This window comes from Algoriphagus sp. Y33 (genome assembly GCF_014838715.1).
In the GTDB taxonomy this organism is placed as follows: domain Bacteria; phylum Bacteroidota; class Bacteroidia; order Cytophagales; family Cyclobacteriaceae; genus Algoriphagus.
This window is the reverse complement of record NZ_CP061947.1, coordinates 1-57,671: the sequence shown is the minus strand read 5'-3', so window position 1 is coordinate 57,671 and position 57,671 is coordinate 1. Positions and strand designations below refer to the sequence as shown.

Sequence of the window (57,671 nt, the reverse complement as noted above, 5' to 3'; positions counted from 1 at the left end):
GGATATATATTCAGGATTTCGGAAAATTTATTCAGAATCCAAAAACTTGTTGATCATTGTGACATCAGCTACGACTATTCGAAAGTAGTGGATGAAATAGCAGAAAAGGAGCAGAATATCATGGCAATAGTAAGGGATTTTGAGAAGACAAATCTCACTGAAAAGGAAGGGCAGTACTTGACTGATTTTAGAAGCATCATCGAAAATGACCTACAGATAAAAAACTACGGCCTACTATACTCTGATTCATCCGGTGTCAACATGAATCAGGTAAAACTATATGATCAAAAAATCAGCAAAGCCCAGTTAGATCTTGATAATTTAAGTAAAATCCAACTCGAAGAAGGAGAAAAATTGATCAACAAAGCCAACATCATTATCAATCGATCCCAAATTTGGTCTCAATTTGAAGTAGCTTTGTTGATCATTTTAGCACTTGCAATGTATTTCTTATTGTTTAGGAATAAATTCAAGTCTCATTAATCACACTTTCAGCTTGCTTAAATAAGCTGCATTGTTGGCCGCTGCCTCCAAAGGTGTAGTATCCACAAACCTTTCTTGCTCGACTACGAAGTACTCCATTCCATATTTCTTGGATTTCTTGATGATCTCAGCATAAGGAATCTCTCCTGTACCGAGTAAAACTCCTCGGTCGTGTGCATTTCCGCCGTCAGCTTCAGCATCCTTTACATGGCAAAGCTTGAATCTTCCCGGGAATTTGGCCACATATTCCAACGGGTCATAACCGGCTACGTATGCCCAATACATATCCAATTCAAAATCCACCAATTCTGGATCCGTATTTTCCATCAACACATCCTGCGGTAACTGTCCCTCAAGCATTTTGAAGGTATAATCGTGGTTATGGTAAGCAAACTTCACCCCATGAGACTTTAGGGTTTCACCGGCATCATTGAATCTATCTGCTATTTTTTTCCAATCTTCCACAGTTTTTTGTGCTCCGATATATGGGCAAATCAGGTACTCCATCCCCACTTCCGCAGCTTGCTCAGCCTGTACATCCAGATCCTTAAACACATTGGCATGGGAGGAGATAAAATCAACTCCGATGTCATTCATCAAACTTTTGCATTCGGATGGCTGCATTCCCCAAAGGATTCCCTTCCCTCCATCAAATCCTTCAAATTGCCTGTAACCATACGTAGCCAGTTGGCGCATGGTTCCCATAGCATCCTTCGCCATCTCTTCTTTCACTGAGTAAAGCTGAAGGCCAAATTTTGAAAGTTTCGCTTTTGCAGGATTCAAGAAACCATTCTTGGCTGAGGCAAATTCAAAAGGAAAAAGCACCGCTCCCGCACCAAGCATCGCCCCCATCTGGAGGAATTTTCTTCTAGGTTTATTCATAATAGGCTGGCCTATCCCTGTAAGGACAGGCTCTTTATATAAAATTAGATTGATTAAATAGCGTAAGCCTTATCTCCTTTATTGTAAGGAATACATGGATCGAATCTCCCCGGAGTCTCCACAAAGTTCAATGCCTGAGTCGCTCCTATTTCAGAAGTAAAATAGCCGAGCACAGTCAAGTCACGAAGCATATTTATCACCTGCGGACTTCTATCCTTTCCGCTCGATTTGAACTCATCGAACATCCCATTCAAATAAGCCAGTCTTTCTTCTGCGGGTGCTCCTAGAAAATCCTTTCCTTTAGCCGACTTGAAGTCTTTTCTCAGTTTATTCAGCCCATCAACAAACGTTTTTTGGCTATCTCCATCATACGTGTCTTTGACCATCATCACCATAAATGACCCAATACCCACTGCTTTAGCGCCGGGTGTGTCGGTTTCAGGGATAATAGTATCTCCCAACTCATCCAAGAAAGCGATATCATCCGGATCAAAGTCCAATCCTTCAATTTGGTTTTCCGGGGTACAGCCTGTCATGACCGCCGTAGCACCGATCATCGTCCCTCCCATCATTACCATGACGCTTTTCAAAGCGTCTCTTCTATTCATAGTCATAGTCTTGTCTTTTATGCTTAGAGATTTTGCTTTTTTAATTCATCCACCGCGAAAGCTGCCGCTCTTGCAGTCAAAGCCATGTAGGTGAGTGAAGGGTTTACCGCCGCTGCCGAGGTCATACAGGCACCATCAGTCACAAACACGTTTTTCGCATCCCACACCTGATTATTCCCGTTCAAAACAGAAGTTTTCGGATCACGTCCCATTCTTGCAGTCCCCATTTCGTGGATCCCCTGTCCGAAGGTATATCCGGCATCGTATTGATTGATATTTTTGAACCCTGCCACTTCCAGCATCTCTGCCGCATCAGCCATCATATCCTTACGCATTTTGAGTTCATTCTCTTTGATCTCAGCGTCCATCACCAATGCTTCCATTCCCCACTTATCCTTCACTGTATCGCTTAGCTTGATCGTGTTCTCATGGTAAGGAAGTATTTCACCAAAAGCTGTAATCCCCATAGACCACGGTCCAGGTTGTGTAAGTGCTTCCTTCATCGGCGCACCAAAATTCAATTCGGCTACGTCACGGGTCCATCCACTACGGCTGGCACCGCCCTGATATCCGAATCCGCGAAGGTAATCTCTCTTATCACCATTGACGTTTTGGAACCTTGGGATATAGAGTCCTGTGGGTCTTCGCCCAAAGTAATATTTGTCGTCGTATCCCTCCATAGTACCACTTGCTCCTAAGCGGAAGTGGTGATCCATGACGTTATGTCCAAGTTCTTCTGAGCTACTTCCCAGCCCTCCTGGCCAAACATCTGTAGCTGTACGCATAAGGATAGCTGTAGAATTGAAGGCAGAAGCACAAAGGAACACGATTTTAGCATCATACTCTATTGTTTCATTGGTCTGTCCATCCACTACTTCTACACCGGTAGCCTTCTTGGTATCCTTGTCGTAAATCAATCTTCTCACGATTGACCAAGGTCTCAATGTCAGATTACCCGTGGCTTGTGCCGCAGGCAAAGTGGAAGCTTGCGTGCTAAAGTATCCGCCAAAAGGACATCCCAGAGAACATTTACTCCTGTATTGACAGCCGGGTCTACCCGGTAATGGCTCGGTAATATTCGCAGGACGGCCAATAGTCCAGTGTCTAGCTCCCTTATAGTGTTCTTTTATCTTGGCAGCAGCGTCTTTCTCCACACAGTTCATCGGCATAGGCGGCATAAATTCCCCATCAGGAAGCACATCCAACCCGTCTTTGGATCCTGACACCCCTGCAAATTTCTCCACATAAGAATACCAAGGCGCAATATCCTTGTAGCGTATCGGCCAATCCACAGCCACTCCTTCTTTCACATTTCCTTCGAAATCCAAATCAGACCATCTGTAGGATTGTCTGCCCCAAAGAAGAGAACGTCCGCCTACTTGATAACCCCGAAACCAGGTAAATGGCTTTTCCTCTACATATGGAGACTCATCTTCATGGGCCCACCAGTCCAGATTTAGTTCATCGAGAACATAATCTCTTCTGAGGTTTGGATGTGCGGCTATCATCTCCTGCGTATCCCTGCCCCTATGTGGAACCTCCCAAGGCGGAAGTGTCGCAGTTTTATAATCTTTAACGTGCTCTACATTCGGACCTCTTTCTAGAAGCAATACTTTCAGTCCCTTTTCCGTCAATTCTTTTGCAGCCCAACCGCCGCTTATTCCTGACCCAACTACGATTGCGTCATAAGATTCATTTGCCATAAATATGGGTTTTAATTATTCGTTACTTTTTACACATCACAAATCTGAACTCCCTGTGCCAATGCCGCCATTTTGTCCTCAGATTTTGGTAGAAATTCGTGTGATACATAGCCTTTAAAGCCTGTAGCCACGATGGCTTTCATTACCGCAGGGTAATAAATTTCCTGCGTATCGTCCAGTTCGTTTCTGCCTGGATTGCCCGCTGTGTGGTAATGTCCAAAATACTGGTGATTGTCCTGAATGCTTCTGATAATATCTCCTTCATCTATCTGCATATGATAAATATCATAAAGCAATTTGAAGTTGTCGCTTCCCAACCTCTTACATAACTCAACGCCAAAAGCAGATTTGCTACATAAGTAATCATGATGATTTACCCGACTGTTAAGAAGCTCCATTTGCAGAATAACACCGTGCTTCTCAGCCAAAGGAATAAGTTTCTCCAAGCCTATCTGACAGTTTTTCAAGCCTGTCTCATCGTCCATTCCTCTCCTATTCCCTGAGAAACAAATTAGGTTTTGGTAACCTGCCTCAGCTACTTTCGGAATTACTTCAGTATAGTTTTTTATCAATTGCTCGTGGTATTTAACCTCACCAAAACCTTCGGTAAGGCTAATTTCGGCACCATTGCACATAGACGAATCGAGCCCATGCTTTTTCAAAATATGCCAGTTATTTGGGCCTATTAAGTCTATGCCTTTGATCCCGATTTTCTTGGCTTCTACACAGAAATCTTCCAGGCTATAATCACGAAAACACCAGTGACATACGCCATGGTTGATATTTCCTTTCAATTCGTAGGGTTTTTCTTCTTTCATTTCGAAAGACGAAAGAGTGCCAAAAGCAGCACCAGCAAGCAAAACTTTTTTAAAAGATTCTCTTCTCCCAGTGTCAATAGGTTTGGTCATGAGGGTTTTTATTGATGTGAATTTATTTGTTCTTTCTTGAATAGAGCTGTGAAAAGTAGCAAAACCAAAACAGAAATACCAGCAGGAATTAACCAAATTGATTTCCAAAGATGTGTTCCCGCTTCATTTGTGTAATATTCTGAGATTAATCCAGCCGCCCAAAAGCCTATCAGCATTCCTACACCATAGGTAGCCAAAGTAATTAATCCCTGTGCCGAAGACTTGTATTTGGCTCCGGCATGCGAATCGGTATAGATCTGTCCACTGACAAAGAAAAAATCATAACAAATCCCGTGTAACCCAATGCCTATCAATAACATCCAAACACCTTTATCCGCATCCCCAAAAGCAAAGAAAGCATAGCGGACTGCCCATGCTATCATCGCTACCATCAAGGTTTTTTTGATCCCAAATCTGTAAAAGAAAATAGGCAAAGCAAGCATAAACACCACCTCGGACACCTGTCCCATTGCCATTTTCCCTGTAGAGTTTTCCAAGCCTATCTCCGTGAGAAAAGGGCTGGTATTTTGGTAATAAAACGCAAGAGGAATGCAGATCAAAATCGAAGAAATAAAGAAAACCGCATAATTCTTATGCTTTAATAATCGTAATGCATCCAAACCAAGCACTTCGGAAAGTCTAAAATCCCCGGTATTTCTTGCTTGGGGAGGAGTACCAGGAAGCGTAAAGCTAAACAATCCCAAAGCCAAAGAGCTGGAAGCCGCCATCAGCCATGTATTTCTCAATAAGCCTTCTCTTAATCCTTCTTGACTATCCCATGACAAAAAACTGATCAAAAAACCGGCCGTGATCCACCCAATCGTCCCCCATACACGGATTCCGGAGAATTCTTTTGCAGGATCATCCATCTGATTAAACGAAATTGAATTTACCAATGCAAGAGTGGGCATGTACAATATCATATATATCAGGAGTAGCGGAAAGAATCCTGAAAAATCAGCGGAATTGTAAAGCATATACATCAACCCAGCTCCAAGGATGTGTATGACTCCCAGTATTCTCTGAGCATGAAAGTAGCGATCTGCAATCAAACCCACCACAAATGGAGCTATAATGGCACCGAATGACTGAGTGGAAAATGCAAAAGAAATATCCTGATCATTCGCGAGAAGATTTGATCTCAAAAAAGTCCCCATAGTCACAAACCAAGAGCTCCAGATAAAAAACTCCAAAAACATCATAATGGACAATCGAAGCTTGGTATTGATATTCATAGAATTAAAATCATAATTAAAGTAGTGCTTACTTTAAAGAATCGTCCAAAGTTTAAAGTTTAGTCAATTTGAAGTATTTTAGGCCGTTCAAACAACTTCCCGAAATAAGGGTTTCTCAGTAACTGACAAAGCCACTCATACCAAGATGGAGCTATCGATCAATTATTCTATCAATTCACTTGAATAGCGAAGGTTTTTCCATTAGGAATCAATTATTTCAAGCATTTAATCCTGAATATAACGTCTTTTTCCAAATGTCATCTTCACAAAAACTAAAAATAGGACTTATAGGCGGCGGTCCGGGTTCTTTCATTGGAGCTATTCATTTAAATGGAGCCTTGATGGACGGGATGTTCGAGCTAGTAGCCGGAGCATTCAGCTCAAACCCAAAAAAATCAAAGCAACGGGGTGAAGAACTCAGGCTCGATCCAGGGAGAGTTTATGACAATTATGATGAGATGTTTGCCAAAGAACTGGAGCTTCCAGAATCTGTACGAATAGATGTAGTCGTAATTGTAACCCCAAACAATGTACATTTTGACCCCACTGTGAAAGCACTCAAGCATGGCTTTCATGTGGTACTGGACAAACCACTAACACTCAATTATACAGAAGCAAAAGAACTGTATCATATAGTCAATGCTTCAGAGAAAAGATTTCTCCTAACTCATACCTACTCCGGCTATCCGATGATCAAGCAAGCCAAGCAAATGATAGCCGAAGGGCATATCGGAAAAGTGCGGAAAGTCTACGTAGAGTACCCTCAGGGCTGGCTCTGGAAACTACTGGAATCTGAAAACAACAAGCAAGCCGAATGGCGTACTGACCCCCAAAGAAACGGTTTGGCAGGATGTATGGGGGATATCGGTACGCATGCATTTCACTTGGCCGAATATGTTTCAGGTGAGAAAGTTTCCCATGTCTGTGCTGATCTTTATATAAAAGTAGAGGGTAGACCTATTGATGATGATGGCGTGGTGTTGATGAGATTTGAAAATGGAGCCTCAGGAGTTCTTACGGCATCTCAAACTGATACAGGAGCAGAAAACAACCTGCGGATTCGTGTATACGGAGAGAAAGGCGGGCTGGAGTGGGAGCAGGAATTGAACAATACGCTAATCGCACGCTGGCCGGATGCTCCGGACCAGATTTTGAGAGCCGGCACGGGATACTTGGGTTCGCTCGCAAATGAAAATACCCGAACTCCGGCAGGCCACCCGGAAGGATATGTGGAAGCATTTGCCAATTTGTACAGAAATTTCGCCAGATGCATATATGCTGAACGCGCCGGTGAAACGCCCAAACCGGAGTGGGAGGATTACCCCGGAATAGAAGACGGTATCAGAGGCATGGCTTTCATAGACCATGTATTGAAAAGTAATGAGTCTGACATTAAATGGACACCTTTTGAAGTAGAAAAATAATTCTTGAACCTAGTAATTTAACCTAAAGTAAAATGAAGACAATTAAAGGCCCGGCGATCTTTCTCGCCCAATTTATTGACGACAAAGAACCCTTCAACAACCTGAAGAACATTTGTGACTACATGGCCAACCTAGGCTACAAAGGCGTGCAAATTCCAAGTTGGGATGCCAGAATGATTGATCTGCCAAAAGCTGCCGAGAGCAAAACTTACGCAGATGAAATCGTCGGCACGGTAAAAGAGGCAGGCTTACAAATCACGGAACTTTCTACTCACCTGCAAGGACAATTAGTAGCTGTTCATCCGGCATACAATGAATTATTTGACGGTTTTGCGCCGGCTAGTCTGAAAGGAAACCTTCAGGGCAAAACAGATTGGGCCGTGCAGCAGTTGAAATCTGCTGCAAAAGCCTCCCAAAACATGGGACTCACCGCACACGCTACTTTCTCGGGAGCTCTAATGTGGCAGACAGTGTATCCTTGGCCTCAAAGACCAGCCGGATTAGTGGATACAGGCTTCACTGAACTTGCAAAAAGATGGACTCCTATCCTTGACGAATTTGACAAATACGGAGTGGATGTTTGTTATGAACTTCACCCGGGAGAAGATTTGCATGATGGGGTGACATTTGAAATGTTTTTAGATAAAGTCAATAACCACAAGCGTGCAAACATACTTTATGACCCAAGTCATTTCGTGCTGCAATGCCTAGACTATCTGCAATTCATTGATTTTTACCATGAAAGAATCAAAATGTTCCATGTAAAGGATGCCGAATTCAATCCTACAGGCAAGCAGGGAGTGTATGGTGGATACCAAGGATGGGTAGAGCGGGCTGGCCGATTCAGATCACTGGGCGATGGTCAGGTTGATTTTAGCGGAATTTTTAGCAAACTTTCGCAGTACGATTACGATGGATGGGCCGTTTTAGAATGGGAGTGTGCCATTAAGCATCCTGAGCAAGGGGCTGCAGAGGGTGCCCCTTTTATAGATTCGCACATTATAAATGTCACAGAAAAAGCATTTGACGATTTTGCAGGAATGGGCGCGGACGAAGCTTTCAACAAAAAAATACTAGGAATCTAATTACTCAATTTTAATATCCAATTTTAATGAAAATCACAAAACCTTTAAACCTTGCCATCATAGCTCTGGCAGGGTTTACCTTTGCCTGTGGAGGAGATAAAACCACCGAGACCACATCAGTTCCTGCGGCCGATGCTCCGGTATCCGCTCCTCAAAAAGAAATGAGTCTGGAAGAAAAATACCAAGACGATCCTGTTTACATCAAAGGACTTGCAAAACTAAAAACCTCTGACTGTACCTCTTGCCACATGGTAGAAAGGAAAATTGTAGGCCCTTCTTATGCTGATGTAGCAGCTAAATATGAGAGCACTGAAGAAAACGTCAATTTACTTGCCCAGAAGGTAATCGAAGGTGGAGTAGGCGTATGGGGAGAGATCCCAATGCCTCCGCATCCTACTTTGAGCTTAGAAGACGCAAAAGACATGGTAAGCTATGTACTCCTATTGAAAAAATAAGATGAAATCGAGACGATTAAAATCATCATTAAAACACACGTAAATGATTATTTGTAACCGTCAAAGATTCCTTCCCGATTTTCGGGACAGGTAGTGACCTCTGAAAAACAAAATATAAACACATGAAAAAACACTATATTATCGTTGCGTCACTTGCAAGCATGCTTGCTTCGTGTTCCGGCGAAAAAGCCGTCGAAACAGAAACTGAAGAAGTGGCTGTGGTTGAAGCTCCGACGGAAGAAGAGTGGGTAGATCTATTTGCCAACAATGATTTCTCTAACTGGCACAAGTACGGCGGAGGAGAAGTAGGGAATGCCTGGAAAGTCGAAAATGGTGAAGCATACCTTGATGCCAAAAACAAAGACGGCTGGCAGACAGGTGACGGTGGTGATATTGTCACAAATGAGGAATATGAAAATTTCCACTTAAAATATGATTGGAAAATCTCCCAAAATGGAAATAGCGGTGTGATTTTCTATTCCCATGAAGCTCCGGAATATCCCTATTCTTGGAATACAGGAATGGAAATGCAGGTTCTGGACAACGAAGGCCATCCTGACGCTAAAATCGTTAGCCATAGAGCTGGTGATCTGTATGATCTGATCGTAAGCAGTGAAGAGACAGTGAAACCTTATGGAGAATGGAACTCAGCTGAGATCATTGCCGACAACGGCAAGCTTGATTTAATCCTAAATGGAACCACCATAGTAAGTACTAGGCTTTGGACTCCTGAGTGGGAAGCATTGATTGCAGGCAGCAAATTCAAGGACATGCCTAATTTTGGCACCTACAAAAAAGGCAGAATCGCCTTACAAGATCATGGTGATCTAGTTTACTTTAAGAATGTGATGATTAAGAAGCTTTAATCTATTCGCCTCACAAATAAAAAAAGAGTCCCGCATCAGTGCAGGACTCTTTTTTTGGTTAAACCGAACCTAAAATTAAGAATCCTTCTGCGATATTGGGTTTTAGAACCTTAAATCCGCATTATGCATTAGCATTTCTACGCCACGGCGTACAAGTTATTGCGACCATTAATTGCTTCAAAATCAGTCACTGCGTTGCAATTTTCGACTTCACCATATGCGCCGCGGCGGACTCAGTCTCCATACAGCCTGATTTTAGTGCAATTAAGGGTCTCTTAACGAAACCTAAGGCAAAATCCGGGTTCAAAGCAAATGGAACTCTATTTTTTTGCCTCCTTATCTATATGCTGAAAAACTTTCGCCTAAGCACATTATATACTTCAGTCCTATCTTTTATCGGTCTTTTGAGTTATGATCCTGATCTGATCATCTAATTCGTTGGCTGAGGTCAATAAATAGTCCAGCAGTTCGCTTTGTGACAATTCTTCTACAGGTGTATTTTTGATCAGATCGATAAGTCCCATAATCCGAGCTAGTGGAGCTCGGATTATGTGAGACTGCAACCATGCGATTTCCCGAAATTGCTGGTTTTGTTCTTCGATAGCCATAATCCTACTGACTTTCTCCGTATTATCCAGACAAGCGCCAATCATTCCAAGTATTTCTCCGTTCGGATCAGATTTGCGCTTGGCCCAAGACCTTAAATAACGTACTTCACCATCTGGGCGGACAATTCTTTCTTCGAAATCGGTGTCCTCTCCGGTACTCAACACATTTTCAATTATCCCTTTTACCCTAATCCGATCGTCTGGGTGCAGCAATTCAAGATATCCTTCAAAGGTCGCTTTGAATTCATTTGGGTTCAATCCGTAGATTGTATATAAGGCAGGCGACCAGGTGACAATATTATGCTCGATATCCCAGTTCCAGTTACCAAAATGTGCGAGTTCCTGACTCTGTAGCATCAGCAAATTCTTCTCGATGATGATCTCTGTGTTTTGTCTGTTTTCTAAGATGACTTGTAGCAATGCTGTCGCACGTTCCATCACTCTTAGTTCGTCTTCAGTTGGTGATTTGGGTTGACGGTAATACATTGCCAGCGTAGCTATCACCTCTCCTTCAGTACCGATTACAGGATTTGACCAGCAGGCCATCAATCCATGCATAAGAGCAAGCTCGCGGTAACCTATCCACTTAGGATCAGTGGAAATATCAGTAACAATGATCTGTCGTTTTAAAGCTGCAGCAGTGCCACAGGACCCCACATTCTCACCGATCTGTACGTTCTCAAGGGAAGCCATATAGGCACCGGGCAAGGAGGGAGATATACCATCACGCAAGCGACCATTTTTGATTTTCAGAATTGAACATTGCATCATGGGAAACAATTCTTCGAGTCCTGCGAGATAGCATAAAAGCAATTCATGAAGGGAATTATTCATATTCAGCTGAAACACATTTTTTTCCAGCTGCTCCAGAGCGATTAGCCTTCTAAAGGCTGTGGTTTCAGTCATAATTCCACAAAGAAAAGGTTGGACATCCCCTTCAGTGATAAAAGAAACTGTGTCCTTAACCCATTTGATATTGTCATCCGCACTAATCATCCTATATTCGAAAGAATGGATTTTTCCGGGGCTGTCATTCAAATTTCGGTATTCAGACACCACTCCAATATCATCGGGATGAATGCGGCTCTCCCAAAAACCAGGCGTGTCTGTCCACGTTTCCTGTGGAAAACCTAAAATATGCTGACTAGGATCTCCGATGGAATTAAATAGCCGCATCATTGAATCGGCTTCCCATACAATCCCTCCCATAGATTTCAGAAAAGAAAGCAATTGTTCGGAGTTATTTTTCATGATGATTAGAATACGTGTCGTAAATAGCTAGGGAGTAAGATACTAAAATGAATTAATTTACACCCAGACCTTTAAATTGTCTTAATCTTTGTTGAAAGAGATTTTGATAACCAAGCCGGAAGCAAAGATTAGGACTCAGATTAAGCTTTATCTAGACTAGTGAAAGTGAGTTGGTTTATTAAAATCCTCTTGGAAAAATCTGACGGATTAATGAGTTATTTATGCCGTGTACAAAGCAGCTGAGATCATTGGTGAGATTGCGAAAAAAGGTTAACCACTGAGAGGCATATTAAAACTTCTATTTCCGGATTTCATCTTCTTGAATTACGCTTGGCTCATTGTAAATCCCCGAACGTTTCTTTAGTAAATCAGCTTCCGGTGAATTCCTGTTGAAGTAAGTTTCAACTGCCCAATGTTAGGCTCCTACATACCTTTCTAGATTTGAACGTGCGTCTACATAGAACCTATTCAGCTCATCAGAAAAGAGCATGTAAAGAGTTGCCATGCTAAGTACCAGTTGGCTAAAAATAAGAAAAGCAGCCCATTGTGGGCTGCTTTTTTGTGATCCCTCTGGGGCTCGAACCCAGAACCCTCCCGATTACAATCGGGATGCTCTACTGAGCTGATCGGATAAGCGATTCAATATATTTTTTGCTTTTCATCTTTTTAATCTGAAGTTCTCTACGTTTGGCAGTAAGCAGATCATCAAAATCCTCACGGTAAACCAGTTTCCAGGGAATTCCTGTGTAGGTGAATTTAGAGTGGCCAATGTTATGTTCATATAGTCTGCGCTGAAGATCTGTGCATGCGCCTACATAATACTTGGCAAGTTTTTCAGAATACAAGATATACATTGTAGCCATCTGAGAAATGATTGTCATAAAAATAAGAAAAGCAGCCCATTGTGGGCTGCTTTTTTGTGATCCCTCTGGGGCTCGAACCCAGGACCCATACATTAAAAGTGTATTGCTCTACCAGCTGAGCTAAGGAATCATGCTGTTTCAAGTGAATCTTTTTTCACTTTGGTGTTTTTATTTCTTTGCACGAACCCAGAACCCTCCCGATCAAAATCGGGATGCTCTACCAGCTGAGCTACGGAATCAAAAATGCAATAAAATAAAAAGCGGAACGTAATTCCGCTTTTAAGAAGTGATCCTGTCAGGACTCGAACCTGAAACCTACTGCTTAGAAGGCAGTTGCTCTATCCGGTTGAGCTACAGGACCGGATAAGTAATGTCAATAAATCTTTAGACTACTGACAAAACAAAAATAAAATAAAGTCGGGGTGGCAGGATTCGAACCTACGACCTCCACATCCCAAATGTGGCGCGATACCGGGCTACGCTACACCCCGAAACTTTCTTTTTAACTCCTTGTAAGTTAATTTCTGTGATTATTTTTGATGACATATGCTTGTCATTTCTGTAATCATTCTGTGATCCCGCTGGGGCTCGAACCCAGGACCCATACATTAAAAGTGTATTGCTCTACCAGCTGAGCTACGGAATCATATTGTTTCAAGTGAATCTTTTTCCACTTAGGTATTTTTATTTCTTGACACCAACCCTAAACCCTCCCGATAGCAATCGGGATGCTCTACCTCCCTATACTCATCAGGAAGAGTGGGACTAGTTCGTTCTGAAAATTTTCAGAAATTTTAACCACTTTCCGGTGATCAAAAACCTTTCAAATTGACTCCCTAGCCTTGCTTTTTGCCAGATCATTGCCGTAATTGGACTGCAAAAATAAGGGGACAAATTTTAAATGCCAAACGTGAAATCAATCTTTCTCACAAAACTTTTGATATTTTTATCGATATCGATACAAAGTATTCATTGTCAAGCAGATGTAATTGATCTAAAAAAAGCAGATTCTTTGTTTAATGCTAGAAGCTACAAGGAAGCAATGGAAATCTATGATTCTAACTATCAATCCGGGATTTATTCCCCGGCAATGTTGCTAAAAATGGCCTTCATAACGGAAGGTATTGGAGACAAAGAACGAGCTACTCTTTTCCTGAGCAAATACTACGATCTAGATCCTAATCCACAGGCTATAACCAAGATTAAAAGTCTAACCGGCCAAAGTTCCCTAATAGGATACGAAGTAAGTGATGCACAACGATTTCTTATTTTTCTTACTGAATACCAGGAATATATTGTAGCCGTTTTAGCGATTTTCCTTGTGGTTTCCATTATACTAAGTTGGATCACAGGCAGAAAATCTGAGAAGACTCAAACCTTCTGGCCAACTATTCTACTTATCATCTTAATCTTCTTAGCCAACAATTTCCTGAACGGACCCCGAACCGGTCTTATTACCAGCAGTCCTACTTTTATTGTAAGCAAGCCATCTGCTGGCGGTGAGCTGATAGACAGGGTAGAACCCGGACATCGAGTGCATATCAAGTCCAGCAAGGATATCTGGTACGAAGTTGACTGGAAGGATAAAAGTGCCTACATAAAGAAATCAGATGTTACTCGAATGTAAATCCATTTGAAAAACACTAATGGAAATCACTTTGCTATTCCTCCAAAATATGCTGATTGTTGGGACATGAAAAAACTACTTGTGCTTTTTGGGTTCGCAGTTATCCTCTTTTCCTGCAAGACTTCTCCTTCAGATGAACATTTTTATGACGCAGGGATCTCGGTCGAACTTGCAAAATTCAGAAAGCAGCAACTAACGAATATCCATTACAAACTGTCATTTGATATTCCTTCGAGGAAATCAGATCCAATTCCTGCACATCTAATTTTGGAAGCTGAGCTCATTGACCTAAGCCATCCCTTGATTTTGGATTTCCATGAGAAATCATCCCACTTACTTTCTTTGAAAGTGAACGGTCAAGAGAGTGAAATCACTCATAGGGATGAGCACATCACCATTCCTGAGAAGTTGCTTAAAAAGGGATTCAACTCCATTGAGTTTGATTTCCTGGCAGGAGAACTTTCGCTGAATAGAAATGAGGATTTTCTCTATACTTTATTGGTCCCTGATCGGGCGAGAACGCTTTTCCCTTGTTTTGACCAGCCCAGTTTAAAGGCAAACTACACGTTGACCATCACTGCGCCAAAAACCTGGAAAGTCTTGGCAGGAGCACCTGAAATTGGGGCTGATGACAAAGGTGACTTCACCACGCACCGCTTTGCCAAGTCTGATCTGATGAGCACGTATTTATTCTCCTTTGTAGCAGGGAAATTCGATCTGGCAAAGGCTGATTCCAGCTATGCTCAAACAATGCTGTATCGGGAAACGAGTGCTGAAAAAATAGCATCCAGTATCCCCGAAGTATTTCGTCTCCATCAGAAGGCTAAAGAATTTCTGGAAAACTACACCGCTTACCCTTTCCTATTTCAGAAACTTGATTTTGCTACAATTCCGATTTTCCAGTATGGAGGAATGGAACATATAGGAGCGATCCAGTATCGGGAATCCTCTCTTTTCTTGGATGAAAATGCGACAAACTCCCAGCTGTTAAGCCGTGCAAAACTTATAGGTCACGAAACCGCTCATATGTGGTTTGGAGATCTGGTGACGATGGATTGGTTTGATGATGTGTGGATGAAGGAGGTTTTCGCCAATTTTATGGCCGGCAAACTAGTCAACCCCGCTTACCCCGAAATCAATCATGAGCTGTTGTTTCTAACCAATCATTATCCTGCAGCTTACGGCGAAGACCGTACACAGGGCACCAACCCAATCCGCCAAAAACTAGCCAATTTAAAGGATGCGGGATCACTGTATGGAAGCATAATTTATGACAAGGCTCCGATCATGATGCGCCAATTGGAGACAGCAATGGGTGAAGCGGCATTTCAAAAAGGCATACAGACATATATCAAGACCTATGCAAACGACAACGCAACCTGGAATGACCTGATTGCGATTCTGGATGACAACACTGAAATGGATCTTCAAGATTGGAGTGAAGTATGGGTGAATCAATCAGGGAGACCAGTCCTTACCGACAATATTGAACTCGCAAAAGACGGAACAATTAGCTCCTTTGAAATTTCCCAAAAAGCCGAAGATGGCTCAGATAAAATCTGGCCACAGCTATTTGATATCACGTTCTTTTATCCTGATACCAGCAGGACATTTACAATTTCTATGGCAGGTGAATCCTTGAATTTGCAAGAAGCAGTCGGCGAACAACAAGCATCCAAAATTATTTACAACAGCAACGGCCTTGGATATGGGATTTTTCCGATTGATAAGCAATCGTTAGCAACAATTCAAGACCTTTCGGATGAGGTAATGCGTGGCCAATCCTACATCAACTTATATGAAAACACCCTTTCCGGAAATATAGAACCAATACTAGCTTTTGAGACTTTTCAAAAAGGAATAGCACAGGAAGGAAATGAAATTTTAGCAAGTTTGATTTCTTCTGAACTCAGTGCGATTTTCTGGAAATATCTCACGGTAGACCAGCGAAAAAAAGTCCTTCCAGGCTTAGAAGTTCAATTATGGAATCAATTGCAAACAGACCTCCCCACCAATCTGAAGAAAACCATCTTCTCTCTATACAGGGGAATTGCTTATTCCGGGACGGGTCAGGATCGACTTTATAAAATCTGGAATAAGGATATCGAGATCAAAGACCTAAAACTCAATCCTGACAACTTCACGGATCTGGCTATGACGTTGGCTTTGTATGGACATCCTATGTCATCTCAAATCTTAACCGAAGAACGAACAAGCATAAGTAACCCGGACAAACTTGACCGATTTGATTTTCTTCAGCCGGCTTTATCCCAAAATGCCACAGAGCGGGACAGACTCTTCGAGTCATTCCGGGATGCAGATAATAGAGAAAAAGAATCTTGGGTCTTATCAGCCTGTAGCTACATACACCATCCTTTGCGTCAGGAATCCGCCATCAACCATCTCCCGCTGGCAATGGAGCTATTGGAAGACATTCAGAAGACAGGAGACATTTTCTTTCCGAAAAGATGGATATCTGCTACAGCAGGACAATACACCTCTCCAAAAGCCGCTAAAATCGTCTCGGACTTTCTAGAAGCAAATCAAGACTACAATCCTATCTTAAAAAACAAAATCCTTCAGGCAACGGATGATTTGATGCGAGTGCAGAAGATAGTAAAGCAAGATTAAATCACATAATTATCAGGAATAACGTCTACTCCCTCATTTCCTTCCTTATAAAGCTGCAAGACCAAAGTGCCTTCCAAGTAGATCCAGCTTTAGGAGAAGCGGGATAACGCCCACCATAAAAATTACGTCTGGATATCACGAACCCTACCCACTACGAAAATCACCGTGCCCACTGTGGTTAAAAATAATTACAGCAAAAAAGCCGCCCACTTAAGTGGACGGCTTCATAATATGGATTAAGAAAGACTTATTTGCTAGCAATGAAGCTAACCAAATCGATCACTTTATTGGAGTAACCCCACTCATTGTCATACCAAGAAACTACTTTCAAGAATTTGTCAGAAAGCTGGATACCTGCACCTGCATCGAAGATGGATGTTCTGGCATCTCCAAGGAAGTCATTGGAAACGACATCATCTTCAGTGTACCCAAGAACGCCTTTCATGGTAGTCTCAGAAACTTCTTTCATTTTCGCACAAACCTCAGCGTAAGTAGCAGGGTTTTTCAATCTAACTGTCAAATCGACCACAGAAACATCAGGAGTAGGAACTCTGAATGCCATACCGGTCAATTTACCGTTAAGTTCAGGAATCACCTTACCCACCGCTTTAGCAGCTCCCGTAGAAGAAGGGATTATATTTTGCCCTGCGCCACGGCCACCTCTCCAGTCCTTAGCAGAAGGTCCGTCAACAGTTTTCTGTGTAGCAGTAGTCGCGTGAACTGTAGTCATCAAACCTTCCTCGATTCCCCAGTTGTCATTCAATACTTTGGCGATTGGAGCCAAACAGTTTGTAGTACAGGAAGCATTAGATACAAAAACCATGTCAGAGGTATAAGAATCTTCATTCACACCCATTACGAACATCGGCGTATCATCCTTTGACGGTGCAGACATTACTACTTTCTTAGCGCCTGCATCGATGTGACCTTGTGCAGTTTCTTTAGTCAAGAAAATACCTGTTGATTCGATCACATAATCAGCCCCTACTTCACCCCACTTAAGGTTGGCAGGGCTTTTCTCTGAAGTAACACGGATGCTATTTCCATTTACTACCAATTGGCCGTCTTTCACCTCTACTGTGCCTTTGAAGGTACCGTGAGTAGAGTCGTACTTAAGCATATATGCCATGTAGTCGACGTCGATCAAGTCATTGATCGCTACTACCTGGATATCTTCTCTTTCTTGTGCAACTCTGAACGCCAAACGTCCGATTCTACCGAATCCGTTGATTCCAACTTTAATTTTGCTCATTGTTATTTTGATTTTACGTATAGGTTTGATTCCTAAATCTCCCCTTAGAGTACATGCCTCTTTTGGCTAAAAATCTCTCTGGGATGGCTAAGTTATTACATTTATTTGGCTAGCCCAAACTATCTGGCAATCCAATAAAAGCCAGATTAAATACAATCGATTTCGATGATTATTTTTTTCTTAAAAATTCTGAAAAATCTCATTTTACAATGCTTTTGCCTATTTTGAAATCTGAATTAGGCAATTTTTAACGTTTGAAACAGCAACCATAGCCCAGCAAAAAAACTGGCTACGTATTTATCCATTTGGAGGGAATGTATTTACGCATCAGTGATCAAGGATTTCATGAAGGTAAATGAAAGTGTTTTTTTGGGTTTTGAGGAGAAATAATCCAATTTGTGAAACGTGATTTTTGGATTGGGAAATAAAAAACAGGCTATATTTTCTTCTCAATGAATTGCATAAACAAAAAAACCGGGATTTCGCCCGGTTTTTTTGTGAAAATCGATAATTATACCAATTGTGCCAACACTTCATTAAGCGTAGCGCTTGGCCTCATTGCCTGAGAAGCCAATGCTGCATCAGGCCTAAAATAACCACCGATAGTTACCGGTACCCCTTGTGAACCGTTCAATTCAGCTACAATTGCAACTTCTTTTTCAGCCAATACTTTTGCAACCGGAATGAATTTAGCTTTCAAATCCCCATCTTTATTTTGCGCAGCAAGTGCTTCTGCCCAGTAAAGTGCAATGTAGAAATGGCTTCCTCTGTTGTCCAATTTTCCAACTACTCTTGCAGGAGACTTGTCATTTTCGAGCCACTTCCCCGTAGCCTGATCAAGCGTCTCGGCAAGCAGCAAAGCTTTGTCGTTATGGAACGTCTGTCCCAAATGCTCTAGAGAAACAGCAAGTGCAAGAAATTCACCTAAGGAATCCCAACGCAAGTGGCCTTCGGTGACGAATTGCTCCACGTGCTTTGGCGCAGATCCACCTGCTCCGGTTTCAAACAAGCCACCGCCGTTCATCAACGGCACGATTGAAAGCATTTTGGCTGAAGTACCCAATTCCAAAATCGGGAACAAATCAGTCAAGTAATCTCTCAATACATTTCCCGTAACAGAAATCGTGTCCATGCCTTCTTTGATGCGCGCCAAAGAAAGATTTGTTGCCTCCACAGGTGAAAGTATAGAAATCTCCAGTCCAGTCTGATCATGCTCCAATAAGTACTTATTTACTTTTTTGATCAGCTCTGCATCATGTGCGCGCTGAGGATCTAACCAGAAGATAGCCGGAGTATTAGAAAGTCTTGCTCTGGTCACGGCCAATTTTACCCAATCCTGGATAGGCGCATCTTTTGTTTGGCACATTCTCCAAATATCTCCCGCTTCCACCTCGTGCGAAAAGATTTCATGCCCGTTTTGATCCAGTACTTTTACCGTACCTGCATAAGGGATTTCGAAAGTTTTATCATGAGATCCATATTCTTCAGCTTTTTGAGCCATTAGCCCTACGTTAGGCACAGAACCCATAGTAGATGGATCAAAAGCTCCATGCGTGCGGCAAAAATCAATCGTAGCCTGATAAACACCTGCATAAGATCTATCCGGGATGATCGCCTTGGTATCCTGGAGTTTGCCGGACTTATTCCACATCTGACCGGAAGTCCTAATCATCGCTGGCATAGAGGCGTCGATAATGATATCACTTGGCACATGTAGATTGGTAATCCCTTTGTCGGAATTAACCATAGCCAAATCCGGACTATCTGCAAGGCAAGCTTCAATATCAGCCTCTACCTCGGTTCTCTTCGGAATAGAAAGTTTATCCAGATTGGAGATCAAGTCTCCGAATCCATTATTCACATCAATTCCTACCTCGTTGAAAGAAGCAATATGCTTGGCAAAAACGGGCTCAAAAAACACTTTCACTGCATGGCCAAAGATGATAGGATCAGAAACCTTCATCATCGTGGCTTTCATATGAAGGGAGAAAAGAACACCCTGGTCTTTTGCATCAGCTTTTGCTTTTCTCAGAAATGCCGTCAAAGCAGCAATACTCATAGTAGAAGCATCTATTACTTCGCCTGCCTGAATCTTCAGTCCGGATTTAAGAATCTCTTTTCTGCCGTCCGCACCTTGCAATTCAATTGAAACAACAGCCTCATCCGCCATGGTGTGGGATTTTTCGCTTCCGTAAAAATCACCTTCCGTCATACTATCCACATGAGACTTGGAGTCTGCCGACCACTTTCCCATAGAATGCGGATGCTTCCGTGCGTAAGCCTTCACTGCTTGAGGAGCTCTACGGTCTGAGTTTCCTTCACGGAGTACAGGATTCACCGCAGAACCTTTGATTTTGTCGTATTTGCTTTTAATCTTCTTTTCCTCGTCAGTTTTTGGCTCCTCCGGATAATCCGGAAGCCCATATCCCTGCGACTGAAGCTCCTTGATCGCAGCTTTTAGCTGAGGAATTGACGCAGAAATATTCGGAAGCTTTACAATATTGGCTTCAGGGGTTTTGGCAATATCTCCCAATTCCGCCAAGGTATCAGGCAGCTGCTGCTCAGGAGTCAGAAACTCAGGGAAGTTGGCGATGATTCTGGCAGAAAGCGAAATATCACGTGTCTCTACCGATACTCCGGCAGATTTGGTAAATGCTTCTACAATGGGCAATAGGGAATACGTGGCCAAAGCCGGAGCTTCATCAGTCAGCGTATAGAGGATTTTTGGAGTTTGGTTACTCATGGTTTTAAGAATTCAAAAAGGCTAGTTACACCCGGAATCTTCAATCGACCATTCTTCGGTCTTACTCATTTTACTTCAAAATGGAATGGAAAAAGAGAAACAGGGTCTTAAAATATCGCGGCTAAAATACGGAAAATATCCTTGTTTCAAATTCCGCTCGCATAAAGTACTGACTGTCTGAAAAAAGGATTACTTGACCAAAAAATCATCTGCGTCCATCCAAGCCGGAAATTTCTCCCGATAGCCATCCAGTGCCTCCATCTCCAAGGTCACAAGGGTGATTTTCTCGCTTTCTCCCAAAAAACTAAGCTGATTCCCTTTGAAGTCATAGACGGCAGAATGTCCGTTGTACGCTATTCCATTCCCATCCTCTGCCACTCTATTCACCCCAATGGAATAAGACAAATTCTCTATAGCCCTTGCCGGCAAAAGCGCATCCCAAGCGGAAACTCTCGCTGCCGGCCATGAGGCAATATAAAAAATAAGATCATAGGCCAATTCCCCACCGATCATCCTATTTCTAGACCAGACAGGAAATCTAAGATCATAGCAAACCTGTGGACAAATCTTCCAGCCTTGCAAAGTAAAAACCGGCAGCCGTTCTCCCGCAGTAAAAGACTTCCCTTCTTCTGCCATTCTGAACAGATGCCGCTTGTCATAGTGCTGAATCATTCCGTCAGGACTCACCCAAAGTAAGCGATTGTAAAACTTCCCGTCCACATTGATAATCGCACTTCCCGTAATGGTGGTGTTTTTCTGTTCAGCGATCTGTCGCATCCACTTGCAGACAGTAAGATTCATGGGTTCAGCGAGTTCAGCTGCATCCATGCTAAATCCTGTGGGAAACATTTCCGGCAGGATAATCAAATCAACTCCCTCTTCTACTCCCCAAAGCTTCTCTTCCAGCATAGCCAGATTGGCAACTTTATCTTTCCAATGAAGATCCGTTTGTACAAGTGCTATGGTGAGTTGGTCTGCTTTGATCATTTTAGCGGGTAAATCATTCGGTAATCAGTGGATATTTTACCCTTACTTACATCAATCAACTTGGATTTTACCAGTCGTTTCTTCAGGCCTTTCAGGTAGTCCACGAATAGAATTCCTTCCAAGTGATCGTATTCATGCTGAATCACACGAGCTGTCATCCCTGAGAATTCCTCCTCCTTCAGATTCCAGTTTTCATCGTAATACTCGATAGTCAATGTCTCCGGACGCGTGATCTCCGCTCGGACTTCAGGAATACTCAGACATCCTTCCTCGAAGCTGTAATCATCCCCATATTCATCCAAAATTATCGGATTTATAAAAGCCCTTCGAATTCCGACTTCTTCATCATCTTCGTCCAGCATCAACGTGCTATCGATCACAAAAAGGCTGATACCCTGATTGATTTGAGGTGCCGCAAGCCCTACTCCACTGGCATTATCCATAGTGGCAAACATATTCTTGATCAGTTCGTCAAGTGCTGTGCCTTCGGTAATTTCTTCTGCCTCTTTCTTCAATATAGGGTTACCGTAGGCAACTATTGGGTAAATCATTGTCTCTCTAAATAGGATTGTAGAATAATTGCCGCACTCACCTTATCTAAGTTCCCGGCTTTTTCTTTTCTGTCTTTCTTTTTACTTCCCATGGAAATCATGCTCTGCATGGCCATTTTGGAAGTGAACCGTTCATCAACAAGTTCAATTCTTTTATCCGGAAAAGCCTTTGAAAGCCTGTCCTTCATGGTAATCACTTTGGGAGTCATCTCATTGTCCTGACCATTCAATCTCTTAGGGTAGCCAAGGACCAGGGTATCCACTTCTTCTTTTATGAAGTAGCTTTTTAGATAATCGAGAAGCTTAGAAGTCTCGATAGTCTCCAAAGGATTGGCCAACATTTTCAGTGAATCGGTAACGGCTAGCCCCGTTCTTTTAGTTCCCAGATCAATCGCAAGTATTCTGGGCATCAGTTTTTCCCCGTTTTTTTACGAATTTGACGTAGTGCTTCTCTTTCCAGCTCTACAGCCTTCGGAAAAAGGAGTTCATCTTCAATCTTTGCATGAATCCTTAGTTCGTGCTCGAAATTCTGCAACTCATGATAAAGCACTTTCATGGTAAGCGGGGCATTCGGCTCCAACGAATAATCAGTGGTCAGTCTCCTAATTCCTTCCATCTCATCCTCATGAATCTCGTGCTGATCGGCCAGCAGGTGAACGGGATCCCTTTCCAAAATCGTAATCGCATCCTTCAGAGAAAATCTGTTCTCTTCAATATCCTGAAGCAATTCAATTCTCTTGAACAGCCTGCTTTCCTCTTCGTGAATATGATGAATAAAATCCTCCACAAACAATGGAAACATAATCCGAAGATCTGCCATCAAAGAAGCAAACCGGGGTTCCGGTATTATTCCGGAGATGATATTGGAAAGAAAAGGCAATTCCTGTCGCACAAAGTAATAGTGCTTCTTTTTCAGGTATGCAACCAAAATTTCTATCGGATTTAGGTAAAGCTCTTCGGTGGAAGGCTCCTTCCGTTGAGCCCATGATTCCAGCTCTGTAATCAACTGGCTGGAATGCACTTTATGTTTCTTGCAAACCACCTCAAGCGACTCCGTAGGGTATTGATAGAAGCTGATTCCGAAATAATGCAGCACAGAAGCAAAGACATAGTTTTCAGAAACCAAATCTCCCACTAAGGCCTTTTCAAAGTCATCAACAGTTCGCATGTTGCAAAAATAATTTTTTTTAACAGAAAAAAGGGGAATAAATTGAGCCATTATACCCACCCCTCGTATAAACATTTGTTAGCTTTATCAAATGACTCCTTAAAAACAGGGGGAATTTGGGTAGTTTACCATAACAATAAAGAAATATAACCAACTGAAAGAGAAAGCTGTGAGCGAGACAAAAAACACGAAATCCCAAATCAGGCTTCCTATAATTCTGGCCTTGGCCATTTCTGCAGGAATCTGGATTGGGGCAACTTTTGCTGAGCCAAAAGGAAATCAAAATGATCTGAGGGCTGCACTTTACAAGCTGCAGGAAATTATGACCTATGTCAACAGAGACTATGTGGACAGTGTCAATACCAACGAGCTGATAGAATATGGCATAAATAAAATGCTGGAACATTTGGATCCGCACTCAAGCTATATACCTGCAAAAGATGCTTCATTGGCAAAATCCCAACTGGACGGAGAATTCGATGGTATTGGTGTGGAATTCGGAATCATACGGGATACAATCTACGTGGTCGCTCCCCTTACGGGCGGGCCTTCTGAAGCACTGGGAATCCAATCGGGAGATCAAATCATACGGGTAGACGGAGAAAACGTAGCGGGTGTCGGCGTGACTAATCGCGATGTATTCGAAAAACTGCGGGGGCCAAAAGGTTCTGTGGTAGTGGTGGACATGAAACGCAAAAATCAAAAAGACCTTATCGAATACAAGATAACCCGTGACAAAATTCCTCAGTACAGCATCAATGCATCCTATATGGTAAATAATGAAATCGGCTACATCAAAGTAACCAGATTTGCTGCTACCACTTACGAGGAGTTCAAAGCTTCCATTACTGATTTGAAAAGCAAAGGGATGAAAAAACTCGTTATTGACCTTCAGGGAAATCCCGGCGGATACATGGGCGCAGCCATCAACATGGCAGATGAACTATTGGGAGAAAAAGCTCTGATTGTGTCCCAGGAAGGAAAAGTGGAGCAATACAATCAAAAAGCATATGCGTTCAAGCCGGGGATTTTTGAGGAAGGTTCTGTAATCGTTCTCGTAAATGAAGGTTCTGCATCGGCGTCGGAGATTCTGGCCGGAGCCATTCAAGATAATGACAGAGGCTTGATCGTAGGTAGAAGATCCTTCGGGAAAGGCTTAGTCCAAATGCCTATCGATCTTTCCGATGGAGCTGAACTAAGGCTGACGATTGCAAGATATTTTACACCTTCCGGAAGATCAATTCAAAAACCATACGGTGCGAACTACGAAGCATACGAAAGGGACTGGATCCAGCGGTACGAGCATGGAGAATTTTTCTCGGCGGACAGCATCACCTTCAATGACAGCCTGAAATACGAAACACTAAAAGGCAGAACAGTATACGGAGGTGGAGGTATTATGCCTGATTACTTCGTGCCATGGGATACCACCATGTCTTCGTCCTATGTAAGTAAGCTTTTCAATTCTGATTCATCCAGAGAGTTTATTCTTGACTTTGTGAATGAAAACAAATCCAGCTTCGAAAACATGAGTTTGGATCAATACTACACAGACTATACCGTAAGTGATGCAATGCTTAATAAATTGGTAGAATATGGCAAAAAGAACAAGGTCGAATTTGATGCAGCTGACTTCAACAAATCAAAAGACTATCTAAAAATCCTTGTAAAAGCACATTTGGGAAGGCAAATCTTTGATGACAGTGCTTTTTACAAAGTGGTGAATGACATCAATGAAATCTATCTCCAAGCCATTAAGCTGTTTGATGAAGCAGAGAAATTAGCCTTAGCTACAGACCTCCATAAAGAAGAGGAAGAATAACAAGTAACTTCTTTAAGTTAAGAAGAAGAAAGCATCCGTCGGGACGGATGCTTTCTTGTTTATTATCTGAATTTATTTTCAATCTATCCCCAAATACACTAACATTAAGCTTTCCAATTTAATCTACGATCCAAAAATCCATGAAAGCCCTATTCACCTTTATATTGCTAGGAATCACTATGAGTACTTTTGCCCAAATCAAAGTCAATCACATCGCTGTCCATGTAAGCAACTTAAATTCCAGCAAGGAATTCTATCAGAAAATAGTCGGGTTGGAGGAAATTGAAGAGCCCTTCAAAGATGGCTTACATGCTTGGTATGATATCGGAGGAGGAGCGGCACTCCACATCATCGAGGCACCTAATATTCCGACACAAATCTCCAAAGTGAACCATCTATGCTTCAGCATGAAAGATATGGATGCTTTCATCAAAACACTTGAAGATACAGGTCACCCCTTTGAAAGCTGGCCTGGAGAAAAGGGAAAAATCACTACCCGTGTGGATGGTATCCGCCAAATTTACATTCAGGATCCTGATGGTCTCTGGTTAGAAATCAATGATGATTATTGAGCTTTGTCGAATGGATCAGAGCAAGAAAAAAGCCAGCATAAAATGCTGGCTTTTTTCTATAAATGTATTTGGAGTCTCCCGATAACAAATCCTGACAAAAAAATCAATAAAAAATCCCGGACTTTCATCCGGGATTTTCTTTTAATCTTCGTATACATGCTGTGGCCAGCTATCATTTCCAAGATTCACATCCGGAAGAAGTTTTTCAGGATCGATTACTACAGACTTCACTTGCTTGTCTGTCTTATGCAAGTAATTCCAGATATCGCCGCGCTGCCAGATTTCTACAGGTAGCATCTTACGCTCGCTTGTACCGTCTTCGTAAGTAATTTCCAATTTCACCGGCATTGGCATATCCCCTTTATTGGCAAGGACAATCACATAATTGCCGGCATATGGAATAACAGCATTTACAGCCAAGTCAATATTGCCAGTCCCATAGAACCAGCCCTGCCAGAACCAAGACAGGTTCTCGCCGGCTACATTTTCGATATGGTTGAAGAAATCTGAAGGTTGCGGATGCTTGTAAGCCCAGGTCTTAATGTAAGATTTGAATGCATTGTCGAAACGCTCATGCCCCAGAACATATTCTCTCAGCATTAGCAGGCCGAATGCTGGCTTATTGTAAGCAAGCATTCCCAGATTATTGATATTAACCACGTCAGGATACGTATCGATTCCCTCTCTGGTCTCGCTAGTGAAGAAGTTCAAGTATCTACGGGTTTCGTTCAAGTTGGATGGGTACTCACCATCATTGAATGCCAGCGTGCTGTAGTGGTTGATAAAAGTATTGAAACCTTCATCCATCCATGCATAGCGACGCTCATTGGTACCCACGATCATAGGGAACCAGTTGTGACCAAACTCGTGATCAGTCACTCCCCAAAGTCCCTCACCCTTGGAATTGTAGCTGCAGAAGTTTAAGCCCGGATATTCCATTCCTCCTATGTCTGCCGCCACGTTTGTTGCAGTCGCATATGGGAACTCAAACCACATAGCAGAATAATGCTCAATGGATGCCTTGCTATATTCGGTTGACCTTGACCAAGCCTCTACCCCATTGGATTCTTTGGGATAAACAGACTGTGCCAAAATTTTCTTTCCACTAGGCAAATTGATTCTCGCTGCATCCCAGATAAACGCCTTAGAGGTGGCAAAAGCCACATCACGGCTATTTTGGATAGCAAAGCGCCAGGTGACGGTTCCATCTTGCTTAGGTCTGGTCAATTCCGTATTGCCTAACTCATCCGCAGATATCAGCATTACGGTAGTATCACTGTCTTTTGCTTTGGCGTATCGATTCTGAAGTTCTTTGCTCAAGACTTCCTTTGGATTCAAAAGTTCACCGGAACCCACCACAATGTGGTCAAAGGGAACTGTGACTTGGTAATCAAAATCCCCGTATTCCAAGTAGAACTCTCCGGCTCCCAGATAAGGCTCCACATTCCAGCCTTCCACATCGTCGAATACAGCTACCTTAGGATACCACTGCGCAAAGGCATAGACCCAGCCATCCTCAACTTCAAGTCTTCCCATTCTGTCCATTCCTTGCACCGGAACTTTGAAAGAGAAATCCATAGAAACTGTCGCTTTCCCGCCCTTGGCCGGGATTGGTTCGTTAAACCACACTTGCATCCTGGTATCAGACACAATGTGCTTGGTAGAAACAGATCCTTTAGAGCCGACTTTTGCCTGTAGATTAGTCACATCAAATCCTCCGTCCGTATCACCATTGTAACGATTCCCTTGGATAGGAGTAGTAAGCGTGCCGCGGGAATCTTCAGTAAACCTGTTTTGCTCCATCTGCATCCAGATGAAATCCAGTGTCTCAGGACTATTGTTGGTATAAGTAAGGGTGATATTCCCGCTAAGCGTGTGTGCCTCATCGTCCAGCGTTACCGCAATCTGATAATCAGCTTTGTTTTGCCAATATCCAACGTTAGGCTTACCCGATGCAGACCGGGTATATGTCCCCTTTCTGTCGATAAATTCACCAAATTCTTTTTGGTTATTTTCTTTTACTTCTTGGGCAAAAGAATTGCTGACTCCTGCGAGCAATGCCCCTGCAAAAAGCAGTTTAACTAAAATTTTTCTTCGCATATACGTATTGTTTTAGCCCTAAAAGTAAGGATTACGTGTTTAAGCCCCACCATATTTTACATGAGAGCTATCCCTTTAACGAATTTTTAGAAAATTACCGGTATTGGAAAAGGTATATTTTAAGGCCACTTTTGGATTGCTATTTACATATCTTACCCATGAAAAAATTAGTACTCTTAGTGACTTCCCTGATATTAAACTTTACGGTGAATGCCCAGACGGATACCACCACTCGGGACTTAGGTGAAGTAATTATTCAAGAAAACAGAATTCAGCTTCCTTTTTCGAAGCAAAGCAGAAACATCTCACTAATCAGTAAACTTCAAATAGAAACCACCCCCGGCAGAAGCCTTCCCGAAGTACTGTCCTTCGTGCCAGGTCTGGATATTCGCCAGCGCGGCGTGACAGGTGTACAGGCAGATGTAAGTATCCGCGGTGGATCGTTTGAACAGACGCTTATGCTCCTTAATGGCATCAAGCTAAGCGATCCACAGACCGGACATCACATGATGAATATCCCTGTTCCTCTGGTGAATATAGATAGAGTGGAAGTATTGAAAGGCCCTGCATCCCGGGTATTCGGCCAAAATGCATATGCAGGAGCAATCAATGTGATTACTGATCTCAGTGATAGAAGATATGCAAGAGTTCAGGGATATGCCGGTGACTTTGGTATGAAAGGGATAAATTTCGCCGGCTCTCTTCCTGTCGGAAATTACAAGCAAAATCTAGCTATATCACACGATGACTCTAATGGCCACTGGTATAACTCAGATTATCAGGTAAGCAATATTTTCTACGAAGGCGGGTTTGACCTGGATGAGAAGAACACGGTAAAAGGTATGATTGCCTATACAGACAGGGATTTTGGAGCAAATGGTTTTTACTCCAGCACTTTTCCCGATCAATGGGAAAGCATACAAACGACCTTAGCTTCATTAAGTAACACGCTGACACTGAATAAGTTCTACTTGAATACCCGTGGATATTTCCGAAGAAACCGGGATGAATATGTACTAAGACGGAATGAGCCGGAATTCTATAAAAACAACCACACGACAGATGTCTTCGCCTTGGAAGCGAACGGGAATTTTGAAACCGGTCTGGGCACCACCGGATTTGGAATAGAAACCAGAAGGGAATCCATAGAAAGCACCAATCTCGGGGACAGGGAACGTACGCTGACCGGTATATTTCTGGAACAGATGATCAATTTTGGAACGAAAGTGGATTTACGCGCAGGAGTATATTCCAATTACTATACAGGTTATGGATGGAAGCATTTTCCGGGTGCCGAACTGGGCTTTCAAGCAACCAAGGAATTACGGATATATTCCGGCTATGGCATAAGTTTTAGAATCCCAACTTATACCGACCTTTACTATCAAGGCCCAACGAATGTCGGAAACGATCAGCTTCAACCTGAGCAAGCGCAAAACTTCGAGATTGGTGCTAAATGGTCTAAATCGGGATTCTTTGCAGAATTGGTCTACTTCAATAGAAACACAGATAATTTGATCGAATGGACTAGACCTGATCAGGAAACTCCTTGGCAGCCTCAGAATTTTAATAAAGTGAAATTCAATGGAATTGAAGCGTCTTTAAACTACCATGTAAATCCGAATGGAAGGGCTCTTCAGATCAAGGAATTTATGGTTGCCTATAATTACATTGATGCAAATCTGATCAATCAACCCGGAATCGAAACACTATACTCCTTCTCAGCTTTAAAAAATCAAGTCATCGGAGGAGTACTTGCAGGTATAGGCCAAAAAATCGAATGGAACACCAAAATGAGGTATTTGGAAAGAATGGGCCAAGATCCTTATTATTTGCTGGATATGCGGGTAGATTATAACCGTACAGGAAAAGTGGGATTCTTTGCGGAAGCTTCCAATATTACCAACACAGATTACCTAGAAGCAGGCACTGTCCAAATGCCGGGAAGATGGTTTAGAGCTGGCTTTATGCTGAATTTGGAATAAGCGTCTACAGAGAAAATAAATTACCTCCTCATTATCAAACGATTATTTTCTATTCTAAAAAAAAACCAATTCAAGATTTGTCACAGACGAATCTCTAATTACCTTTGCATTCCCTTTCGAACGGAAAGGAAACACAAAGATGGGAGTTTAGCTCAGTTGGTTCAGAGCATCTGCCTTACAAGCAGAGGGTCGGGGGTTCGAATCCCTCAACTCCCACAACATTTAACGTTCGAAATGGACGTTATTAGCATCAAAAGAGTCGGGGTTATAACCCTCAACTTTCATATACCATCATTATACTCTAAAGTGAGTATTGTCAAATTATTGGGAGTTTAGCTCAGTTGGTTCAGAGCATCTGCCTTACAAGCAGAGGGTCGGGGGTTCGAATCCCTCAACTCCCACATACAATCCCGAATTCTTCGGGATTTTTTTGTTTTATGGCATGCCACTTTTACATATTGTACTCTTCCCTACTCGACAGGTTCTACATTGGACATACCTGTGAAACCCTTGCCGAAAGACTGAGAAAGCACCTGTCCAACCACAGTGGATTCACTGCCAGATCCAACGACTGGAAACTGGTCTATTCCGAAGAGCATCCCGACAAAAAAACCTACATCAGGGAAAGAACGGTCAAAGCATGGAAAAGCAACGGGGAATTAAAAATGACTGCTATAATAGTCGAAATACTTGCAATAGGTTTTCAATTCTTCGTAAAACGCGGTATGGTCGTAGGCTTTCAGTTCTTTGAAATACTCCCTATAGCGTGTGTTTTTTATTTCCAGGCGTTTGTTATGCCGGTCCTGATAATTCAACGATTTTAGATTGTTTAGATCATCGTCGTCTTGGGTACTATAAAAGATCCCCTGCTCACATTTCGCCGCAGCAAAGAGTGTCTGTGCTTTCAATTCATCATCTTTGGCAAGTTTTAAGGCTTTGTCCAAATATTCCAAAGGCAAGTGGAAATTGTCGGGAAACCATGCCTTAAAGCTGTAATTTTTGAAATACAATGGGTAGGTTGGTTTCTTTACTAAGTACTGACCGCTCCAGCTCAGGTAGTTGCTGTACTTGCTGCCATTTCCATTGGAACCATCAAAAGCCAGAATATGGCGGTAATAGCCAATCGTAGTCGTATTGTAATAGAAATTGCCCAGCAAATAATTAGCTTTCGCAGCTTTTTCCCCTTTTTTGTTTGCTGCTTTTTCTAACTGAAGGACAGCTTCTGCAAGCTCACCTTTATTCATCATAGGCTTGATGAATGGAAAATCATCCAGATAATCTAATTCTACTGCTTTTTGGGTTTCACCTATAAGCATGTCTTCCGGGCATTCAAAACACTCGATACGATTGTATCCAAAAATACTTGCCGGTACATTGGTATAGCCATTGTAAAGTGCTTCGTGAAGGGGTTCGTATTGCTGCGTAGATGTGTTGTAAGAGCCTTTGAACCTTGCGTAGTCATCAGGAACCAATTCAAACTGTGCCTTGGCTTCTTCGGATTTCCCTTGACGCAGCAAGGTATTGCCCTTGACAAAAGCTACATATGTAGGGAAATCGAAGGTTTTATCAATGACATATTTCCGGATATTATAGTCATAATGCTTCGGTGTGATAGCCGCTATCAAATGCTGCTCCAGTACATTTTTTTCTTTTTTATAATACAATCCCTCTATCCCTTCCAAAAGCGCTATATCAGGGTTGTACTCCAGGGTTAGGATTGAATTTTGCAAGAGGAATGCTTTGGCATAATCCCTTTGCAAGAGGTAGCGATTAGCCAGTACGTCAATGATGAAATCATTTGTAGAAGGCGAGTAGGACTCTCGCTCGTAACCCTGAGGATCATTGAAGATTTTATAACGATTCACCAGCATTTCCTCAAACTCAGAGTCGATAACAGGCTGTGCAATTATATGCAACAGCATCTCCAGTTTGTCCTTTTGTGACTGGTATTTAGCCTGCTTTATCAAGTCCAGCTGGGCTTTGGATGCAGTGTTGTTTTTTTGGATAAAGTAGAGCCAAGCAGAGGTGAGATGCCAAAAGTCAACATCTTCAATATCGGTGTTTTTTGCCTGGTTCAAAGATGCCTCAAGCGTTTGGTTTAAAAAAGCGATGGACTGGGTGTTTGTTCCCAGAGGAATCCGAAGATCTGCTACACCATCCCAACAGTTTGGCTTATCGTAGGGACAGTAATATTCAGTTGGCAAAAAAGAACGTTCCAAGTGGTTGATTGCGCGCGCCATTAAGACTTTTGCTTGCGGTGCGTTTGGATCATTGCTGATGATTTTGTCAAATGCAGCCAAAGGATTGTTAAACGCTTTAAACCCCAGCAGAAGATACAGTTCGTTTTGTTGATGAGTGGTAGTGGCTTCTTGCAGCAATTTTTCAAAATCAAGATCCATCGTCACTTTCATAGAAGTCAAAGCCTGGTCTTTTTTGTTGCTTGTGTGCGAAAAAAATTGGAAAAAATCATGCATTGCCTGCATATGATTGCCTAAACCACGCTCTGCACCGGCCTTGTGATCCAGTGCATAGTAATACATTATAGGGCGATGGTTGAGTGCTTCTACGTAGGTTTTGAAATAGTAGAGTGCATCATCAAACTCCAGATTGTAATGGGCAAAACGCACCAACTGATAGCCATAGCGCAATTTTAGATCCACATCGCTTTCGGCCTTCCAGCTGCGCTCCAGCACCCTAATGACTTGCGCATAATCCAGTTCAGAAACACTCCGGTCTGGGCGGTTGTACCAGCCATATCCCTCCGTGTGTTTTACCGCCATATATGGCTCCAGGTACTTGGCATAAGAAAGATAAAGTAGAGCCTGCTTGTTCTTCTTTACAAAAGAAGCATTGGCAAATGACAGTGTGCTCTTATCAATGGGATTTCCTTTCACGAGGGCATCAATTTCACTCTTGGACGCTGTAAAAACCAGCTCATAGGCTTCTTGGTAAGAAATCCCAAAATACGTCTGCCAGTCCATAATGTTTTCGTTGTACGCTACCGTTTCAGAAGTATAATAAGCTGACTCATATGTCATTAAAAAAGGAAGATACTGAGGTTCATCAATTGTTTCCTGTGCAAACAGATTATAGTAGGAATATTCTTCTCCCCAGTCTCCTCCACAAAAAGCTACGCTGGAAACAGGGTTTTCACCAAACGCAAAAAATACATTTACAAAAAATAGGGGGATTAGAAATATCTTCTTCATCTGTTTTTAAGTTTATGTTTGGGTACTATGGCAAAGGTCAAAAAGCAGTAAATTCAATGAATTAACCCTCCAAATCATCTATTGAAAACCGCTCTAAAAACAAGCTGTCTAAATGATAATAAATAAGGTTGTACGGTTGCTTTATTTTCTTCCTAAAATAGATTTTTGTGTCTCTTAATAACTGTGGGCTAATGGCTTCTACTTTAACGGTAAATCCTTTGTTGAGCCACATTCCTCTTACAAATACATCTTGCAGCACGGTGTAGGTACTGCTGTTATTTTTTTCAAAATTTTCATTTTCCAGCTCCTGAGTACTTACTCCGTTGATCAGTTTTTTCTCACCCAGATGATTGGTGACTATCGCCCAAGAATAAAGCGGCAATGCAACGTCAAATGGCAAAGGGTACTCGTTGATGGTCTGCAAATAATCTTCAAGCAATGCCAAATCGAGTATGGAATTAAGTTTGGTATCTTCCAATGGGCTTGAGGTCGCATAGGCCATCAGATACACTTTGTCAACAGGCGGAATCCCCGTACTTTCCTTATATTTCACTTGATGGAGTCGCAAAGTGCAGCTTATCTCAGTGTTTGAAAGTTGCTTTAAGTGCTCTAAAAAAGAGAAAAAAGCGGATTGAGTAGTATTAGTCCAGTCGCAATCTATTTGAATTTCACCGTAGTTTATAGGCTTGTTTTTCTTGGAGATTTGCCCGATAAGTTGATGTGTATTTACGGCAAGTAATTTGATTTCTTCTTGGGTCAACCCCGTAAACACCCTGTTTGTAATAAACACCACCGGAATGTAAACAGCATTTAATCCTGTTGTATCAAAAGCATTGATGACCCCCACAGGTTCGGGCTGTGTTCCCGGCTTTTTGTCAATGTCGAATAGCCTAATGTACAGTTTCTCGGCTTGAAGTGTTTCAAACGTTTCCTTTTCCAGTTCACCAAGGCGCGCATTGCTTTTCCAATAGTAAAAATGGGTTTGTGGAACAAAACTCTTATCACAGCCATACAGAGTAATAATAGCCAGCAATGTCCAAAACACACCTATTTTGGAAGGAGAATGAATCTTCATATAATACTGATAGTAATATTTCAACTCTCGAAACCCGGTTTCACATTCTGCCAAAACTCATCCAACGCGATGATTCTGGGTTTGAGAAAAGAGATAATCTTCGGCCAGTCCTCCGAATCCATCACATTTACGTTTGGGAGAATTTTTTCGATTTTAGACACCTGCTGCCCAAATTCATTCACCTGATGTAATTTCCAATCCCACTCCTCTCCTATGGTGGATTCAAACATTTTTTTAAAGGAGCCAAATTGATCAAAATACAATTCCTGCAGTTCTTCGTCGGGATGGCCAATTTCTATTCCAATAGATGCAAAATCACGCTCTGCCTTCATCCGAAAATAAATGTTGCGAACTCCGGTCTTATAATTTGGCCAGTTGATTCTTCTGCCTTCCGCATTCGGAATAGGCTTCATGTATTGCCCAAAAGCGATCCAAAATTCCGATCGGATTCTCGATGTTTCAGCTTTACTGTACAAGATTCAATACGTGGTATGGCTGTCACTTGGTAAGACAAGAATGATCTCCCCACTTTTGGCGTTTTCATCATCCAGCTTGTCTAGCTGATCTTGTGTTACGGTATGGATATTCAAAATCTTCACCTTTGGAAACTCCCTTTTCAGATACCAGAGTATCCCTTCACCATCTTTAGAATGATAAGCCCCATTGATGTGATAGATTTGTTTGCCAGCTTGCAAAGACTCATAAAGTGACTCCGCCATTGTGGCATCCTTCAATGCCTGCGCTTGGATCATAAACTCAGGATTACCCGGTGCCCCGTGCATCATATCCTTCATCGCTACATATCCGGGCAAACTCATATCCACTTCCACAGGCAACTTCGCAATGTAACTTTTCGCCTGGGAAGAAAGCGAATCCAGAGCTTCCAAGCCCGATTTGCTGACAACAGACGCATATTTCCGCGGGACATTTGTTGCTATGAATTTCAGTCCTTTCTCTTTTGCGAAGCGCAAAACAGGACGGTAGTCCATGGTGTAATTCTTCCAAAGTTTAGCCTCAGCCTCAAAACTACTTTCAGTAATTTTACCCGAAAACCATTCGTCCAAATTCAACTGATCTTCCCGCTCAAAAATCTCGGATCCCACTACCAAATCCGGGTTTTCAGAATGCAACCCTTTCAGCACCTGCAGTTGCAACCAATGTCCCAAACTGTTGTTGTGAAGCTCTCCAAAGAACACAGCATCAGTGCGCCTTGCTTCTTTGAGCACTTGATTGAGATTTATCTTTTTGCCTTTGCTTGTAAAAAACTGATAAGCTTCTCCCTGGGCCCTCAGTGTTCCGATAGAACCAAGCACCAGGAGGATAGCCAAGAAACAATTACGCATAATCTTCAGGGTATTGAATTTGTACAGAGGAAAAATTCACTAAGCCGCCCAATGCAGGGTGATGTTTTTTGAGTGTCAATCTAATTTTGATGGTTTTCGGATAGGCTTCCAATATATCCGTCACAATCATATGCCCGAGGTGCTCCAGCAATTTCACTTTCACATCCATTCTGGCTTTGATCAATTTGTAAAGTTTGGAATAATCCACCGTGGCACTTAGATCATCATGAAGCATCGCCTCACGAAAATCAGTCTCCAGCTCAAGATCTAAAGTGAAGCGGTTACCAAGCACTGTCTCCTCCGGATAAGCACCGTGATACGCATGAAATTCTATCCCTTCAAGGCTTACCTTTCCCATCAGTCAAACTGGTCAAAAAAGGATCCTGACTGGCTTTTTGGATCTTCCGGGTATTTTTGCGAAGCTGCCTGCGGCCTGACAGTTTCCGAAATCGGTTTTTTCTTCACTTCTTCGAGTTCCTCTATATCCTCTTCCAAAACCTCATCTTCCAGCTGCATTTTGGTATCCTCCATTTCCAGCTCCTCTTTTTCTTCTTCATTTATCTCCAATTCCACATCAGGAGTAGAATCATGTTCCTCCAGTTCTAGCTGCTCTTCAACGACTTCCATTTCAGCCAGAGGATTTTCTTCAATTTCTTCTGCTACTTCATATCCGAGTTTTTCCAGATTTGCAAAAGTATACAGCTGGGATCTGCTTAATTCGTCAATAGCTCTGGCATGCGCCTTGGCATCAATTCTAGAAAAATGCGCTTCAGAAAGATCAATTTGATTCAAGGTATCCTGCGCAATTCTCTTCAGACTTTTCACCATAGATTCTCTTTGCTCAGCAAGGCCTTCGTAAGACCTTACAAGCCCCTGCATACTTTCTCTCAGTTCCAAAATGGTGTCCTTTGCTTTTGTCTCTGCTGCTCCTATGATAGCCGCAGCTTGCTCCTCAGCCTGCTTCCTTGAATCGGCCACCAACTGATCTATATGTTTGGTAGCATTCTCAGCAGTTTCGTTTGCATCTGCTATGATCAAGTCCGCAGCTTCATTTGCTTCTACGATGATAGCCGCGCCAGTGTCTTCGGCTGTTTTCAACGTTCGGAAAAGTGATTCCTCCACATCTTTCAGGCGCTTTGCCTCAGCCTCGGTATTTTGAAGCTTGGTCTTAAGCTCCATGTTTTCCTTGTGAAGGGCATCCACTACTTCACTTATTTCATCCAAAAATAAGGTTACATCTTTTTTTTCATATCCTCTGAACACAAGTTCAAAGGTTTTTTGCCGAATGGCTGCCGGTGTGATCTTCATAGGTTAATTCGTTTCAATTTTCCAAATAGAAATAGTTCGGTCATCAGACACCGAAATAACATTGCCCTGATAGCTACTCCAAACCACCTTGTTTATTGAAGTACCGTGGCCGGCATTTCTTGCCTTGTCGATGACCTTGAGGAGTTTTTTCTCAACAGCATCCCAAACCTTGATTGATTTGTCCATGGAGCAGGTGACTAGGAGGTTTCCGTCCTCCTTGAAATATAAATAATTAATGGCATACATATGTGCCACAATGTTCTCTTGTAAAGAATAAGTGGTCGTTTCCCAGAACTTCAAACGCGCATCCCTTCCTGCACTGACTAGCATAGACTCATCCGGAGAATAGGAAAGCGCAAAAACTGAGTTGGTATGACCGGTCAAATTTGCAATGGGACGAAAATCAGCTGTCAGATCCAGTACTTTCACGGTGTGATCACTCAACCCTACTGCCAGCTGCCTTCTATCCTTTGCCAAGGACATAACACGGATACTTTTAGCGCTCAACTTGATATGCTTTTTGATACTTTTAGAATTGATATCAACTACGATCAGTACCCCATCTCCTGTACCGATATAGGCCTCATCCCCAAAGACCTTGATATCAAAGATTGCCTGATCTGTCAGCCTCAGTGACCAGACTTCTTTACTTTCAGTCAAGTCTATCACATGGATTCCTTCGAAATTATGTCCTATGAAAAGTAAATTCCTGAGAGAGTCTATTGCCAAGGCATACACTGAGTGGGGAAGTCTTGCGATCAATTTTCCGTCTTGGGGATGATCCAGATCCCATTCTACGACCATTCCGTCCCCTGCTCCTGTATAAAAAAAGCGGGGATCACAGCCTTCCGTCAGTGCATAGATGCAGTCATTGTGCCCTGTTAGTGTTTGTAATTTATTAACTTCTATTTTTGACATATATTGGACGGAGACTTTGGTGCCCTTCTGGCCTATGCAAACAAAAATAGAAAAAATAGATTCTTCCTCGGCTTTGGCCATCAAGATAATCGAAACTCAGGATGAAAATGAGCTGGATTTTCTCAGCTTTAGAGAAAAACTGGCTTATGCAAATATTTCCCATCAGGAAAAGAAGCGGGAATGGGCCACTGCCCGTATGGCTATCCGGGATGCTCTGAAGGTGTTGCATGTACCCTATCCGGGTTTTTTCAAGGATGAACATGGCAAATCCCAAGCAATGAACGGTCATGGATACATGTCACTGTCGCATACGATGGGCTACGCCGGAGCAATTTATCATCGGGACAATCCCGTAGGAATAGATATGGATTTGATCCGGGAGAAAATACTAAGAATTGGATTTCGGTTTCTAGACACCTCTGAATTAGACTTTTTGGAAAAAGATCCCCTTCACTACACCATGGCATGGTCGGCTAAAGAGTCTATCTTTAAATGTCAGGGAAAGCGGGGAGTCTCCTTTAGGGAAAACATATTGCTGGATCCGTTTGATTCGAAGACTGGAATAATTAAAGGCAAGGTCAGGGGGACTGATTTTACCGATCATCATTACTCAGTACAAGTTCGGGTGATCTCGGATGTAGTGCTCACTTACACCATTTGGTAAATGAAAAAATTAAGCTTATTTCTTATCCTGCTCCTGATCTCCTTTTTCTCGCTATCTGCCCAAAGCCTGCAAGACATCAGTCTCACCGATGCAGTCACCGGTAAAGCCGTTAATCTTCAGTCACAGGTGAAAGGCAGAGGGTTGCTGTTGATTTTCCATAGTTTGGACTGTCCCTTTGCCAAAATGTATGAATCGCGCTTAATAACTTTGCGAAACAAATACCAAAGCCAAGGCTTTACATTCATGCTGGTAAACCCCGAAGCCGGAACTAATGAGGAAGACAAAACAACTTTGCGAAGCTATATCGATCAATCCGGCATCAACACACCGTACCTGATTGACGATAAACAGACCTTGAGCAAATTCTATAAAATCACAAAAATCCCCGAAGTCATACTACTGACCCCGGCAACAGAAGGAGCTACTATTAGCTATAGGGGTGCCCTAGACAATAATCCACAAGCTGAAAGTGCTGTGTCTGTGCACTATCTGGATAGAGCAATGGATTCTATCTTAAAGGGAGAAGCTCCAAATCCTCCACAAGCCAGAGCTGTAGGTTGTAATGTCCGAATCTATTGAGTGTTCAGCAGTCCGATTAACTCTTGAATTTCTTGCATTTTATCAGTCTCGCCTAACTTCTCGAAGGAATTCTCCAAATTCCTAAACATCCTCAGCATGATCTGTAGATGAGCACAGGGTTCGAAGTATTCCTCTTTTGGTCCTATCTTTAACTGCTCCAGGTAATTAAAAATATCTGTTCTGCTAAAAATCAATCCCTTATTGAAGGCATTGATATAGAAGGTGACATCTGAGGACTTATAGGTGAGCACAAACAGGTTTGGAAGATTTACCCCATAGATTGGTAATCCTAATTTCTTTGCTACTAGCAGATAGATAGCGCATAAAGTCAACGGATTGCCACGTTTGGAGTCCAGTACAGACGACAACATGCTGTTGGCCGGCGAATGGAAATTCTTGGTATTTGCAGAGAAGCGAAGGGTATTGAACAATACATTATTGATCGCACGAACCTGTTCATATGGAGTCAGGTCGTTTTTGAAAGCAGTCCAGACATCAAAGTATATCTGGTGCATTTCGGCGTTCAGCTTGCTATATTCCAAATCTGGATACTGATAGGTATTGATGATCCATAGCCCTGTCAGCAAATCCCGATCATCAGTATCTCTCCAGTCAGTGAGCCTAGCTTTCAGCAGAGAAAATTGAAGTTCGTGTACCAATTCCTCTATCTCTTTCTGTATAGCAGGGTTAAAGCTATTCTCCCACTTTTTTTCCAGAAAAGGAATAATTTCATTCCCAAGAGAAATAATTCGATCCCGCACATGCATTCTCACTTCACGGTCGGTGTCATCCAAGAGGGAGACCAAGGCATTTAATTCTTCAGGTGTCAATTCACTCATAGTCAAAAGGCTACGGATAATGGAATAAAGCTGTTAAATAATATACTGAAAATTGCCTTAAGTCTGGATCACCCCTACATTAAATCTTTCCGTAATCGGAGCATGATTTGCCGCTTCTATCCCCATACTGATCACTTTTCGGGTTTCCCTTGGATCAATCACCCCATCCACCCAAAGTCTGGACGCAGCATAATATGGGCTCAATTCTTGGTTGTATTTCGAAGTGATTTCTTCTAGCAAAGCCTTTTCATCCCCGGAAGAAATCTCCTGTCCCTTCTTTTTCAATCCCGCTACCTTGATCTGAAGCAGGGTGTTTGCCGCAGCCGCTCCTGACATCACTGCCATCTGGGCTGTAGGCCAAGAATAGATCAGCCTTGGATCATAGGCTTTCCCGCACATTGCGTAGTTCCCCGCCCCATAGCTATTGCCCAAGATGAAGGTGAATTTTGGCACAACGGAATTAGCCATTGCATTTACCATTTTAGCTCCATCCTTAATGATGCCTCCATGCTCCGCTTTGCTTCCTACCATAAATCCGCTCACGTCCTGCAAGAATACCAAAGGTATTTTGCGCTGGTTGCAATTCATGATAAACCGGGCTGCTTTATCAGCAGAATCAGAATATATCACTCCGCCCATCTGCATTTCTCCTTTGGCTGTTTTGACTATTTTACGTTGATTTGCCACTATTCCCACTGCCCAACCTTCGATTCTGCCAGTTCCACAGATCAGCGTTTTGCCATATTCTTCCTTGTATTCATCGAAATCACCTGCATCCACCAACCCCTTCACAATCTGAAGCATATCATAGGGTTTCACTCGATCGATTGGAAACGAGGCAATAAGCTCTCCTCCCTCCAGTCCTGGTTTTTGTGATTCGGCTCGGTCAAAACCCGCAGTGGGATTATGCCCTATTTTATCAAAAACCTTGCGGATCGCATCCAAGCAATCCTTATCTGTATCGTATTTGTTGTCTGTCACGCCAGAGATTTCGCAATGTGTGGTCGCCCCTCCCAGCGTTTCGTTGTCAATGGTCTCACCGATGGCTGACTTCACCAAATAGGAACCTGCAAGAAAAATAGAACCCGTCTTATCCACGATCATCGCCTCATCCGACATGATGGGCAGATAAGCACCGCCTGCCACACAACTCCCCATAATCGCAGCTACTTGCACAATTCCCATGGCAGACATTTTTGCGTTGTTTCGGAATTGACGACCGAAATGCTCCTTGTCTGGGAAAATCTCATTTTGCATAGGGAGAAAAACACCCGCACTATCGACTAGGTAGATCACAGGGATTTGATTTTCCATTGCGATTTCCTGAGCACGGAGATTCTTCTTGGCAGTCATAGGAAACCAGGCACCAGCCTTCACCGTAGCATCATTGGCAACGATCATGCACATTCTTCCGCTCACGTAACCTATCCCAGTCACCACTCCGCCGGAAGGACACCCACCCTCTTCTTCATACATGCCATCGGCTACAAATGCCCCAACTTCTAGAAAATCCGTATGATCATCACACAAATAATCGATCCGCTCACGGGCAGTGAGCTTCCCTTTTTCATGCTCCTTTTCTATTCTTTTGATACCTCCTCCCAGTTTTACCTGTTTATATCTTGCTTGTAGTTCTTGAAGCAAATCGTCCATGCCTGGATTTGGGGTTTTGTTAATTGGCGTCATTAGTCAAATTTGGGTTTAAAGTTTAAAAACTCATTCTTCACAAGTTTAGTTTAATCTTCAAGTTAAAAAACATTCATGAATTAGGTCTTGGCAGATCTGAATGAAAATAAACTTCATCCCACTGCTAAAATGGAAGGCGAAAAACAATTAGTCATTAATTCTATATTGGGGATGGTGTGTTCAGTGGCTGTTACTCTAAGAGATAATAGAAAACCTGAACCCTCTGCGACCCGACAAGTAATCCAGTCTTAGTTTAAACCACAAAAACCTGACGAAAGTCAGCCTAAATACTGAGTTCTGACAGGCAAAGCGACAGCAATTGGGTCTAGTTTTACTTTTTCTTAACAACTTAAATCTTCCCTTATACATATGTCACAGCACATCACGGCACATAGCTTTCATATTCCTGTCATGGGATTAGGATATACTGTAGATACTCCGATTAAAGTTGCCAAATATGGCATTTCCAGCGTGATTTCCATCATGGATGATTACCTGCTGGAGGATATGCGGAAAATCTACTCAAAAAAATATGTGCGCGAATTTGTTTCAATTGCGGATACAGAAGAAGATTATCGGGCAAAACGGGTCACCGCTTACCTGAATTTGACCCAATCCATAGTAGAGGAACAATTCAATAAATTGATAAATGAAGATTGGGCAACTAACACTGAGCTCAGAAAATATCTGGATCTACTTCCTGAAAATGCCCCACTTCTGAAGTGGGCTCAAAAACTAGAAGGAGCTTCGAATTCAGAAAAATTTCAGCCCAATGAGGAGTTAAAATCCAAGTTGAGTATGGGTGCCATAGATGTGAACATCATGACAAAGGTGGACAAGCTCAACAGTGATAAGGAAGGCAATCAATTGCCCAGAGAATATTCAGATGCCTTATCTGCACTACGTGGATTTGCCAAGAGTAACGTAAATGGATCTGTGGTCTTCTCGGCAGGAATGAATCCTGCTCTGTACAGTTATGCTGAGCAATTTTCAGAATTTTACCCAAACCAATTCGGAGAGCTTCCAAAAGGAATTATTTTAAAAGTGAGTGATTACAGATCTGCCTTAATCCAGGGAAAATTCTTGGCTAAGAAGGGGCTTTGGATCTCAGAATTCAGAATTGAGTCTGGGCTGAATTGCGGAGGCCATGCCTTTGCCACTGATGGATTCCTTATCGGGCCAATTTTGGAAGAATTCAAAAACAATAGAAACGAACTTTTTCAAACGCTTTATGAAACATGCCAAAAATCACTGGAGAACAAAGGGTTCAAAACGCTTTCAGAAAGGCCCACTTTCAAGATAACTTACCAAGGCGGAATCGGAACAGCCACAGAAGACAGCTTCTTGCGGGCGTACTATGAGCTTGACGGAACAGGCTGGGGGAGTCCATTTCTCCTTGTACCGGAAGCTACATCCGTGGATGATGACACCTTGGAGCGTTTACTCAAAGCCAAAAAATCCGATTTCTACCTTAGTCATGCTTCCCCTCTTGGAGTACCTTTCAACAATCTACGAATATCCTCTGGAGAAGAGCAACGCCTGGCAAGAATCGAAAAAAACCGGGCAGGAAGTCCTTGCTACAAGAAGTTTCTTTCCAACAATACCGAGTTCACAGAACAACCGATTTGTACTGCATCCAGACAATATCAAGGCCTTAAAGCCAAGCAATTTGATTCAGTCGCACTTGCGTCTGAAGAAGTGGACAATGTACTGGCCAAAGATTGTCTTTGCGAGGGATTAAGCGCTCCGGCAATTTTGGCAGCAGGAGAAACACCACGCCGAAATCTAACTGCAGTCACCATTTGTCCAGGACCAAACCTGGCCTATTTCAAAGGCACTTTCACACTCAAAGAAATGGCAGACCATATCTACGGAAAGTTTTCCTTAAATGTAGACTTGGAAAGGCCCCATGTATTTGTCAAGGAATTGCAGCTCTACGTGGCTTATTTGAAAAAGGAATTTGAAACCAAAATCACTGAGAAAGCAGCCAAAAAGGAAGCCTACTTGGATAAATTCAGAAGCAATTTGATAGACGGAGTCGGCTATTACCAGAAAATGATCAACTCCGTACAACTGGATTCTGAAGATATTTTACTAAAAATGAAAGAACAGTTTCAAAGCCTTAAAAAAGAAATAGAGTCTTTCAGTGTACGGTTAAAAGCAGAAGTAGTCTAATGTAATTACTCATGTGCCTTTTATTTCAACATTAGGTTTCAATTGCAAGAAAATCAGGCTGTTTGGAGGCTGAGTCCGCCGCGGAGGATATGGTGAAGGCGAAAACAGAAACGAAGTAGCTGATTTTGAATAAATTAGAACCCGAAATAACTTGTGCGCCGTGGCGTAGAATTGCTAATGTATATTTCGGTGTCAATTAACTGGACGGCTCTTTGTTTTATTAATAGATCAACAAAAAAGCCGGGCTATCCCGGCTTTTTTGTCATATCCTTTTTCAGCTTTAATCTCCCGTAAATAGCTTAAGCACATCGTTCCCGATCGCAAAAACCATCAGAGCCAGCAGGATTACCATTCCTACCTTCTGGGCATTTTCCAAGAATCCATCTGAAGGTGCCCGCCCGGAAATCATCTCATAAAGCAGGAAAATCACATGCCCCCCGTCCAAAGCCGGAATTGGAAGCAAATTCATAAATGCCAAAATCATAGAGATCAAACCGGTGATTGTCCAGAATTTCGTCCAGTTCCAGGTATCCCCGTATATTTTTGCCATACCGATAGGACCACTTACATTTTTGGTGGATACTTCACCAGTAAACATCTTGCCCATTGCTTTGGCATTTACTATGACCACCGTAAAAGCCTTGTTAGTACCTTTCTTAATCGACTCTGAAAAGCCATACTTTCGCTGTACCATCTCGATCATAGGGGTTACAGCTATGTCTATCGTACCTCGCTCAGTGACAGCCACCATTTTGTGAATAGTATCATTTCCGCTAGTCAATAGTTCAATATCCGCTTCTTGACTTTTGGCTTTTGCCAATTCCGATTGAAGCTCATCAAAGTAAGTAATCTGCTGACCGTTTATTGAAAGTATCTTATCTTCTACTGTGATACCTGCCTCATCTGCCGCCCCTCCCTTATCTATCTTCCGCAACTCGAAAGGATATCGGATATCCACGAAGCTATTGATTGCTTCCTTGCTGTTAAAAGAGTTGATAAACCCTCTAGGTATATCCACTTTAATAATCTCTCCGTCACGGTCTACTGTGTAATAGCCATTTTCGCTAAGTAACGCTGATCCTGCCGTTAAATCACCTAGGGATTGATATGGCTCTCCATTGACATCCAAAATCTTATCTCCGGTTTTTAACCCAATTGACTCACCTATTTCTAATGCTACAATACCGTTTTCTACGACTTGGTCACGGGAGAAATACGTCTCACCATTATTATAGACTAAAATCACAAAGATGATAATCCCTGTTACCACATTGACGATAATACCGCCAAGCATCACAATCAGACGCTGCCAAGCAGGTTTAGAGCGGAATTCCCAAGGCTGGGGTTCTCCTGCCATTTGCTCAGAATCCATGGATTCGTCCACCATTCCGGAAATCTTCACAAAGCCCCCCAATGGTATAGCTCCTATGGAATACTCCGTCTCTCCCCACTGGAAACCGGCAATTTTCGGAGGAAATCCAATTGAAAACTTTTCTACTCTCATGCCAAACATCTTGGCGGTAAGCAAGTGACCCAGTTCGTGTAAACCCACCAGAATTGATAATCCCAGGAGTAATTGGCCCACCATAATTAAGGTATCCATTATACTTTATTCGTTATTAGTTCTTTAGTAATTTCCCTTGCCCTCATATCCGTCTCCACATAATCATCCAAATTAGGATGTGCAATAAACTCAGCTTTTTCGAGAGTTTCGCCAATCAAATCAGACATTTCCAGAAAACCCACTTCTTTATTCAAGAAAGCAGCCACAGCTATTTCATTGGCAGCATTCAACACACAAGGCGAGTTGCCGCCTTGTGCAAGGGCATCGTACGCCAATTGAAGGTTTTTGAAAGTCTTTAAATCAGGTTGCTCGAAGGTCAATTGAGGGTAATTCATGAAATCAAATCTTTCGAAATCACTTTTCAGCCGGTCTGGAAAGCTTAGGGCAAACTGAATTGGGATACGCATATCAGGTAATCCGAGTTGTGCTTTAATCGATCCATCTTCAAACTGCACCATAGAATGAATAATACTCTGCGGATGTACCACTACGTCTATTTGCTCAGTTCTCAAGCCAAAAAGCCATTTAGCTTCGATCACTTCCAACCCCTTGTTCATCAAAGAAGCCGAGTCAATGGTAATTTTTGCTCCCATTTCCCAATTGGGATGCTTGAGAGCCTGTTCTCGGGTGACAGCCTCTAAAAAATCTCTATCCTTCCCTCTAAATGGCCCTCCAGAAGCAGTGAGAATGATTTTTTCTATAGGATTGTGAAATTCACCGATTAAACATTGGAAAATTGCCGAATGCTCCGAGTCAACAGGGTAGATATTGACCCGGTTCTCTTTGGCCAAGGCAGTGATTATTTCCCCTGCTACCACCAGAGTTTCCTTGTTGGCAAGTGCAATTTGCTTTCCTGCTTTAATGGCATTAACCGTAGGGATCAAGCCAGAATAACCAACCAATGCTGTCAATACCACATCGATCGTATCCATTTCCACCACTTGGGAAATCGCCCTGATACCGGCATACACCTTAATGTCCTTTGGAATTAAGGCGTCGCGCACTTTTGTATAAAGACTTTCATTTCCGATCACCACTGCATTTGGAATAAATTCCAGTGCCTGCGCGATCAATAAATCCGCATTATTCTGCGCAGTAAGAACCTCTACAATAAAATCTTCTGGATGCTGACGAATTACGGCTAGGGTTTGAGTACCAATACTTCCGGTGCTGCCCAGGATGGCTACGCGTTTGGGTTCTGTCATTAAATTTAAAATTGCTGAGTAATTAAAACCCTTAAGATTTGGGGAGTTGTCTCACTAGCTGACAAAATTACAAGATGCTCAGACTTTTCCTCGTACAAATCGTCAGTTTTTGCCAAATGGCACAATATTTAAATGTAATTATCAACAAAGATGCCAGTGCCTCTAGTTTCTTTGCTTCTCAAGTCAGAAGCCCCCTTCGGGGATGACGGGAGACTAACACCTTCTGTCGAGTTCTTAGCAGTTTCTGATGATATAGTTTTACCTCTTTAGTGGCACAAAAGCAATCAATGCAAAATAATAAAGCTTTAAACTAAATGACACCTCTTTTCGGAGCTTAAAAAATGTGAATTTACTCAACTGTAAATCTTCACTTTCGTCAACTTGATAAACGATCCGCCTATGAACAGTCTATTCAAAACAACAGGAGTTTCCTTTCTCGCAGGCTTAGCAGGAGCTGCGGTTTGGACTACAATCAATTTTAGTGAAGCAGCGCATCAAGATGATTTCTTTCCTAAAAATCAAACCGAAGTAACTTTTGCTTCGCAATATAGACCTTCAGAAAGTGTACGTTCTACCGCTGAGGCTCCTATTTCATTTGTAGAGGCATCTGAAAACAGTACAGAATCAGTCGTATTCATCAAGAACTTTTCCGGAACGGATCCGAGAAGGTATAGCATGTTTGATTATTTCTTCGGAGGTGGCGGAGCCCCTTCTCAGCAAGTAAGCACAGGATCGGGAGTAATTATCTCCAGAGATGGCTACATCGTGACCAACAACCACGTGATAGACAGAGCAGAAACTATTGAAGTCGTGCATAAGAAAAGAACCTACAAGGCGAAGCTTGTAGGCACAGACAAAAATACCGATATCGCAGTTTTGAAAATCGAAGAAACAGGACTTCCGGCGATCAAGCGTGGCAGTAGTCGTGACTTAAAAATCGGTGAATGGGTATTGGCTGTGGGAAATCCATTCAACCTAACCTCAACTGTCACAGCCGGAATCGTGTCTGCTAAAGAGCGTCAAATCAATATTCTGGGAGGGGATTTCCCGTTGGAAAGCTTTATACAGACAGACGCTCCTATTAATCCCGGTAACTCAGGAGGAGCTTTGGTAAACGTGAATGGAGAACTGGTAGGGATAAATACTGCAATTTTATCCAGAACCGGCTCATATACGGGATATGGATTTGCAGTACCTGTGGATATTGCGATGAAGGTATCAAATGATTTGATTCAATACGGCGAAGTTCAAAAGGCCATTCCGGGAATTGAAGCTGTCGAAATCACCCCGGAATTGGCAGAAGAAATGAACATACAGACACTTGATGGCGTGATCGTCACCCACGTAATCAAGGATGGAGCAGCTGAAAGAGCCGGATTGAAACGTAATGATGTGATCACCAAACTCGGATCTCAGGCAATAACAGGAAAAGGGAGTTTTGAAGAGGCAATTTCCTATTATTACCCAGGCGATCAACTTTCTGTAAGCTACCTCAGAAATGGTTCGGCAAAAACAGCCGATCTGCAACTCCAGAACCTTGAGGGAGGCAATGGGGTAATCAAAAGGGAATTCTACAGTTCCGGTATTTTGGGAGCAAGACTGGAAGCGGTCAATACGATTGAGAAAGACAAGTTTGGTGTCAATTACGGAATCAAAATCACAGGGTTGACCCGGGGCTATTTAAGAGAACTGGGATTAAGAGAAGGATTTATAATCACCCAGGTCAACGGAGACCCTGCAAAGGATCCCAATAAAGTAGGCGCATATTTAGAGAAATTCAGCGGAAGGCTACTTCTCGAGGGCGTCGCATCCAACGGACAGCCATTTATGCAGAGTTATAATGTGAGGTAGATAAAAAAAACATCAGTATAGTAATGGCCTATCCCAAAAATTTCAGGATAGGCCATTACTGTTTAAAAATTATTGGAACTTCTTTCTAAAATTTCGTCAAAGACTAGAGGAATGTAGCCATCACCTGAATTTTAATGCAAAAAAACAGTTAGTCTCTTGGCAGAATAAACTTCCATCACCCTACCTAATTTCCCTCATAGGACATTCTTATTCCTTTATTATTTTTTGCTGTGATATCATTTCATTGTTCAGATATATATTCAATATATAGACTCCATTTTTTTGAAAGTTATCCTCAGATATCAACATTTCATACTCCCCTTTATCCTGATGTTCTGATGAAATCAAAACAGCTACCTTTTCCCCTAGGTCAGACATAATTATAGCATTGACATCCCCTTCCTCAGGCAAAACATATTTTACAGTTGCGGAAGAAGTTACAGGGTTAGGATAAACAACAGACATCTGCATATCAAATGGTGATATACAATCGCTGGTATGAATTGTTTTCGAAACATTATAAGTCACACTTCCTGAAGGGGTACAATTATACGTAACGGTACACGTAATGGTGAAATTCCCACTCGCAGTAGGCCTTCCAGTGACCCACTCTTGATTAGTAGGGGTATCAAATACAAAATTAGTTCCAGACCAACTATAAGTACCTGATCCTGAAGATACTGATTCAAGCAAACCATATCTCCAGTGAGGATGAACTGATGGGTATCCACCACAAGTACCTTCAAAAATTGTCGGAGCAGATGGGCATGCCCTACAATCAACAGGAATGCATTCACAACAAGGTTCTGAGCCCGCTTTGTACTTTGTGACACAAACTTGGCCAAGTCCACTAGAAACACCTTTAACTGACACACTAGTTCCGGTATTTGAACCTACAATTGTCAACCCACCGGTTGTTGACCAAAAATAACCTGCACCTGAAGTGGCAGATGTTGAATAAGTTTTAGTCTGATTTACATTTATATCGCTATGTCCAGAAATCACACAGGTCTGCGAAAAACTTGATATAACCGGCACGAGTAAAAACAAAGCGAAAATAACCTTGTACATTAAATTTTTCATAATTAGGGCTAGTTAAAATGATAAATAATATAGAAACACGAAGTACATGAATAAAATATTACGTATATCCGCATGAATGCCCATACTAGAATTATGCCTGGCTCTTTACTGAAAAAATTCCCTGAAACCGTCTAAAAAAAGGGAATTGCTAAATTTGAACCTCCAGCATTAATTCAAAGTTCGTAAGTTCAGATACACATTTAAAATATAGCAAAATTCCTCCAGCAATCATAACTATGAATTATTTTTATTTAATGAAAAGCAATGATTTGTAAATCAAGTGCATAAAAAATTAAGCTCCTGAAAATTCATTTTCAGGAGCATCCCTAACTTCAAATTCCTACTCCAAGGCGGTGCAATCTTTAAAATCGACGAATGGATATTGGTAAGATTGACAAAGGTTCATACAACTGTTGCGAGGTGCCATCCTTTGTTAGCTCAGCTACCTAAACCACATATTCATCATCCACATCTGAGGATTTCCAATCAAAAGATTGAGTTTGATCCCGCTCAATGAAATTCTCTGAATTCTAAAGTAAGACAGGCAGAAGATCCGGGGCAGCTGGATCAAGTTCTTCTTTCGTCAGCACCAAATCATTGATCCCTGATAAAATGGAAGGTGTAAATTATCTTGCGATGGTCAACCTTAGTTCTGCTCCATCGGAAAGACTGATAAGACATCCCGATGTATCTACTTCCATTTTCTAAACAGTATCTGTATGCACAGGAAGACAGGGAATCCTCTGGTACATTTAGTACACCAACGTCTACTGCATACTGTCCACCTAAGGTATTGGCAACAGCGTAGTCTTTATTTAGTAGGAGGTGACTTGTGGGTTATGGGTGGAGGAACATCGGTTTTATCCCAGACCTGTTATGGAGAAAAATCCCGTTTCTAGCACAAAAGTCCATATGCTGAATGGCTTTCCGGAATAGGGGCGGATAAGTCTGAAAAGATTATTGATGAAATTCGGTACCATTCTTTCCTTATTTACGGCTGGCGAAGAGAGACCCTTAGAAGTAACTGGCAGAGAAAAAATCAGTAGAATCACTGATGGCAATTTTGAGAAAGTGAGAAGTTACTTGTATTTCTTGGATTGGAATTTATTAATTTCAGTGATTCCTCTCTCAAAAGCATACCGGCCTGCTCTTCTACCCAATCTTGCTCCAATTAGTTGATTTTTTTCGCAAAGATTCTTCTCAAACATCTTTTTGATTCAGGGCAGCGATTCCATTAAACCCAGATTAGAACCAAAAAATTCAGGATAAAACCAATATGTTAATGAATCATAATTTTTTTATGAAATATTCTTTATATTTCGGTCTAATTTAAATCAATTGCATAATGAAAAAAAGTGTACTATTAACCTTCTTACTATGTATGTTTTTGCAATATTCTTTTGCTCAAACTACATCAGTGACAGGAAAGGTTACTTCTGCCGAGGACGGGAGTCTGATCCCCGGTGTAAGTATCCTGGTAAAAGGCACCAATGTAGGTGCCGTGACAGATTTGGAAGGCAAGTATTCCATAAGCTTGCCGGCCGAAGGAGAAGTTTTGGTCTTCTCGTTTATAGGCATGGCTACCCAAGAAGTACCGGTGGGTGGTCGGACCGTCATCGATGTTATATTGGACTATGATGCTGCGGAATTGTCGGAAGTGGTAGTAACGGCCTTAGGGGTCGTAAGAAACAGAAATGAACTCGCCTATTCTGCCCAAGAGGTGAAAGGAGATCAGGTATCAAGGGCTAGATCAGCGGATTTTGTGAGCACGCTTTCTGGCAAAGTTGCCGGGTTGGACATCCGTACCAACAATACCATGGGAGGATCCACCAATGTTGTCATCCGTGGTTATTCCTCTATTTCGGGAAATAATCAGGCCTTGTTTGTAATCGATGGTGTTCCTGTAAGTAATGCAAACAACAATACCGCTGGCCAGCAAGCCGGTGGTGTAGGAGTGGATTACGGAAATGCCGCGGCTGACATCAACCCTGACAACATTGAGTCTGTCAATGTACTGAAAGGGGCTGCTGCGACAGCCTTGTATGGTTCACGGGCAGCAAATGGTGTGATTATGATTACAACCAAGAAAGGTAAAAAGAACAGCATGAATATCGCTGTAAACAGTGGTGTCATCTGGAGCAGCATTGATAAGAGCACTTTTGTAGAATACCAGAAGGAATATGGTGCAGGTTATTTCCCAGGATTCAGGACTTCCCAGGATCTGGGCAGTGGGGTAGCACCGGTCGTAAGGTTTCAGGATGATGCATCCTACGGACCTGCCTTTGATCCAAACTTGCAGGTTTATCAATGGGATGCAATCGACCCGACCTCTCCTAACTTTGGTAAAACCCGGGCTTGGCTTCCGGCTGCAAATGATCCGAGTACATTTTACGAGACAGGCTTAAATTCTAATCAGAGTATAACCATAAGCGGAGGTGGAGATGAGACTACCTTTAACCTTGGCTACACCAGAAACGACATTAAAGGTAACCTTCCAAACAGTAACATTGATAAGAACATGATCAACTTCACTGCTTCTTATAATGCTACCGAGAAGCTGACAGTGAGTGCTTCAGCAAACTACACCAACACCAAGGGTATGGGCAGATATGGAACAGGATACAATGGTAGAAATCCTAACCAGACTTTTAGACAATGGTGGCAGACCAACGTGGACATCAAAGAACAGGAGGCCGCCTACCTCAGAAATCGGCAGAATGAAACCTGGAACTGGAATGCTTCCAATACAGGCCCCATCTATTCTGACAATCCTTATTGGTCAGCTTGGGAAAATTACTCCAATGACGAAAGGGACAATATCTATGGCTATGTCATGCTCAATTACAAACTTACCGATTGGATGAGCATCATGGGTAGAACTACCCTGAACTCCACCACGGATATGCAGGAAGAGCGATTGGCCGTGGGAAGTACTGCCGTAAGTCAATACGCCAGATACAATAGGGAACATAAGGAATCCAACTATGATTTGATGTTGAGCTTCAACAAGAATATTTCCGAAAGCTTCTCCTTTAACGGTCTCCTGGGAGGTAATATACGTAGAGAAGAGACCAGCTCAATACGCGCAAGTACCAATGGCGGACTTGTCGTTCCCGGGCTGTATTCACTGTCTAACTCCGTCAATCCTATTAATCCACCACAAGAGGAGTATTTCCGAAGAGGTGTTGATGGTGTGTTTGCCAATGCCAACTTTGGCTACAAGGAGAAGCTTTTCCTTGAATTGTCAGCTCGCCAAGATAAATCCACTACACTGCCAGATGGAGACAATACCTATTTCTACCCTGCAGTAGGTGCAAACTACGTACTTACGGATGCCTTTAAAAGCGTTTCATGGATTTCCCACGGTAAAATCAGAGCAAATTACGCCGAGGTAGGTAATGATGCTGATCCATTGAGTATCTATGATATCTATGACAAGCCTACCGGCTTTGGCTCTATTCCGATTTTTTCGCTTCCAAACACTAAGAATAACTCCAGTTTGAAGCCAGAAAGACAGAAGAGCTTTGAGGCCGGTCTGGAAATGGATTTCTTCAATAGCTTGTTTGGATTTGACTTCACAGTGTATGAGTCGAGCACAATCGACCAAATCTTACCTGTGAACGTTACCTCTGCTTCAGGTTACACCCGAAGATATGTGAACGCAGGTGAAATGAAAAATAAAGGTATAGAAGTAAGTGCCTACGTTACACCTATCCAGACCAACAATTTCACTTGGGATCTTCGACTTAACTTTTCCCGCAACCGAAACGAGGTGATCAGCCTGTACGGTGAGGGGGATAACCAAGTGGACAATATTCCTTTGGCATCCTTTCAGGGCGGGGTATCTGTCAATGCTGCTGTTGGACAGCCTTACGGTGTAATCCGGGGTAATGACTTTGTATACACCAATGGAGAAAGAACTGTCGATGAGAACGGCTATTATATGGTAGATGGAAATGCCAGTACGATCATTGGGGATCCTAACCCCGACTGGTTGGGAGGTATCAACAATACTTTTACTTACAAGGGGGTATCCCTTGCCTTCCTAATCGATATCCGTAAGGGCGGTGACGTATGGTCGCTTGACCAGTGGTACGGTGAAGCGACAGGACTTTATCCCGAATCCGCAGGCTTAAATGACAGAGGTAATCCTTCTCGACTTCCTGTTTCTGAAGGTGGGGGAATATTGTTGCCTGGGGTAAAAGCAGATGGCACGCCTAACGACATCTATGCCGAAAATCAGGACGGAGATGGACTTACTCCATTTGGATATGCCGCTAACAACTATATTGGGGCTCCGAGGGCATGGTATGTATATGACGGTAGCTATGTCAAACTGAGAGAGCTTATCCTATCTTATTCTTTACCTAAGTCGCTATTTGGAAACAACAGTGCGATCAAAGGAGTCGACTTACAGTTGGTAGGCCGTAACCTATGGATCATCCATAAAAACATGAAGTATTCTGATCCTGAAGAAGGCTTGAGTTCCGGAAATGCCGGAAGAGGCTATCAAAGTGGTGCCTATCCAGCTATGAGGAATTATGGGTTTAACGTGAAATTAAATTTCTAAAATCACAGAAATGAAAAAAATAATTGTAAATCTATTGTGCTCATCCCTCCTTGTCGCATCTTCATGCGTCAGTGGTCTGGATGACTATAATCTAGATCAAAAAAATGCAACAAATGTCCCGCACGTAACATTGTTTACCGGGGCAGTTAAGAATCTGACGGATGCGCTGACTTCAGCGAGTGTTAACTCTAATAACTACAGGTTCTACGTTCAGCACTGGACATCCACCCAATATTTGGATGAGCCAAGGTATAATATGACCTCCAGACTTATTCCACAGAATATGTGGCAAAGTCTTTACCGCGATGTCTTAATGGATCTCAAGGAGTCCAAGAGACTTCTGATGGAAGATAACGTCACACTCGAAAGTGTAAAGAATAATCAATTGGCTCAAATCGAGATCATGGAAGTATATGCTTGGTCTGTTCTGTTAAATACTTTCGGAGATGTTCCTTACACTGAAGCACTCGATCCAGAAAATTCTCTACCTGTGTATGATGATGCTCAAACTACCTATAATACGATCTTGGGACGTTTGAACAACGCGTTGAGCTTGATTACTCCCGCAGCCGCAGGTTATGCTGGAGGAGATCTACTATATGAAGGAGATATGGAAAAATGGGTAAAGTTTGGTAATTCCCTCAAGTTGAAGTTGGCCATGGTCATTGCGGACGTGGATCCGTCACAGGCCAAAACACTGGTGGAGGCAGCTGCTCCTAATGTGTTTACAAGCAATGCTGATAACGCTACTTTCCCTTATTTAACTTCTCAGCCGAACAACAACCCGGTTTCTAACGCTGTAAAAGGTCCATTTACGGCAAGGGAAGATTACGTGGCTGCCAGCACTTTGGTTGATGCCATGAACGAACTGAGTGATCCAAGGAGAGCGCAGTATTTCTCTCTGGTAAATGGAGAATACATTGGAGGAAGATATGGCTACCCTAATAGCTACTCTGCCTTCTCTACAGTGAGTGCGAAAGTGGCAGATCCTACCAATGAAGGTCTGTTGCTCGACTATTCCGAAGTTAGTTTCTTATTGGCAGAAGCTCTGGAAAGAGGATTTGCCGTAGGAGGAACTGCTGAATCGCACTACAGTAATGCTATTACTGCTTCCATCACATATTGGGGAGGGACTTCCGCAGAAGCTGTTGCTTATCTGGCTCAACCCACTGTGGCTTATGGTAGTGCAGCGGGTGACTGGAAAAATGTTATTGGAACCCAAAAATGGATTGCCTTATACAATAGAGGTTATGATGCATGGTTAGAATGGAGAAGGCTAGATGCCCCAAATTTACAGCCACCTGCAATTGAAGGAGCTGGTGCTCTAGTCATTCCTCAAAGATTGATTTACCCTATCAACGAACAAACTCTGAACGGGGCCAACAGATCTTCTGCTGCCGCTGCTATTGGAGGAGATAGTTCTGATACTCCATTATGGTGGAAAGGCAATTAATAGTAAATCTTACACCAAAAAATGAGTTAGTTCCGAAATTGTATTAAAAAAACATAAACGGTTAATTTTAAAAAGCCGGCTTAAAAAAGCCGGCTTTTTTCTTCTTTTAAACTTGGTCAATCAAGTTGATTTACCTGATCTTATGACTCTGTAATGTATAAGGTTTACTTGAGCTAATTATGTAAGCCCAGACCCGGCCTAGCATTCTATTTTTTTAACAATAGAATTTATTCATCAAATTTTGTTATTTTAACTCTCACAGATCATACACAGCTACCCCATGAAAACCGTCACAAAATCCTGCGAAAACTGTCTGGAAGAATTCAGCGTTGCATTGGCTGACCTCACTGACTATGGAAGTCGTGCAAAAAACGGAAAGTTGAACGAAGCGCAATCAAGAGATCTCTTGAGGCATTTTGAAAAAACTCACGAATTGGCACTGACTGTAATTACCAAGTATCTAATACAGCTCGGAAAAGGCCCTTTCTCGGGTTCAAGAGATTTGACAGTGGAAGCTTTTCATGCAGACCTAATCGATGACGGAAAAGCGTGGCTGGACATCGTCATAGACAGAATTCAATACAACCCTGTTTATCCTATTGACACTCAGGAGAAATTCTTGGAAAACATCAAAAAGAAGTACATCAGACTGCTACTGCGATTCGAAGACACCATGGGCAAAAAATTGAATGAATAGAACTTACCCAAGGTAAGTCAACAGTAACTTTTGTGATAAGTAAGTAGAAAAAGGCTGTAGAAAAAAAATATTATCAACCTGATTTAAAGCTAGTTTGAAGTTAGGACAAGCTAAAAAAAGCTTAACTCTAAATTTACACTACTTCGGTCACCTGTCTTCGGTCTTCCGTCCGGGTAAAGCGAAGAGAAAATAGCCAATTATATAATCGAGGATAATCGGATGTATCAATAAGACCTCATCTTAAACTTTTTCTTCAATTCCAGCACAGCATTTCGGAATGAATTATCCGTCTCCATGATATCATTCACCGTTTGTACCGCGTGAATCACTGTAGAGTGGTCCCTTCCACCAAAATGGTAACCTATTGATTTTAAAGAATGGTTGGTGAATTCTTTGCAAAAATACATAGCCACCTGACGAGCAGTTACTATTTCTTTTTTACGCGTTTTCGCCTTGAGATCATCAAGTGCAATTCCATAATATTCCGAAACAGTCTTTTGAATAAAATCAACTCCAACTTCCGTTTCTATATCCTTGATGATATTCTTCATCACAGTCTTTGCAAGTTCCAAGCTGATTTCTACACGGTTTAAAGAAGCATGCGCAATAAGTGAAATAAGAATTCCTTCCAATTCACGGACATTGGTGTCTACTGTGTAAGCAAGGTATTCTACCACATCGTCAGGAATTATAATGCCCTCAGATTGCATTTTCCTACGAATAATCGCCACTCTAGTCTCAAAATCAGGCATTTGCAAATCAGCCGTCAATCCCCATTTGAATCGGGAAAGCAGTCGCTCCTCTAAGCCTTTCAGATCCCTAGGTGGACAATCCGAAGTCATAATGATTTGCTTCTTACTTTGATGAAGGTGATTAAAAATATGGAAAAACATTTCCTGAGTTCTGTCCTTTCCAGCCAAAAATTGAATATCATCAATTATCAAAACATCCACTTGCATGTAGAAATTGGTAAAGCTTTTCACATTTCCATCCTTGATGGAATCCATGAATTGATTTACGAATTTCTCCGAAGAAACATACAACACAAATTTGTCTTCAGGACCATTTTTGATCTCGTTACCGATTGCCTGGACAAGGTGAGTTTTGCCCAACCCTACTCCACCATAGACCATCAGGGGGTTAAAAGAAGTAATTCCAGGCTTTGTCGCTACAGCAAAACCTGCTGATCTCGCCAGTCTGTTACAATCTCCCTCTATATAAGTGGTAAAAGTATACGTAGGATTGAGATTACTATTCGTCAATGCTTCCGCATTAAGCGACTTCATCTCAAAAGGGGTCTTATCAGGTTCTACAGGAGCTTGAGATTTCTTATTCCCTGTATTTCCCTGAGGAAACGAAACCACGTAAGGCTGATTCGATGAGTTTCCCCGATCTACTACCACAGCATATTCCAATCTTCCGCTCTGCCCCAAAGTGGTTTTAATGGCAATCTTTAATTCCTGTACATAATTATCCTCCAGCCATTCGTAGAAGAATTGACTCGGAACCTGAATGGTCAGCGAAGTACCTTCAAGTTTGACGGGATTAATGGGCTTAAACCAAGTTGAAAAGCTCTGCTCATTGACGTGCTGTTCGATAACACGTAAACATTCATTCCAAACGGCGCTAGCTTCTGAACTCAT

General features: G+C 42.3%; 44 protein-coding genes, 7 tRNA genes and 1 pseudogene (1 of these 52 running past the window's edge). 20 read left to right on the top strand and 32 right to left on the bottom strand.

The genetic code is table 11. The annotated features are described in order from the left end of the window. Positions 1-483, top strand: the 3' portion of a protein-coding gene (locus ID165_RS00255) for an MCP four helix bundle domain-containing protein (protein ID WP_192348417.1). The gene continues 159 nt to the left of window position 1, outside the view; the window shows 483 of its 642 coding nt (coding positions 160-642); its start codon lies beyond the left edge, outside the window; the stop codon is at positions 481-483. On the opposite strand, the gene ID165_RS00250 is transcribed toward ID165_RS00255, so the two are convergent. From ID165_RS00250 to ID165_RS00230, 5 genes are read right to left on the bottom strand one after another with little or no spacing between them, the layout of a single operon-like run. Then, on the bottom strand, positions 484-1,365 hold the full coding sequence (locus tag ID165_RS00250) for a sugar phosphate isomerase/epimerase (RefSeq protein ID WP_192348416.1): 882 nt from the start codon (positions 1,363-1,365) through the stop codon (positions 484-486). 53 nt (positions 1,366-1,418) lie between these two features. Next, a complete protein-coding gene (locus ID165_RS00245; RefSeq protein ID WP_192348415.1) occupies positions 1,419-1,979 on the bottom strand; it encodes a gluconate 2-dehydrogenase subunit 3 family protein in 561 nt (186 codons plus the stop codon). Between the two features lie 17 nt (positions 1,980-1,996). Next, a complete protein-coding gene (locus ID165_RS00240; RefSeq protein WP_192348414.1) occupies positions 1,997-3,676 on the bottom strand; it encodes a GMC oxidoreductase in 1,680 nt (559 codons plus the stop codon). Between the two features lie 29 nt (positions 3,677-3,705). After that, on the bottom strand, positions 3,706-4,584 hold the full coding sequence (locus tag ID165_RS00235) for a hydroxypyruvate isomerase family protein (RefSeq protein WP_192348413.1): 879 nt from the start codon (positions 4,582-4,584) through the stop codon (positions 3,706-3,708). 8 nt (positions 4,585-4,592) lie between these two features. Next, positions 4,593-5,819: a nucleoside permease gene (locus tag ID165_RS00230; RefSeq protein WP_192348412.1), complete on the bottom strand. Its 1,227-nt coding sequence runs from the start codon at positions 5,817-5,819 to the stop codon at positions 4,593-4,595. 254 nt (positions 5,820-6,073) lie between these two features. Between ID165_RS00230 and ID165_RS00225 the strand changes: the two genes are divergently transcribed. The 4 genes from ID165_RS00225 to ID165_RS00210 all read left to right on the top strand — a co-directional run bounded on the left by ID165_RS00225 (position 6,074) and on the right by ID165_RS00210 (position 9,649). Next, the gene (locus ID165_RS00225) at positions 6,074-7,243 is read left to right on the top strand and encodes a Gfo/Idh/MocA family protein (protein WP_192348411.1); all 1,170 of its coding nucleotides are present in this window, start codon (positions 6,074-6,076) and stop codon (positions 7,241-7,243) included. A gap of 32 nt (positions 7,244-7,275) precedes the next feature. After that, positions 7,276-8,328 (top strand): sugar phosphate isomerase/epimerase, encoded by a 1,053-nt coding sequence (locus ID165_RS00220; protein ID WP_192348410.1) that lies wholly within the window; start codon positions 7,276-7,278, stop codon positions 8,326-8,328. A gap of 26 nt (positions 8,329-8,354) precedes the next feature. Further along, positions 8,355-8,783 carry a c-type cytochrome gene (locus tag ID165_RS00215; RefSeq protein WP_192348409.1) on the top strand — a complete coding sequence of 143 codons (429 nt, stop codon included), beginning with the start codon at positions 8,355-8,357 and terminating at the stop codon, positions 8,781-8,783. A 122-nt stretch (positions 8,784-8,905) separates the two neighbouring features. Continuing rightward, positions 8,906-9,649 (top strand): DUF1080 domain-containing protein, encoded by a 744-nt coding sequence (locus tag ID165_RS00210; RefSeq protein WP_192348408.1) that lies wholly within the window; start codon positions 8,906-8,908, stop codon positions 9,647-9,649. 386 nt (positions 9,650-10,035) lie between these two features. On the opposite strand, the gene ID165_RS00205 is transcribed toward ID165_RS00210, so the two are convergent. From ID165_RS00205 to ID165_RS00175, 7 genes are all read right to left on the bottom strand, one after another. Further along, a complete protein-coding gene (locus ID165_RS00205) occupies positions 10,036-11,508 on the bottom strand; it encodes a PAS domain-containing protein (RefSeq protein WP_192348407.1) in 1,473 nt (490 codons plus the stop codon). Between the two features lie 562 nt (positions 11,509-12,070). Continuing rightward, positions 12,071-12,136, bottom strand: a tRNA-Thr gene (locus ID165_RS00200). Beyond that, positions 12,123-12,371, bottom strand: coding sequence for a GIY-YIG nuclease family protein (locus ID165_RS00195; protein ID WP_192348406.1), 249 nt, complete (start codon positions 12,369-12,371; stop codon positions 12,123-12,125). Before ID165_RS00195 ends, ID165_RS00200 begins: the two co-directional genes overlap by 14 nt. A gap of 57 nt (positions 12,372-12,428) precedes the next feature. Continuing rightward, positions 12,429-12,501, bottom strand: a tRNA-Lys gene (locus ID165_RS00190). 157 nt (positions 12,502-12,658) lie between these two features. Next, positions 12,659-12,732: transfer RNA gene (locus ID165_RS00185), tRNA-Arg, on the bottom strand. A gap of 56 nt (positions 12,733-12,788) precedes the next feature. Beyond that, positions 12,789-12,862: transfer RNA gene (locus tag ID165_RS00180), tRNA-Pro, on the bottom strand. A gap of 82 nt (positions 12,863-12,944) precedes the next feature. Beyond that, a tRNA-Lys gene (locus tag ID165_RS00175) sits at positions 12,945-13,017 on the bottom strand. Between the two features lie 366 nt (positions 13,018-13,383). Between ID165_RS00175 and ID165_RS00170 the strand changes: the two genes are divergently transcribed. Both ID165_RS00170 and ID165_RS00165 read left to right on the top strand, forming a co-directional pair. Further along, the gene (locus tag ID165_RS00170) at positions 13,384-13,998 is read left to right on the top strand and encodes a hypothetical protein (RefSeq protein ID WP_370539724.1); all 615 of its coding nucleotides are present in this window, start codon (positions 13,384-13,386) and stop codon (positions 13,996-13,998) included. Between the two features lie 66 nt (positions 13,999-14,064). Beyond that, positions 14,065-16,629: a M1 family aminopeptidase gene (locus tag ID165_RS00165; RefSeq protein ID WP_192348404.1), complete on the top strand. Its 2,565-nt coding sequence runs from the start codon at positions 14,065-14,067 to the stop codon at positions 16,627-16,629. Between the two features lie 247 nt (positions 16,630-16,876). Here ID165_RS00165 and gap read toward each other — a convergent pair whose 3' ends face one another. The 6 genes from gap to ID165_RS00135 all read right to left on the bottom strand — a co-directional run bounded on the left by gap (position 16,877) and on the right by ID165_RS00135 (position 23,330). Next, entirely contained in the window at positions 16,877-17,881 is a 1,005-nt protein-coding gene (gene gap, locus ID165_RS00160) for a type I glyceraldehyde-3-phosphate dehydrogenase (RefSeq protein WP_192348403.1), read from the bottom strand. Between the two features lie 511 nt (positions 17,882-18,392). Further along, positions 18,393-20,624: an NADP-dependent isocitrate dehydrogenase gene (locus ID165_RS00155; RefSeq protein WP_192348402.1), complete on the bottom strand. Its 2,232-nt coding sequence runs from the start codon at positions 20,622-20,624 to the stop codon at positions 18,393-18,395. Between the two features lie 189 nt (positions 20,625-20,813). Then, on the bottom strand, positions 20,814-21,611 hold the full coding sequence (locus ID165_RS00150) for an amidohydrolase (protein WP_192348401.1): 798 nt from the start codon (positions 21,609-21,611) through the stop codon (positions 20,814-20,816). Further along, on the bottom strand, positions 21,608-22,162 hold the full coding sequence (gene def / locus ID165_RS00145; protein ID WP_192348400.1) for a peptide deformylase: 555 nt from the start codon (positions 22,160-22,162) through the stop codon (positions 21,608-21,610). Before def ends, ID165_RS00150 begins: the two co-directional genes overlap by 4 nt. Then, entirely contained in the window at positions 22,159-22,572 is a 414-nt protein-coding gene (gene ruvX / locus ID165_RS00140; RefSeq protein ID WP_192348399.1) for a Holliday junction resolvase RuvX, read from the bottom strand. The genes def and ruvX overlap by 4 nt, the downstream gene beginning before the upstream one ends. Next, positions 22,572-23,330 (bottom strand): hemerythrin domain-containing protein, encoded by a 759-nt coding sequence (locus ID165_RS00135; protein ID WP_192348398.1) that lies wholly within the window; start codon positions 23,328-23,330, stop codon positions 22,572-22,574. The genes ruvX and ID165_RS00135 overlap by 1 nt, the downstream gene beginning before the upstream one ends. A 169-nt stretch (positions 23,331-23,499) precedes the next feature. On the opposite strand from ID165_RS00135, the gene ID165_RS00130 reads away from it, so the two are divergent. Next, the gene (locus ID165_RS00130; RefSeq protein ID WP_192348397.1) at positions 23,500-25,152 is read left to right on the top strand and encodes a S41 family peptidase; all 1,653 of its coding nucleotides are present in this window, start codon (positions 23,500-23,502) and stop codon (positions 25,150-25,152) included. A gap of 140 nt (positions 25,153-25,292) precedes the next feature. Continuing rightward, on the top strand, positions 25,293-25,724 hold the full coding sequence (locus tag ID165_RS00125) for a VOC family protein (protein WP_225586913.1): 432 nt from the start codon (positions 25,293-25,295) through the stop codon (positions 25,722-25,724). Between the two features lie 141 nt (positions 25,725-25,865). On the opposite strand, the gene ID165_RS00120 is transcribed toward ID165_RS00125, so the two are convergent. Further along, positions 25,866-27,824: a M1 family metallopeptidase gene (locus ID165_RS00120; RefSeq protein ID WP_192348396.1), complete on the bottom strand. Its 1,959-nt coding sequence runs from the start codon at positions 27,822-27,824 to the stop codon at positions 25,866-25,868. A 158-nt stretch (positions 27,825-27,982) separates the two neighbouring features. Here ID165_RS00120 and ID165_RS00115 point away from each other — a divergent pair, with 158 nt between their 5' ends. The 4 genes and pseudogenes from ID165_RS00115 to ID165_RS26485 form a co-directional block, all read left to right on the top strand. Next, entirely contained in the window at positions 27,983-29,809 is a 1,827-nt protein-coding gene (locus tag ID165_RS00115; RefSeq protein WP_192348395.1) for a TonB-dependent siderophore receptor, read from the top strand. Positions 29,810-29,950: 141 nt separating this feature from the next. Beyond that, positions 29,951-30,025: transfer RNA gene (locus tag ID165_RS00110), tRNA-Val, on the top strand. Positions 30,026-30,135: 110 nt separating this feature from the next. Next, positions 30,136-30,210, top strand: a tRNA-Val gene (locus ID165_RS00105). Positions 30,211-30,246: 36 nt separating this feature from the next. Next, a pseudogene (locus ID165_RS26485) lies at positions 30,247-30,402 on the top strand (GIY-YIG nuclease family protein); the annotation flags it as partial. A gap of 66 nt (positions 30,403-30,468) precedes the next feature. Here ID165_RS26485 and ID165_RS26480 read toward each other — a convergent pair. The 7 genes from ID165_RS26480 to ID165_RS00070 form a co-directional block, all read right to left on the bottom strand. Then, on the bottom strand, positions 30,469-33,018 hold the full coding sequence (locus ID165_RS26480) for a hypothetical protein (protein WP_225586912.1): 2,550 nt from the start codon (positions 33,016-33,018) through the stop codon (positions 30,469-30,471). Positions 33,019-33,079: 61 nt separating this feature from the next. Then, positions 33,080-34,093, bottom strand: coding sequence for a hypothetical protein (locus ID165_RS00095; RefSeq protein ID WP_192348393.1), 1,014 nt, complete (start codon positions 34,091-34,093; stop codon positions 33,080-33,082). A gap of 20 nt (positions 34,094-34,113) precedes the next feature. Next, on the bottom strand, positions 34,114-34,569 hold the full coding sequence (locus ID165_RS00090; protein WP_192348392.1) for a DUF4268 domain-containing protein: 456 nt from the start codon (positions 34,567-34,569) through the stop codon (positions 34,114-34,116). Between the two features lie 3 nt (positions 34,570-34,572). Beyond that, a complete protein-coding gene (locus ID165_RS00085; protein ID WP_192348391.1) occupies positions 34,573-35,436 on the bottom strand; it encodes a ChaN family lipoprotein in 864 nt (287 codons plus the stop codon). Then, positions 35,429-35,794, bottom strand: coding sequence for a dihydroneopterin aldolase (gene folB, locus ID165_RS00080; protein ID WP_192348390.1), 366 nt, complete (start codon positions 35,792-35,794; stop codon positions 35,429-35,431). The genes ID165_RS00085 and folB overlap by 8 nt, the downstream gene beginning before the upstream one ends. Further along, complete coding sequence (locus ID165_RS00075) at positions 35,794-36,744, bottom strand: DivIVA domain-containing protein (RefSeq protein ID WP_192348389.1); 951 nt, start codon at positions 36,742-36,744, stop codon at positions 35,794-35,796. The genes folB and ID165_RS00075 overlap by 1 nt, the downstream gene beginning before the upstream one ends. A gap of 3 nt (positions 36,745-36,747) precedes the next feature. Beyond that, positions 36,748-37,662, bottom strand: coding sequence for a WD40 repeat domain-containing protein (locus ID165_RS00070; protein WP_192348388.1), 915 nt, complete (start codon positions 37,660-37,662; stop codon positions 36,748-36,750). Positions 37,663-37,696: 34 nt separating this feature from the next. Between ID165_RS00070 and ID165_RS00065 the strand changes: the two genes are divergently transcribed. Further along, the gene (locus ID165_RS00065) at positions 37,697-38,326 is read left to right on the top strand and encodes a 4'-phosphopantetheinyl transferase superfamily protein (RefSeq protein WP_192348387.1); all 630 of its coding nucleotides are present in this window, start codon (positions 37,697-37,699) and stop codon (positions 38,324-38,326) included. Beyond that, entirely contained in the window at positions 38,327-38,905 is a 579-nt protein-coding gene (locus tag ID165_RS00060) for a redoxin domain-containing protein (RefSeq protein WP_192348386.1), read from the top strand. It begins immediately after the preceding gene. Here ID165_RS00060 and ID165_RS00055 read toward each other — a convergent pair. Next, entirely contained in the window at positions 38,899-39,744 is an 846-nt protein-coding gene (locus tag ID165_RS00055) for a transglutaminase-like domain-containing protein (RefSeq protein ID WP_192348385.1), read from the bottom strand. The two genes, ID165_RS00060 and ID165_RS00055, sit on opposite strands and share 7 nt — an antisense overlap. A gap of 57 nt (positions 39,745-39,801) precedes the next feature. Beyond that, on the bottom strand, positions 39,802-41,397 hold the full coding sequence (locus ID165_RS00050; RefSeq protein WP_370539770.1) for an acyl-CoA carboxylase subunit beta: 1,596 nt from the start codon (positions 41,395-41,397) through the stop codon (positions 39,802-39,804). Between the two features lie 402 nt (positions 41,398-41,799). On the opposite strand from ID165_RS00050, the gene ID165_RS00045 reads away from it, so the two are divergent. Continuing rightward, positions 41,800-43,605, top strand: coding sequence for a hypothetical protein (locus ID165_RS00045; protein WP_192348383.1), 1,806 nt, complete (start codon positions 41,800-41,802; stop codon positions 43,603-43,605). Between the two features lie 280 nt (positions 43,606-43,885). Here ID165_RS00045 and rseP read toward each other — a convergent pair whose 3' ends face one another. Both rseP and ID165_RS00035 read right to left on the bottom strand, forming a co-directional pair. Further along, a complete protein-coding gene (rseP, locus tag ID165_RS00040; RefSeq protein WP_192348382.1) occupies positions 43,886-45,208 on the bottom strand; it encodes an RIP metalloprotease RseP in 1,323 nt (440 codons plus the stop codon). After that, positions 45,208-46,374 carry a 1-deoxy-D-xylulose-5-phosphate reductoisomerase gene (locus ID165_RS00035; protein WP_192348381.1) on the bottom strand — a complete coding sequence of 389 codons (1,167 nt, stop codon included), beginning with the start codon at positions 46,372-46,374 and terminating at the stop codon, positions 45,208-45,210. The genes rseP and ID165_RS00035 overlap by 1 nt, the downstream gene beginning before the upstream one ends. Positions 46,375-46,773: 399 nt before the next feature. Here ID165_RS00035 and ID165_RS00030 point away from each other — a divergent pair, with 399 nt between their 5' ends. Beyond that, positions 46,774-48,225, top strand: coding sequence for a trypsin-like peptidase domain-containing protein (locus ID165_RS00030; RefSeq protein ID WP_192348380.1), 1,452 nt, complete (start codon positions 46,774-46,776; stop codon positions 48,223-48,225). Between the two features lie 207 nt (positions 48,226-48,432). On the opposite strand, the gene ID165_RS00025 is transcribed toward ID165_RS00030, so the two are convergent. Beyond that, a complete protein-coding gene (locus ID165_RS00025; protein WP_192348379.1) occupies positions 48,433-49,308 on the bottom strand; it encodes a T9SS type A sorting domain-containing protein in 876 nt (291 codons plus the stop codon). A 1,345-nt stretch (positions 49,309-50,653) separates the two neighbouring features. Between ID165_RS00025 and ID165_RS00020 the strand changes: the two genes are divergently transcribed. The 3 genes from ID165_RS00020 to ID165_RS00010 all read left to right on the top strand — a co-directional run bounded on the left by ID165_RS00020 (position 50,654) and on the right by ID165_RS00010 (position 56,028). Further along, the gene (locus tag ID165_RS00020) at positions 50,654-53,878 is read left to right on the top strand and encodes a SusC/RagA family TonB-linked outer membrane protein (protein ID WP_192348378.1); all 3,225 of its coding nucleotides are present in this window, start codon (positions 50,654-50,656) and stop codon (positions 53,876-53,878) included. 10 nt (positions 53,879-53,888) lie between these two features. After that, on the top strand, positions 53,889-55,331 hold the full coding sequence (locus tag ID165_RS00015; RefSeq protein WP_192348377.1) for a SusD/RagB family nutrient-binding outer membrane lipoprotein: 1,443 nt from the start codon (positions 53,889-53,891) through the stop codon (positions 55,329-55,331). Between the two features lie 280 nt (positions 55,332-55,611). Next, positions 55,612-56,028 (top strand): nucleotidyltransferase substrate binding protein, encoded by a 417-nt coding sequence (locus tag ID165_RS00010; protein ID WP_192348376.1) that lies wholly within the window; start codon positions 55,612-55,614, stop codon positions 56,026-56,028. Between the two features lie 224 nt (positions 56,029-56,252). Here ID165_RS00010 and dnaA read toward each other — a convergent pair whose 3' ends face one another. Then, positions 56,253-57,671, bottom strand: coding sequence for a chromosomal replication initiator protein DnaA (gene dnaA, locus ID165_RS00005; protein ID WP_192348375.1), 1,419 nt, complete (start codon positions 57,669-57,671; stop codon positions 56,253-56,255).

Bases quoted from the DNA above. Each gene is read 5' to 3' on its own strand.
- ID165_RS00250 (WP_192348416.1), bottom strand. From the start codon at position 1,365: ATGAATAAACCTAGAAGAAAATTCCTCCAGATGGGGGCGATGCTTGGT.
- ID165_RS00065 (WP_192348387.1), top strand. From the start codon at position 37,697: ATGCAAACAAAAATAGAAAAAATAGATTCTTCCTCGGCTTTGGCCATC.
- ID165_RS00150 (WP_192348401.1), bottom strand. From the start codon at position 21,611: ATGATCAAAGCAGACCAACTCACCATAGCACTTGTACAAACGGATCTT.
- rseP (WP_192348382.1), bottom strand. From the start codon at position 45,208: ATGGATACCTTAATTATGGTGGGCCAATTACTCCTGGGATTATCAATT.
- ID165_RS00095 (WP_192348393.1), bottom strand. From the start codon at position 34,093: ATGAAGATTCATTCTCCTTCCAAAATAGGTGTGTTTTGGACATTGCTG.
- def (WP_192348400.1), bottom strand. From the start codon at position 22,162: ATGATTTACCCAATAGTTGCCTACGGTAACCCTATATTGAAGAAAGAG.
- ID165_RS00030 (WP_192348380.1), top strand. From the start codon at position 46,774: ATGAACAGTCTATTCAAAACAACAGGAGTTTCCTTTCTCGCAGGCTTA.
- ID165_RS26480 (WP_225586912.1), bottom strand. From the start codon at position 33,018: ATGAAGAAGATATTTCTAATCCCCCTATTTTTTGTAAATGTATTTTTT.
- ID165_RS00245 (WP_192348415.1), bottom strand. From the start codon at position 1,979: ATGACTATGAATAGAAGAGACGCTTTGAAAAGCGTCATGGTAATGATG.
- ID165_RS00045 (WP_192348383.1), top strand. From the start codon at position 41,800: ATGTCACAGCACATCACGGCACATAGCTTTCATATTCCTGTCATGGGA.
- ID165_RS00205 (WP_192348407.1), bottom strand. From the start codon at position 11,508: ATGAAAAATAACTCCGAACAATTGCTTTCTTTTCTGAAATCTATGGGA.
- ID165_RS00215 (WP_192348409.1), top strand. From the start codon at position 8,355: ATGAAAATCACAAAACCTTTAAACCTTGCCATCATAGCTCTGGCAGGG.
- ID165_RS00020 (WP_192348378.1), top strand. From the start codon at position 50,654: ATGAAAAAAAGTGTACTATTAACCTTCTTACTATGTATGTTTTTGCAA.
- dnaA (WP_192348375.1), bottom strand. From the start codon at position 57,671: ATGAGTTCAGAAGCTAGCGCCGTTTGGAATGAATGTTTACGTGTTATC.
- ID165_RS00155 (WP_192348402.1), bottom strand. From the start codon at position 20,624: ATGAGTAACCAAACTCCAAAAATCCTCTATACGCTGACTGATGAAGCT.
- ID165_RS00035 (WP_192348381.1), bottom strand. From the start codon at position 46,374: ATGACAGAACCCAAACGCGTAGCCATCCTGGGCAGCACCGGAAGTATT.
- ID165_RS00060 (WP_192348386.1), top strand. From the start codon at position 38,327: ATGAAAAAATTAAGCTTATTTCTTATCCTGCTCCTGATCTCCTTTTTC.
- ID165_RS00050 (WP_370539770.1), bottom strand. From the start codon at position 41,397: ATGGACGATTTGCTTCAAGAACTACAAGCAAGATATAAACAGGTAAAA.
- ID165_RS00135 (WP_192348398.1), bottom strand. From the start codon at position 23,330: ATGCGAACTGTTGATGACTTTGAAAAGGCCTTAGTGGGAGATTTGGTT.
- gap (WP_192348403.1), bottom strand. From the start codon at position 17,881: ATGAGCAAAATTAAAGTTGGAATCAACGGATTCGGTAGAATCGGACGT.
- folB (WP_192348390.1), bottom strand. From the start codon at position 35,794: ATGGGAAAGGTAAGCCTTGAAGGGATAGAATTTCATGCGTATCACGGT.
- ID165_RS00225 (WP_192348411.1), top strand. From the start codon at position 6,074: ATGTCATCTTCACAAAAACTAAAAATAGGACTTATAGGCGGCGGTCCG.
- ruvX (WP_192348399.1), bottom strand. From the start codon at position 22,572: ATGCCCAGAATACTTGCGATTGATCTGGGAACTAAAAGAACGGGGCTA.
- ID165_RS00120 (WP_192348396.1), bottom strand. From the start codon at position 27,824: ATGCGAAGAAAAATTTTAGTTAAACTGCTTTTTGCAGGGGCATTGCTC.
- ID165_RS00240 (WP_192348414.1), bottom strand. From the start codon at position 3,676: ATGGCAAATGAATCTTATGACGCAATCGTAGTTGGGTCAGGAATAAGC.
- ID165_RS00230 (WP_192348412.1), bottom strand. From the start codon at position 5,819: ATGAATATCAATACCAAGCTTCGATTGTCCATTATGATGTTTTTGGAG.
- ID165_RS00195 (WP_192348406.1), bottom strand. From the start codon at position 12,371: ATGGCTACAATGTATATCTTGTATTCTGAAAAACTTGCCAAGTATTAT.
- ID165_RS00125 (WP_225586913.1), top strand. From the start codon at position 25,293: ATGAAAGCCCTATTCACCTTTATATTGCTAGGAATCACTATGAGTACT.
- ID165_RS00015 (WP_192348377.1), top strand. From the start codon at position 53,889: ATGAAAAAAATAATTGTAAATCTATTGTGCTCATCCCTCCTTGTCGCA.
- ID165_RS00165 (WP_192348404.1), top strand. From the start codon at position 14,065: ATGAAAAAACTACTTGTGCTTTTTGGGTTCGCAGTTATCCTCTTTTCC.
- ID165_RS00075 (WP_192348389.1), bottom strand. From the start codon at position 36,744: ATGAAGATCACACCGGCAGCCATTCGGCAAAAAACCTTTGAACTTGTG.
- ID165_RS00010 (WP_192348376.1), top strand. From the start codon at position 55,612: ATGAAAACCGTCACAAAATCCTGCGAAAACTGTCTGGAAGAATTCAGC.
- ID165_RS00210 (WP_192348408.1), top strand. From the start codon at position 8,906: ATGAAAAAACACTATATTATCGTTGCGTCACTTGCAAGCATGCTTGCT.
- ID165_RS00115 (WP_192348395.1), top strand. From the start codon at position 27,983: ATGAAAAAATTAGTACTCTTAGTGACTTCCCTGATATTAAACTTTACG.
- ID165_RS00085 (WP_192348391.1), bottom strand. From the start codon at position 35,436: ATGCGTAATTGTTTCTTGGCTATCCTCCTGGTGCTTGGTTCTATCGGA.
- ID165_RS00235 (WP_192348413.1), bottom strand. From the start codon at position 4,584: ATGACCAAACCTATTGACACTGGGAGAAGAGAATCTTTTAAAAAAGTT.
- ID165_RS00220 (WP_192348410.1), top strand. From the start codon at position 7,276: ATGAAGACAATTAAAGGCCCGGCGATCTTTCTCGCCCAATTTATTGAC.
- ID165_RS00025 (WP_192348379.1), bottom strand. From the start codon at position 49,308: ATGAAAAATTTAATGTACAAGGTTATTTTCGCTTTGTTTTTACTCGTG.
- ID165_RS00055 (WP_192348385.1), bottom strand. From the start codon at position 39,744: ATGAGTGAATTGACACCTGAAGAATTAAATGCCTTGGTCTCCCTCTTG.
- ID165_RS00070 (WP_192348388.1), bottom strand. From the start codon at position 37,662: ATGTCAAAAATAGAAGTTAATAAATTACAAACACTAACAGGGCACAAT.